The sequence below is a fragment of the Limnohabitans sp. B9-3 genome (assembly GCF_002778325.1).
Taxonomy (GTDB): Bacteria; Pseudomonadota; Gammaproteobacteria; order Burkholderiales; family Burkholderiaceae_C; genus Limnohabitans; species Limnohabitans kasalickyi.
Genome location: NZ_NESI01000003.1, coordinates 439,973 through 481,129 on the forward strand (window position 1 = coordinate 439,973; position 41,157 = coordinate 481,129).

The window sequence follows — 41,157 nt, forward strand, 5'->3', positions numbered from 1 at the left end:
TTTGAGTTGGCCACGCATTTGGATGACAACCAACTCCACATCATGGTTCCCGTGTCGTTTGATACACAAATCATTGCCAATTTGTATTTGTCGGTTGATTTGTGGGCTTCGTGCACACCTTATTTCGCAGGCTTCGGGGCCGCCTTCTTGGTCTTTGCCGCCCTTTATGTGTGGGTTAAGCAGCGCCGTATCAAAATCCGCATCGAAAAAAATAACCCACCACCGTCATCAGGAGGAGGCGGGGGAACTTTTAATGTGGACAACGCAATGCGTGAAGCGCTGAAAGACGCAGACATCACGTTGAAGTATGTGCCCATCATGCGTTTGGCGGATGAGGGCTTGTTTGGTGTCGAGGTTCTCGTGAGCTGGTTGCATCCATCGGGGCAGCGGCTCAACATTTCCCCTGCCGATTTCATCGCTTTGGCTGAAAAGAGCGGCTTGTTTTTGCCTTTTGGCGCTTGGGTCATGACAACGGCTTGTCATCAAGCTGCGATTTGGCACAAGCAGCACGGCCCCTTGGCCTTGTCTTTGAATTTATCAGCCAGTCAGTTACAAAATCCGTCCTTGGTTGGGCAAATTCATGCGGCGTGTGCGGCAGCGCAATTTCCGCATCAATTCATGGAGCTTGAGGTGAATGAATCGCTTTTGCTGCGACAGTCGGTATTGATGAAGCAGGCGGTTCAAAACTTGGTCGACCAAGGTATGAGTCTGACTTTGGATCGGTTTGGCTCCACCCATCAATCGGTGGCTTTGTTACAAAGTTTTCCCATACGCAAAATCAAACTCGACCACAAGTTGCTAGATTTTGTTGTCGAAAATAACGAATCTAGCAGCACATTACAGATGATGACGGCGTTCGCGATCGCCACGAACGTGACAGTGATGGTGGATGGCTTGAATTCGGCGGCACAACGTCAATCCTTGTTCGATATGGGTTGTGTGTTGGGGCAGGGCCGTTATTGCGGCACAGCGATGTCAGCCGATGCGTTGTCAGCGGTTTTGGTGGCGCGTTCTTTGATCGGACCAGCGCCCATGCCGAGTGAAGATGCGTCGTTATCGGGGTTGTGTGAGCAAGACGCGCATTGGTTTCAGCCGCCCCCGATCGGCGCTTGATCAGGACCACTGATACAAAGGGCCCAACGTTTAAAAGCAGGGCAAAACTTTGTCTGTGTCGACAGGTTTAGAGAGATAGCCCACCGCTGGAAAGTGCCGACTGATGCAAGCATGCATTTGTTGCTCATCGGTGACCAAGTGGAGGTTACTTTGAACGAGTGAGCTTTTGCGCGCCAAGGCTTGGATGGCTGGGGGCTGCAATCCCAGCGATTGAAGCGCTGCAAGGCTCAGCGGGTCTCGACCAGGCATAAAGCAGGCAGAAAGCGGCAGGTCACCCACACGCACAGGAACCCCTGAGTAGATGTCAATCAAGTCGCGAATAGACACGCCAATGACATCTGGGGCCGAACTCATGGATGCCAAAGAAAACTGTTCCGACGTGTCCACAGCGCTTTGTGCTTCGGTATGGCCTGTGCGTGAGCAATGCCAAATGGGGTCGGCCCACACAGATGTGGCGCAAGTCACCAAGACCCATGTGCTCAGACAGCGAGCAAGTTGTGTGTGCGTGAACTTCATGGTTGGAACATGGCCGTGTTAGCGGTCAAGCTTTTCGGTGCGCAATCGGGGCACTTGTCGCTGTGTTGAACGTTGCGCAAAAACTTAGGCAGTTCTTGCCAAAAATCTGCCGGCGATTTGTCAGGGTGCTGCGACAACCATAAAGAGACAAACCCAGAAACGACGGGCGCCGCAAAGCTGGTTCCCACGCCGCGAAACTCAGTCATGGGTCGTTCAGCGCCGAAAAAGTCTAAATCGTAGGTGGCAATTTTGAGTTTGTTGACACCCCAAGGTTCATCGCTACTGAGCTTTTTACCGCCGCCTGGCGCGTACACCATGGTGCGTTTGTCTAAGGCTGAATAGACTTCAATTCGATTTTCAGCATCCACAGCGCCCACTGAAATAACCCCTTGGCAGTTGGCGGGTTCGGGCAGCGGTTTTTGAAAGTTATTGCCAGCAGCGGCCACGATGAACACTTTTCGATCAAGAAGCGTTTGGATCAACTGCTGAAGGTCGGGGCCGCATACAGGGCTTCCGCCAGCCAAGCTTAAATTGATGATACGTGCGGGGTTGGCATTGACGGGCACCCCAGCCACTTGCAAACCTGCTGACCATGCGATGGCATCGAGCAAATCTTTGCGGCTCATTCCACACGCACCAAACAAGCGCACCGGTAAAACTCGGGCCGAGGTATTGACGCCAAATGCGCCATTGGCCCCATTGCCTGCAATCAAGCCTGCCACTTCTGTGCCGTGGGTACGAAATGCAGCCGTCATCAGTTTGTTGCCACATCGCGCTTCACGCTCGTCAGGGCTGAAGTTGGGGGAGCGGCCACCGCGTAAATTGTTGGGTGGGGAGAGCATGTCATACCCCGGGAGCAAGACACCGGCCAAACTGGGGTGTTCGGCCATCACACCGCTGTCGATGACGGCCACCACAATGGTCGTCAAGCCTGGCTTGACGGTACTGGTGTTGATCGCTGCTGGCGCTGGTTGCTTTGGCCGAGCGACGCCCAAATGCCATGGCGTTTCTTGCGCCATGGCGGCGCTCATCGCTAGCGCCAATGTCGCCATGAGAACTGAGCCGTAGCGTCGCATGTTGCTTCCTTGCTGGTGAAAAATAAACCAAATGATATGAATTATTTGGTATTAATTTTAAACAAAATAGCTATCAAATTTTAATTTTGCGTCGTTTTATTCATGAAGATCAGCCGCCTCACAAGGCAAGGTGATGATGATGGTCGCTAAACCTTGCAGTGGAATGTGACGTTTGATTTCACCTTGGTGTTTGTCGATCACGGTGTCGATGAAATCGAGGCCAAGTCCAAACCCAGCGAGCAGGTGTTCGTCTGTTTGAGGGGCCACTGTGTTTTTGAGGCTGATGTTGACTTCGTGAGCAGACGGTTGGGATATTTGCAGCGTGATGCAGCTTTGTGGTGGGGAGAACTTCACCGCATTGACCAACAAATTCACCAAGGCGCGCACCATCAGTCGGGTGTTGACTTTGACAAACAGTGGCAGCGCCTCACTGTCGTTCACAAAGCTGAGTTGTTTGCCACGGGCGAGGTCACGGACTTGCTCAATGGCATCGTTCAGCAACTCATCCACCAGCACGGTTTTGAGGCTGTAGTGCGCTTGTTGCGCCGAGATGGTCAGGATGAAGTCGTCCATCATCTGCAGCAGTGTTTGTGAATGCTGGACAATTTTTTGCCGCTGCAGGCGGGCTTGAGGCGCCTCGTCGCCGTCTTTGGGGGGACGTGTCAAGGACATGATGGCGGCCAGCGGTGTTCGCATGTCGTGGGATAAAAATTGCAGCGCTCGGTCGCGCTGATTTTGAGATTGCCGTAACTCGGTGATGTCTAACAAAATCAACAGATGAAAACTCTCCCCATGGCTGACATAGACCGAGGTACTTTTTAAATAAAAGTCTCGCAGTCCCAGCGACGTGGCGAGTTGAAAGGGCGGCGAAGCAGTGGAGTCTGCTAGGGGTGGGGGCAGTTGTAAGGTTTCAAAAAAGAGGGACCGTTGACTGCCAGGAATCAGCTGGGTGTCCTTGAGCAATTGTTTGATGCGTTGGTTGCTCAGCAGCAGCGCATCGTGTTGGTCGAAGATCACCACGGCGTCTGGCATTTCGTCGATGATGGCTGAGAGAAAGTTGAGCTCGCTGCGCACGGAGTCGATGGCGTGATCCAGCAATTTGGCTTGCTGCAACACCACTTCATGCGAGTTCACCAAGTCGTGCTGAACACGGTGCGTGTGTCGGAATGCACGCAGTAAGGTGGCTTTTTCTTGCACAAAATTCACAATCGTATCGAGCCGTCCCCATGCCCAAAGTGGCTGCAGAATGAGAGAGACTCCCAAAAATGCGGTGGGGTCGAACCAGTAATTTTTTTGTATCAGAACAGCGTAGCTAGCAACGACGCTGGCCGCCATCAGCGTCACACCAAATGCCAAGGCATGGCGTGGTGACAAGATCAACACGCTCAAAAGCATTCCAATCACAGCGATGCATGACACGCCAAACACCACGGATGACGGTGCCACATCCACCATGTCTTGTCTGAGCGATGCATTGAGTATGCTGGCCAAAATAGCCACCCCCGGCGTACTGGCATTGTGTTGACCTGAGTAGAGGGTGGGGTAGCGATCGCCAAGGCTGGGCGCTGTGACGCCAATTAAAACGTACTTGTCTTTGAACAAGGATAAAAAAGCGTTGGATGTCAAAGCATCGGACAGCGACACCAAAGGAAAGCCAACGCGCGGATCGACCATGCGGAAACGTTGATAAGGCACGGCGTTCGTCCCATCTTGTCCTTGTAAGGCCAAGGCAAAGTGAGGCCATTGCTGTTCACGGGCTTGCACGCCTCGGATCACGCCGTCTTCGTCAAACAAGGCGTTGATGTGTCCCAGCGTCGCGGCTTGGTCGAGGGGGGCAACAGGTGGCGTTGGGCGAAGTTGATGCTGGGCATCGTTGTGAAGTTCAAACGCCAGCGGCAAGACCGTGCGGTGACGCCTCATTTGTTCGGCCAAGGCGGCATCTTGGTCGCTGCGATCCAAAAAGAGCAAATCAAGCCCAATCGCTTTGGGTCGGAAGCGTTCATCGTCCAAGCGCTCCAGCAGGTGGGTGTAGTGAGCGCGTTGGAGTGGCCAGCCCCCGAGCTCGGCCAGCGATCGATCATCGACGGCCACGATCACGATGTCTTGGTTCGCTTGAAACCCCTGCCAGCGCATCAAGTGGTCGTACAACACATTGCCTAGAGGGCGTGCCAAATCTGCAAAGACCAAGGTAGACAGCACGACCAGCACGGCGATGGAGGTGAGCCACCATTCCCGCAGCAGCCGCTGCTTTTGTTCGACTTGGGTATTCACGGCGCAGACGCAGGAAGTGCAATCAATTCGAATGCGCCTGACTGATAGACGCCAGTTTGATCTGCGGCGGCTTTGGCCAAGGTGTAAGACAGGGACCAGGTGTAATAGCCGGGGCGCAGGTCTTTCACCGCAAATTTACCGTTCAGCGCGGTGAGATGGGTGGTGCGAATGACCTCTTGGTTGGACGCTTCGGTTCGTCGGTTCAGTGTGAACGCGATCGACGCGACGTCGGCCAGCGGTGTTTCAAAAACGGCGCTGCACCCTGCTTGTTCGGGGCTAACGCGAGCTGCACAAAATGCCATCCAGGCAGCTTCGCCCAAAAGTCCATTTTTTGAAACGGCCGCCACTTGATAGAACATCGCTTGATTGATCAGCCGATCAATTTTGAACTCTGGGCGCGCCCATTGCTCCGTTCGACGCAGCCCGCTGAGCGTGGCGGTGGTGGCAATGTCTGCTTGAAAGCGATCGGCATTCTCCATGCGCTGCAATCGCACCAACAATTCACCCGTTTGGAGGGCCGACTTGGAGAAGCTGGCGTATTGAGGGGGCGGCAGCAAAGTTTCTGGGGTGGAGGCCTTGCCTGAAGCATCGATGGCCACGCCCATGCCCTGCGATAAATCGACAAATTCTGGATCAGCGCTTCCCCTTGTTTGGACAACCCCCTGCATCACCTCGACCAAACTGCCTTGGGTTTCAGCAGAAAAGCCGACGCGAAATTGGGTGCCTCGCACACCCATCACCGATCGAGGCGTTCGAATTTCAAAGGGGGTGAGCGGGGAGCGTTCTTTCATGACGTCGAGTTCCACCCGTCCATTGGCCAATTCCAAGCGCACTTCCGGTGATTTTTCAAGTGCGTTCTTGCGCAAGGTGCTGAGTCTTAAGACGGCGCCAGAGGGTAGGCGCACGGTGGAGCTGTCTTCGAGTAACAGTGAGGTGTGGCAACCTGCCGGTACTTTGATCCAAGCACCTTCGTGCAATGGCGTGCCGGCAACCAGCTGAGTGCTGCCTTGCTCCGGGGTGAAACTGCTCGCACATGACATGCCCATCACATGAGCAACGGAGCTCCAGTGTTTCACGCTCTGACGTGGAATGGACAAGGTTTGTCCGACCTTGATGCGGTCGGCATCTTCAAGTTGGTTGATGCGGGCCACTTCGCTGATGCCTGCTGAGGACACGAAATATTTGCGCGACAACTCCAGCAAAGTGTCGCCAGATTTAACTTTGTAGGCGATCACATCTTGCTGCCCCACAGAGGCCAGTAGGCTCATTGCTTGTGCATGACCTGCGAAAAGCGCCGCAAAGCCCAACCCTATAAAGCTCAAACTAAGCGTGCGTTTAATCATCAGGATGTCCTTCATGAACGCTCATCAACCGGTAACCGTATCCGTGCACGGGGCGCAAGCGTAAGCGCATAGAGGTCGCCGATAAGTCCAGTTTTCTGCGAATCCAAGCGATGTGTACATCGAGCGTTCGAGACAGGGCTTGCATGTCGTTGCCCCACACTTCGTGCGTGAGTCGTTCACGAGAAATGGCGCGTTCTGCGTTCTCGAACAAAAACAAAGCCAGCTTGAATTCTTTTTCCGACAGAGCTTGCGTTTTGTTTTGAAACGTCACCGTGTTGGTGACTTTGTTGAACTTGTAGTCCAGCAAGCTGCGCACGCTTTCCTCGTCATTGCGGTCGCGGTAAGTGCGACGCAACAGGGCGGCTACGCGCGCTAAAAATTCTTTGGGTCGGACAGGTTTGACGCAGTAATCATCGGCACCCGCGTTGAGCGCATCGGTGATGTCGAGCTCGTCGGATCGGCTGGTCAAGAATAAAACAGGCTCGGGCAGCGATTTAACTTGACGGATGTGTTTGAGGACTTCAAGACCGGACAAGCGCGGCACACGCCAGTCGAGCACAAACAAATCAATGGTGTCGCGGCCAATGGCTTTGACCATGTCCTCCCCATTGTTGAACGTGCTGACGGTATGGCCTGCGCCCTCCAAAATTTCCCGCACATGTTGGGCGAGATCTGGCTCGTCTTCAAGTAGTCCTATATACATCAATTAATTCTAATTGATGCTTCTAAAGAATTACAAAGTATCGGTTATGGCTTTCACAAGCGTGTCGTCGATCTCAGGCAATACACCAAACCAAGCGTGGAAAGCGGGCCGGGCTTGGTTCAGCAGCATGCCCAAGCCGTTGACAGTGGCATTGCCGCGCTGCCGTGCAGCTGAGAGCAAAGGCGTTTCCAAGGGTACGTAAATCGCGTCTGAGACGAGCGCGGAGGTGGGCAGTTCGTCCAGTTGCAATGCCAACTCAGGTTGGCCATGCATGCCTTGGTTGGTGGTGTTGACCAGCAAAGCGGCACCTGCCAATGCGGCGTGTCGCTCCGCCCAATCGAAGGCTTGCACGGGCTTGCCAAACTCATCGGCCAAGGCCTGCGCTTTGCCAAGGGTGCGGTTGATCAAGCGAATTTCAGTGGCGCCTTCGTCCATCAAACTCAACACAATCGCCCGCGCTGCGCCGCCCGCACCCAAAACGACGATCGGTCCTGCATCGGCACGCCAATCAGGTTGGGCATCGCGCAAGCTTTGCAGGTAGCCAAAGCCGTCGTTGTTGAAGCCATGCAAAGCGCCATCGGCTTGCACCACGATGGTGTTGATCGCGCCCATGCGTTGGGCCAGGGGTTGCACCCAGTCCATGTGAGCCATGGCGGCCACTTTATGAGGGATGGTCAGGTTGCAACCTGCCAATCCCAAGGCTTTGAGGCCGCGAATGGCGTCGCCTAAGTTGTGCGGCTCAACGGGAAACAAGCCATAAGCGCCGCGCAGTTGGTAATGACGAATCCAGTGGTTATGGATGAGCGGCGAGCGCGAGTGGGCCACCGGCCAGCCCATGACGCCCGCCATGATGAATGTGTTGTCCATGTGGATGTCCGCTTAGCGAGTCTGGCGTGCAGCTTTGAGCCAGTCCAAGCCAGCCGATGTGCCGCCGGGTTGTCCGCCCAAACGGGGTCGGTATTCACAGCCCACCCAGCCTTGCCAGCCGCAGGCTTTTGACACCTCATCAATGACAGCAAACAAATACGGGTAGTTGAGTTCGCCGATGTCGGGCTCGTGGCGCTCAGGCACGCCCGCGATTTGGAAGTGCCCGACACGTCCGGTGGGCAGGTATTGGCGAATTTTGCTGGCCACATCGCCCTCGACGATTTGGCAGTGGTACAGGTCCATCTGCACCTTCAGGTTGTCGGCGCCCACCATGCCGATGATGTCGTGGGCGTGGTCTTGGCGGTTCAAAAAGAAGCCTGGAATGTCGCGCGTGTTGATGGGTTCAATCAACACATCGCGGCCTGCTTTGGCAGCCAAGGTTGCGGCCCATTGGAGGTTGGCGACATAAGTGTTCAAGTTGCTGGTGCGCGTTTGGCCCTCGCCCAGCAAGCCAGCCATCAGGTGAATGCGAGGGCAGTTCAAGGCGTCTGCATAGGTCAGCGCCAGTTCGACGCCTTGACGAAACTCGGCCTCTCGTCCGGGAATACTGGCCGTGCCGCGCGTGTTGCTGCTCCATGCGGCATCGATGCTGGCCGCATCCGTGCCACCGGGCGGTGCGTTGAACAGCACTTGTTGCAGCTGGTTGTCCTTGAGTCGAGCTGCCAATTCTTCTTTGGCAAACGCATAAGGAAATAAATACTCCACCGCCGTGAAACCGTCTTGGGCCGCTGCTTCAAAGCGGTCCAAAAACGGCAATTCGGGGTACATCATCGAGAGGTTGGCAGCAAATTGGGGCATGGTGTGTCCTTACCAACGCGCGCCAAAGGCGTCGCGCAGTTCTTGAAGTTGGGGTTGTGACAAGGGGGAAATGGGATGTGTGTTGAGTTGTACCAAACGCGCAGTTTCTTCCAGCTCTTCCAGTGTGGCCATGGCCGAAGCCGGCGAGTCGTGCCACACATTGGGCCCCAAGCGTGACAGCATGACGGCGCGAATCGGTGTGCCTTGTTGGCCGTAATGCAGGATGGCGTGTTCGACGGCGTCTGCCGCGGGAACGGCACCTGGGCGGTGGTAGTCGATCACCGGCACATGCCCCACTTTCATCACGAAGTAGGGGGTGACCGCGGGGAGCAGTTCGCGCGGTTCAGATGTGGGTTGCGTCACGCCATCGCGCAGTGTGAGCGCCACGCAGTGGGTGCTGTGGGTGTGAATCACGCAACGGGTGTTGGCGTCAAACTGGCTTGCTGCCGCGTAAATGCGGGTGTGCAGCGCGATGGTCTTGCTCGCTTTGTCGCCGCTGATTTGCTCGCCCTGCAGGTTGAGTTTGGACAAACGCGCGGGGTCTAAAAACCCCAAACACGCGTCGGTTGGGGTGATCAAAAAGCCATCGTCCAAACGCACGCTGATGTTGCCCGCTGTGGCGTGCACATAGCCACGCGCAAACAAACTGTGGCCCACACGACACATTTCTTCACGGGCTTCATGTTCAGTGCGTGCTGTCATAAAAGCGGTCCGTCACGCCAATTGCGCAAAGGCTTTGGTGAAGAAATCGTCCGTGCCAAAGTTGCCCGACTTCAAGGTCAGATGCAGCGCGCCATGGGGCGTGTGCGCGTGACACCACGGCACACCGGGGTCAATTTGCGGGCCAATTTGCAGCTGGTCGATGTGCAAGGCTTGCACGCAAGCGCCTGAGGTTTCGCCGCCTGCGACCACGAGTTGTTGAACGCCAAGCGCCACCAAACCGTTGGCAATAGCGGCCAAAGTGCGTTCAACCAACAGGCCTGCTTCCTCCACGCCCAGCTGCGCTTGTGCCGCCTTCACGGTCTCGGGCGCTGCGGACGAGTAGATCAGCACAGGGCCAGTGATCAGATGCGGTTGCGCCCAAGCCAGTGCATGGGCCACAACATCGGCGCCGCCTTGTGTGCTGCTCGCCAATGCCAGCGGGTCCACCGCCAAAGCGGGCCGGCCAGAAGCTTGAAAATTTGCGACTTGGCGCAGGGTGGCTTGTGAGCAACTGCCCGACACCACCGCTTGCAAACCTTGTGCCTTAGGCAAGGTGCTGGCTTGCGGCGTGGGGCTGAGACCAAAGTTGGCAGGTAAACCAATCGCCACACCCGAACCCGCTGTGACCAAGGGCATACCTTTTAATGCGGGCCCGAGTTTGAGCAAGTCGTCGTTAGAGACGGCATCCACCACAGCGATGGTGATGCCTTGGCTCTTGAGATCAGCGATGCGTTTTTGCACGGCGACAGCGCCTTGTGCCACGGTGCGGTAGTCAATCAGGCCAACCTTGGCTTGACATTGCGCTTGCATGACGCGCACCAAGTTGGCGTCGGTCATGGGCGTCAGGGGGTGGTCCTTCATACTGGACTCATTGAGCAGCACATCGCCCACAAATAAATAGCCTTTGAACACCGTGCGACCGTTGTCGGGGAAGGCCGGCGTGGCGATGGTGAAGTCGGTGTTCAAGGCCTGCATCAAGGCCTCGGTGACCGGGCCAATGTTGCCCGTCGGGGTGCTGTCAAAGGTGGAGCAGTATTTGAAATAAATTTGCTGCGCGCCTTGGGCTTGCAGCCACGTCAGGGCTTCGAGTGATTGGGCAATGGCCTCTGTCGGTGCAATGGTGCGCGACTTCAAGGCCACCACCACCGCATCGACATCAGCCGCGAGCGGTTCGGTCGGCACGCCAATGGTTTGCACCACGCGCATGCCAGCGCGCACCAAGTTGTTGGCCAAGTCGGTGGCGCCCGTGAAGTCGTCGGCGATACAGCCTAGATAAATCTTTTGAGTCATGGCTTATTTGAATCCCATGGCATGTGGCAACCAGTAGCTTAAAGCGGGGACGAAGGTCAAGAGCACCAACACCACGCCGTGCGCCCACAAGAAAGGCGTGAGTTCGCGGGTCAAGTCAGACAAAGGTACGCGTGAGACGTTGGAGGTGACGAACAGCAGGCCACCAACGGGGGGCGTGATCATGCCCAGCGTCAGGTTGTAAATCACCACCATCGCGAAGTGAATCGGGTCAATCCCCACTTTGGCGGCCACAGGGGCCAAGATGGGCACCAGCACCATCACACCTGGCAAGGGTTCAATGAAGATGCCGAACAGCAGCAAGAACACGTTGATGACGATCAAGAACATCCACGGCGAGAGTTGCATGTCTGCAATCCAGTTCGCCACGATTTGTGGCACACCTTCGATGGTCAAGATCCAAGCAAACGAGGCCGACATGCCGATGATCAGCAGCACCGACGCGGTCAACATGGCCGAGCGCGCCAAGATGTCAGGCACCGCTTTCCACTCCAAGGTGCGGTACACGTATTTGCCACAGAGCAGCGCATAGAAAACAGCAACGACCGAGGCTTCCGTCGGCGTGAACCATCCCGAGCGCATACCACCCAAAATCAGCACGGGCAACAAAATGGCAGGTAGAGCCTTCCAAGTGATGAGCCACATTTCTTTGCGGCTGGGGCGCGTGTCGTCGCCTTTGTAGTTGCGCACTTTGGACACATGCCAGTTGACCACGCACATGGCCACCGCAATCAAAATGCCAGGGACGATGCCCGCCACAAACAGCGCGCCAACCGACACGTTGTCATCGGCCAAGGCATAAATGATCATGATGATCGAGGGCGGAATGATGGGCCCCACGATGGCGGTCGACGCGGTCAGAGCAGCGGCATAAGCTCGGCCATAGCCCGCTTTGTCCATCATGCGAATCAACATCGACCCTGGGCCGGCAGCGTCGGCCAAGGCCGAACCAGAAATACCAGAGAAGAAGGTGAGCGACACCACGTTGGTGTAGCCCAAACCACCGCGCTTGTGCCCCACAAACTGGCCGGCGAACCTCAGCAGCACTTCGGTCAACGAACCACCACTCATGAGCTCAGCAGCCAAGATGAAAAACGGCACCGCCATGAGTGGGAAGCTGTCCACACCGGTGAAGGTTTCCTTCAGAATGACGAGCAGCGGAAAGCTACCTCCCAGCAACAAAGCGGTAACGGTCGAAAGGCCTAAGGCAAATGCCACGGGCACGCCCACAGCCAAATAGATGCAGGCAGAAATGAGGAGGATGACGCTGGCGTTCATAAATGTGCAATCAAGGTCAAAGCGACGCGCTGGCAGTGGCGTCAAAGTGGGCGTCAGCGGCGAACTTGCGATCGAACACGTAGTCGCGCACGATCAACAGCCAGTGAATCAAGGTCATGGCGGCGCCAATGGGCAGCGCGGCATAAATATAGGCAAATGAAATTTGCGTGGCCGGTGTCAGTTGGTACTGGGTGCGGTCCATGTAGTCGATGCCAAACCAGGTGAAGAAGACAAATAAGCCTGTCAGTAAGACAGCGATGAATGCGCGCAAGGCAATGGCTAAAGGGCGGGGTAAGCTGTCTTGTAAGTTCTCAACGGCGATGTGGCCGCCGTAGCGCAACACAGGTCCGCAGCCAATGAACGTGAGCCAAATCATCAAATGGCGGGCCACTTCTTCGGCCCATTCGATGGACACGTTGGTGGAGTAGCGCAACACCACGTTGGCAAAGATGATGACCGACATCACGGCCAGCATGATGATCAGCATCCATCGGTTGGTGGCCACAAAGTAGCGTTCAAAGGTTTTCATAGGGCGGGCCTTAGAGACTTAAAAAAGGCGGGTGGCCTTGCGCGCGTCAACGCGTGTGCCCCCGCCTGGAATGTCAGCCCCCGAAAGGGCTGTCGTCTTATTTGACGTCTTGAATTTTACGAATGTTGTCAGCACCAAACTCTTTGGAGTAGTTGACATACACCTCGCGCAGTGAGTTGCGGAAGGCTTGACCATCCACGCGACGCACCACCGACATGCCTTCTTTCTCAAGTTGGGCAATGCCGTTGTTCTCGTCTTCGTTGACTTTCTTGCGCTGCGCCACGGTGGCTAATTTGGCGGCTGCGTAAAACACTTTCTTGTCCGCTTCGCTGAGTTTGTTCATCAAGCGTGGCGACGTGATCAGCAAAGCGGGCGAGTAAACGTGGCCGGTCAGCGACAAATGCTTTTGCACTTGCGAGAACTTGGAGGCCAAGATCACAGGGATGGGGTTCTCTTGACCATCCACAGTGCCTTGTTGCAAAGCGCCAAACACTTCAGGGAAGGCCATGGGCGTTGGCTGAATGCCAAACGCGCGGTAGCCGTCCATGTGCACCTTGTTTTCCATGGTGCGCATCTTCAAACCGGATGCATCTTCGGGCTTGACGATGGCCTGCTTGTTGTTGGTCATGTGGCGGAAACCGTTTTCGGTCCACGACAAGGCCACCAAACCTTTGGCGGGGAACTTGGTCAAGATGTCTTGGCCAATGGGGCCGTCCATGACTTTGCGAGCGTGGTCGTAGTCACGGAACAAGAAAGGGATGTCCACAATTTTGACTTCGGGCACAAAGTTGCCCACAGGGCCTGTGGAGGTGTTTACCAAGTCCAAGGTGCCGAGCTGCACAGCTTCGATCATTTCGCGTTCGCCGCCCAAAGCGCTGCTGGGGAACTGTTGGCACTTGTAGCGGCCTTGTGTGCCTTTTTCGATTTCGTCGCAAAACGCGTTGCTGCCCACACCGTAGTGCGAGGTTTGGGTGGTGGCGTAGCCAAGTTTCAGGACGGTTTGCGCTTGTGCACCCGTGATACCGGCGGCCAACAGGCTCAAGGCAATGAGGGAATGTTTCATGGGTTGTCTCCTTTAAAAAACTGCTGAATGGTGAACAGGAAATGGCGCTCAAGTGCGCGGTGTTTTCGCTTCGGGCAATTCGATGCCAGGGAAAATTTTGATCACCGCGCTGTCGTCTTCCCGGGCAAAACCTGCGGTTGACGCTTGCATGAACATTTGGTGTGCCGTGCTGGACATCGGCAATGGAAATTTGCTGGCCCGAGCCATGTCGAGCACCAGCCCCAAGTCTTTGACAAAAATATCGACCGCAGACAGGGGTGTGTAGTCACCTGCGAGCACATGGGCCATGCGGTTTTCGAACATCCAGCTGTTGCCCGCGCTGTGGGTGATCACCTCGTACAAGGCGTCTGGCGCGACGCCCTCGCGCAGGCCCAAGGCCATGGCTTCTGCTGCCGCAGCGATGTGTACGCCCGCGAGCAGTTGGTTGATGATTTTGACTTTGCTGCCCGCGCCCGCGTGGTTGCCCAGTTTGTAGACCTTGGCCGCCATGGCGTTGAGCATGGGCTCGCACAGGGCGTAAGCCTCTGGCTTGGCGGCGGTCATCATGGTCATGTCTCCGCTCGCGGCTTTGGCGGCGCCACCAGAAATGGGCGCGTCGACATAGCGCAGGCCAAGTTGTTCTAAGCGCGCTTCGAGTGCGACCGACCAATTGGGGTCCACGGTGGAGCACATCACAAACACGCTGCCCGGTTTCATGCTGGCTGCGCATCCGGTGCCGTCGCCGTTTTTACCAAACAGCACTTCTTCAGTTTGTGCGGCGTTCACAACGACCGAGATCACCACGTCGCAGGCGGCACCTAATTCGGCCAAGTTGGCGCAGGCGTGGCCGCCGTCTTTGGCAAATTCTTGGGCGGCTTCGGCGCGCACATCAAACACGTGCGGGGCAAACCCAGCGCGGCGCAGCGAGCCCGCCATGCCTTTGCCCATGGCGCCTAACCCGATTAAACCGACCTTCAACTGTGTGTGTGCCATCGCTTGTCTTTCAGAATTGGTGTGATTGTCATACAAGTTGTGGTGGCTGGCTTTGTGCTTTTTTCTAGGGCTTACCCTTAATTCTTGGGAATCAAAACCTGCGCGAGCACGCTGCCTTCTTGTTGCCAGAAACTGCTGTCTGCCTGCTGGATTCGCTTGGCGGCGTTGCGCATGTGCACGGTGGCCGCACGGTTGGCTTGCTTGGCATCACCCTGAATGATGGCGGTCACGATGGCATGGTGTTCTTGGCGCACGGCTTGGGCGAGCTTGGTGTGGCGTGCCTCGTTGGCGCGTGTGACTTGTGTGCCACCGCGTAAAAACTGAGCGAGAAAATCGAGCGTGCCAATCAGAAACGGGTTACCCGCAGCTTTGGCGATGGCTTGGTGGAACAGCACGTCTTCCTCAACCCCGTCCTTACCGTCAGCCACCGCCCGATCGATCGCATCGAGGGCCTCTTGCAGATGGACGATATCGCTGGCGCTGCGGTTTGTCGCTGCGAGTTGGGCGCATTCGGCTTCGAGCGCGCGTCTGACCTCGACGATTTGCAGCACGGCATCCAAGGAGTCGGCCAGTCGTGGGTCAAAGTTAAGGGGTTCAAACGCGGCTTGGTGGTGCACAAACACCCCGCTGCCCTGGCGTGATTCCACCAAACCAATGGATTTCAAGCGCGACAAAGCTTCGCGCACCACGGTGCGGCTGACCTTGAACAGCTCGACGAGTTTGGCTTCCGTGGGCAGTTTTTCGCCAGGGCTGAGCCGCCCCTCGCGAATTTCAGCTTCAAGGCGTTGCGCCACTTGCACCGACAGGCGCTCCGCGGAGACGATGGGGGTGAAAGAAGTTGTCATACAAATGCGTCCATTCCTGCGATCATCGCAGAAATGGGGCACCGGTTACCGTGCTTTAGGGGGTGGTCAAAGCGGTCAGTTGACGCACATCGCTGGCTTGGCCCAGATGCCAGCAGGCTTGGAGCAGGGCGTTGGTTTGGTCGGCGCCAATGACGGCGTCGCTCATGCCGTGGAATTTGGCTTCCAACGCCGCGTCGCTCATGGGACGGTGCAGCGAGCCAATGGCGTGCTCCACAAACACATGCACCTTGCGACCATCCTTGAGGAAGGCGGTGACGTCGGCGCTTTCTTCGCGCACGTTGTTGTCCACGGTGGCTTGCACTTTGTTGCGCAAGGCCACCACGTCGGCACGGGTGACGATGTGGTCGTCAAACTCTTCTTCGGCAGCGCGGCCAAAAATCAGGCCAGCGGCACAGCCGTGGTAGACGCTGAATTTGCCTTGCAGGCCGTCTTTGGGTTCTTTTTTGCCGGTCAATTCGAGAACGAGTGAATGGACGCGCAATTCAATGCGTTCCACGTCTTCGGCCTTGACGCCTTGTTCTCGCAGTTGCACGCAAGCGTCGATGCTGGGGTGAATCACGATGCCGCAAGCAAAGGGCTTGTAGGTGTTGAAGCTGATTTCAAAGCGTTCACCCAACTCATGGGTGACTTCGTTCCAGTCGTATTTGTCAGACATCACTTGGGCCCAGCCGCGGGGTGCTTCCAAGGCTTTGGGGCTGGCTGTGAAGCCTTGTTTGGCCAGCAAGGCAGACATCAAGCCTGCACGGGCTGCTGCTCCGGGGTGAAAGGGCTTGGTCATGGTGCCGAACTGTTCGCGTAGACCCACGGGCTGCGAGGCGGCAATGCCCAAGGCCATGGCGGTTTGTTCGGTATTGAGTTTGAGTAAGCGCGCGCAGGCAGCGGCCGAGCCCAGCATGCCGGTAGTGCCGGTGATGTGCCAGCCGCGGTCGTAGTGGTTGGGGTACACGGTGTTGCCCATGCGGCAGGCCACGTCAATGCCCAAGACCAAGGCGTCAATCACCTCGCGGCCGGTGGAGCCCAGGTGCTCGGCCAGAGGGAGCAGGGCCGAGGCGACGGGGCCGGCAGGGTGAATGATGGTTTTGAGGTGGGTGTCGTCAAAGTCAAAGGTGTGCGAGGTGATGCCGTTGATCAGTGCGGCGCTGCCCATGTCCACGCGGTCTTTGCGACCGGCGATGCTGGCTTGTTGGGAGGGTTCCAACATTTGCACGGCTGCCAAAGCAGCACGTGCGGCGGCGTGATCAGCGGCGCCCACGGCGCAGCCTAACCAATTCAAAAAGGTGCGGTGTGCTTCGTGATCGACGGCATCACTCCAGCCCTTGGACGGGTGGTTGGCGACAAAGTTGGCCAAGATTTGAGTGACAGGTGGTGCGTTGTGGTCAGCGGCGACGGTGGTGTTGATAGCCATAGCAAGGTTTGTGAAGAAAAAAAGAAAAAAGAAAAAGGTCAGGCGTCTAGCAAAATGCCGCGCTCTTTGGCCAAGGCTGTCCAGCGGGCGATGTCGTTTTTCAGATAGGTGGCAAAAGCTTCGGGCGTCATGGGTGTCAGCTCCACAGCCTCAGCGGAGAGTTTGTCTTTGAAGTCAGGTTGGGCCAGTACTTTAGCCAACGCGTCGTTGAGTTGTTTCACGATGGCCGGTGGCATGTTGGCAGGTCCCACAATGCCATACCACTGTTGCGCATCAAACCCCTTCAAACCCGATTCTTCCAGGGTCGGTGTGTCTTTGAGTAAAGGGTGGCGTTGTGGACCCGTCACCGCCAGCGCTCGGATGCGACCGCCACGCAGGTGCGGCAAGGCGGCAGCCAAGCCCGGAAACATGGCTTGGGTTTGACCCGCCATCAAGTCGGTGAGCGCGGGTGCAATGCCTCGGTAAGGAATGTGGACCATGAACGCGCCAGTTTGTAATTTGAACAACTCCGCCGTCATGTGCGTGAGCGATCCAGCACCCGCAGAGCCATAAGACATTTTTCCTGGGTTTTTGCGTGCAAAGTCCAAAAAGCTTTTCACATCTTGGATGGGTAGGTTTGAGTTCACACAGAGCACGTTGGGCGTGCTGCCCACCATGCCAATGGGGGTGAAGTCTTTCACGGCGTCGTAGGGAAGTTTGCGCGTGGCGGGTGCCGTGCCGTGCGTCGCCACATAGCCCTGCATGAGGGTGTAACCATCGGGTGCAGCGCGCGTGGTGGTTTGCGATGCGATGACGCCACCGCCACCGCTGAGGTTGTCGACGACCATGGTTTGACCCAGCACACGACCCAAACGCTCGCACACTGCGCGACCGATCATGTCAGAACCACCGCCAGCTGCCACCGGGACAATGAAACGAATGGGTTTGCTCGGATAGCTACTTTGCGCGACAGCCATTTCTGAAAGGCCAAAGCCCAAGGATGCGCTTAGTAAAAGTGTTCGTCTTTTCATGGGCGGAGTGTGAGGCCTGGCGGCGCTCAAGAAAATGAACCAAGTACTGAAGGTGACAGGTACGGGATTTTTCGGGGAAGTTTAGGGGCCATTCCGAATGGGTACATGTGTCCGTAAGTTTTATTTAAACTTTAATAAATTGCCATATTTGATTGATATTTGGGGGATTTTTTAACTACAACTTTTCAATAATAAAATTGACAGTATGTAGGTTTTGATAGTTTGTTTGCTAAAATTTTTTCAAGGAGTTCATATGTCAAATCAAACTGATTCGCTTGAGAGTGTTGTTATCGGTGACGGCGTGGTCGTCAGAGGCACATTTACCGTGCCTTCCAAAGCCATCGTTAACGGTGTCATTGAGGGTGATTTAACAGCAGAAGAAGTGCTGATCGGCCCTACTGGCAAAATCACAGGCCGTGTTTCAGCCAAAGTGATTGATGTTCGTGGACAACTCCACAACACCATCATCAGCGAGAAAAGCCTGATCGTTCGTTCGACTGGCAAGATCGCTGGCAAAGTTCAATATTCAGAAATTGAAATTGAAAAGGGCGGCGAAATTGAAGGCACGTTGAGCCAAGGCGCCGACGGCCCTGCACTTCAAGTTGGTGCGCCCGGTACTGTCGCCTAACTGTACACGGCCCACTTTTCGATGTTTTTAAGTCGACTGCTCTCGAACGCGGTGTTGTTGCCTGGCTTAGTCAAGCAGGGATGGACGCGTCAATATGAAGACGCCCGCATCATCTTGGAGCAAAACGGTGATCTGCATTACCTGAACATCAGTGCGCGCCTTCAGCGCCTGTTTGTTCGAGGTGGCATCGTGACGGCTGGTGTTTTGTTGTTCATGGTCATGGCCTTGGCGGTGACCAGCGTGAACCTGATGTGGAGTCGCTCTAAGTTAGAACGATCCCACGAGGAGGTTTACCGTGCGTTGCTGAGCAGTGCGTCAGAGAATGGTGAGGTGGGCGATAACCTCTCCATGAACGACGAACAAATGGTGGCCTTGGCGCAAACCATTCGTGACCGTGACATCAGCATTCGCCGCTTCGTCGACACATCGATGGTTGCGGTGTCCCAAGAAAACTCGTCGATGAAGTCTCAGTTGGAGTCTTCCGGCCTGACGGAGAAAATTGTCAAAATCATCCAACAAAATGCTGCCAATGGTGGCTTTAATTTGGATGACGACGTCAAAGGCAATCCTTTGCTGCGCGGCAAAGTTGCGGATGAGCTTTCTACCAACCGTTCATTGCGCGAGGTGCTGTATGCCTTGCCCAGTGCCATGCCGGTTCCCAATGCCAGCATTGCCTCGGACTTTGGCATTCGACGCCACCCGATTTCAGGCCAAACACATTTCCATACGGGGCTGGATTTGATCAGCCAAACAGGGGACGAGAAAGTACATCCCGTCAAGCCTGGTGTGGTGGTATTGGCGCAGTTTCACGCGCAGTACGGCAACATGGTGGTGCTGCGCCACACCAATGGCGTGGAGTCTCTTTACGCGCACTTGGCCAACATTGCTGTTAAGTTAGGTGACAAAGTCACTGCCGAGTCAGTCTTGGGCAACATTGGCAGCACAGGCTCATCGTCGACTGGCAAGCATTTGCATTTGGAAATCTTGATTGGCGGTTATCCCGTTAATCCACAAAAAGTCATCAGAACGGCCCAATATGTTCAGCAAATCCAAAACAAACAGCCCTAACGTTTCGGACGAGGGTGTATCAACGCCCGACATGCAAGAGCCTGGTTTCGTCGAAATACCACAGGTCTTAACTTCTCCCACACCCGCAGTCAACAACGCTGCACTAACCCAGCGAAATAGCATGATGGACATGATCACAACCAACACCAGCAAACCTTCTATTTTGAGCGAGGGGTTTTCATTTCGCGGTGAAATCATCGCCAAAGGAGCGATCCATGTGGAAGGTGCTTTGAACGGTCAGATTCAGGTCGATGAATTGACGATTGGTGCCCGCGGTCAAGTCGAGGGCGTGGTCACCTGCAGCAGTTTGCACATCAAGGGCAAGTTTTCAGGTACGGCCACGTGTAATGAGCTGATCGTGACCTCGTCCGCTTCGGTTGATGGCCATGTGGTTTATCAAACCTTGTCGGTTCAAAAAGGCGCTTCGATCAAAGGTGATCTGCTCCTGGTTAAGTGAGCGACCTCCTGTCGGTTTTTCTAGTCTGATGATGTTGTGATGAACGAGCCTGATTCGCCCATCAACGGCAGTTTGTTGCGCCTGCAGCGTGAAACCCGTGGCTGGACCTTGAGTGACATGGCCCACCGCTCTTGTTTGTCCCTCAAGCAAGTTCAGCAACTCGAAGAGGGCGGTTTAGAGTCGTTTTACAGCGAAGCGGTCAAATTGACTGCCGCGAAAAAAGTAGCTTCTTTGCTGGGTTTGTCTGCATCGCAAGCGGTGCGTCAGCCCGCATCATCTTTGGCCAATTCGGTTGACCCGCTGGCAAAGCCTCAACCCTCGGCTTCAAATTCTGATGAAGATGGAAATGCGGTTGCGGATGTAAGTGCGCCATCTGTTTCCCCTGTACCGCCTAAATCAGGTCGCACATCCTTGTGGGTGATGGTCGGTTTGTTTGCCGCGGCCTTGTTGCTTGCAGCTTGGATAAATCCAAGGACTGAGCCGGCTACGTCTGACGTAGAACCCCCACCCCTTCAGACGCTGCCTGCAGAGGCCTCAGAGCCAGCCAGTTCAATGGCGGTTGTGGCCTCTGAGGCGATCGAGCCGGCGTCGCGTTGACGCCAGCTTCAGTCTTTAGATCCCAACGCCAGGGCAGCTGAGCGCGAGGCTGCCAAATCCAGCGTGTCTGGTGCTTGCATCGACCAGCCGCCCATGTGCGCCACACACAGTGCATGCATGCCTTGAACCCAGCTGGGTGAATCATTCAAGCAAGGGATGTAGCGAAACACCTCGCCACCCGCATGCAAATAGGCCTCTTGCGCCTCTTGTGCGATCTCTTCCAACGTCTCGAGGCAATCGCTGGTAAACCCTGGACAAATCAGATCCACGCGCTTCACGCCTTGCTCTGCCAAAGCCACCAAGGTGGGCTCGGTGTAGGGCTCCAACCACTTGGCTTTGCCAAAGCGCGATTGGAAGGTGACCATGTATTGGGACTTGGTCAACCCCAGAGACTCACCCAACAAGCGCGCGGTTTTGTAGCACTCGCAGTGGTAGGGGTCACCCAAGTGCAAGGTGCGCTCTGGCACCCCATGAAAACTCATCACCAAGCGATCTGCTTGGCCGTGTTCAGCCCAGTGGGCGCGCACACGCTCGGCCAAAGCTGCGATGTAGCCTGGGTGGTCGTGGTAGTGGTTGATGAAGCGAAACTCAGGGAGCAAACGCGTGCGCAGGCCCCACCTGTAAATGGCATCGAACACACTGGCTGTGGTGGTGCCCGAATATTGCGGATAGGCTGGCAGGATCAGAATACGAGTGAAGCCCTCTGCCTTCAACGCATCAAGCTGTGAGGCGATGGAGGGGTTGGCGTAACTCATGGCATAACGCACAGTCACGGCTTGCCCAGCTGCATCAAATACCGTTTGCAAGGCTTGCGCTTGTTGCACGGTGTGTACCTTCAAGGGCGAGCCTTCAGGGGTCCAGATCGTGGCGTACTTGGCGGCGGATTTGGCGGGACGTAAACGCAAAATGATGCCATGCAGAATGGCCATCCAAATCCAGCGCGGGATCTCGACCACCCGCGAATCGCCCAAAAATTCAGCCAAATAGCGTCGCACGGCGGGAGCTGTGGGCGCATCGGGCGTGCCTAAATTACACAAGAGCACAGCGGTGCGTGGCGTTTGACCGTGAGAGAAAGAAGGTTCTTTGGCGAAAGCAGGTTTGATCAGCATGATGTATTCTCGCCGACCTATGCTTCACCTCTCCAAAATTCGTGCCATTACGTTGGACCTTGACGACACTTTGTGGCCCATCATGCCCGTGATTGTTCGCGCCGAGATTGCTTTGCAAGAATGGTTGCAAGCGCATGCCCCGCAAACTGCCAGCCTGTGCGCCTTGCCTGACACCAAACGCAGCATGCGTCTGCAAGTCGAACAACGCTTTCCTGAGTTCGGCCACGATTTGAGTTTTTTGCGCCGTGAATCGATTCGTGCCAGCTTGGTGGCCGCAGGTGATGCGCCTGAGTTGGCCGAGGCGGCGTTCGATGTGTTTTTTGCGGCACGCAATGCGGTGTCGCTTTATCCCGGTGTGACGCAGGCGCTGAGCAAGCTGGCAGCCCGTTACCCCTTGGTGGCCTTGTCCAATGGCAACGCCGATGTGTTTCGCACCGAGGCCGCCCCGCACTTTCAGTCCGCCGTCAGCGCCCAAGCTTTTGGGGTGGCCAAGCCCGATGTGCGCATTTTTCACGCCACAGCGGCGCAACTCAACTTAGAGCCCGACGCCATTTTGCATGTCGGAGACGACGCCGTGGCCGATGCCTTTGGGGCTTTGAATGCGGGCATGCAGGCTGTGTGGATCAATGCCGACGGTCACGTTTGGGATGAAAAAATCAGCGCCCACCCGCACTACAACCCTGAAGCAGCCCGATTAGCGCAACCGCTCACCGTGCGGCATTTGTCCGAGTTGTGTGACCACCTCTTGGCCTGAGCGCACTGCACCTTCTAGGGTGGAGGGATAGGGGCCGGCTACGTAATCGCCACAGGCCCATAGCTGTGGCGCAATGAAAGCGCTGGGGCGTTGCAGCTTTGGCGTGCACGCCAATGTGGCCCGTTTTTCCACCACGGTTTGAACCACGCTGAGGCGGCTCAGTCCCAGTTGCTGCTGCACTTGTTGCAGCACTTGGGCGGCCAAGGTCTCGCGCGTGCCCACACTGGCGCTGACCACGCAGGCCAGCAAGCCGGGTTGATGCATCAAGGCGCTGCGGTCAAAGATGAATTGCGCGGGGCCTGCATTCATCGCCCCGCCATCAGTGACCATCTGCTTGGCTTTATCCGCTGTTTCCCCTTCGCTTTGCAAGGCCACCATGGGCCGTACCAAGCCTTTAAAACCGGGGTCGGCGCAGTGTAGGTAGACGGTGGCAATCGCTTCATGCTTTAAGCCTGCCGCACCTCTGGCCCATGTGGGGTTGATTTCTGCTGTCAGCCGCGCAGCCTCCCATGACGGGCAAGCCAGCACCAGGTGTCGCTGCTCAGACGTATCCGCACCGTCGGCATACAACTTGGCTAGCGTCTCAGTGGTAACGCGATGGCCCACATGCAGCTTGGCCCCACGCGCTTTCAGCCAACGCAGCGCTGGCGCTGGCAGCAGTTCGCTCAAATCAAGGCGAGGCAAGAGCAGATCAGAACTGCCGGCACCGCTGAGCAAAGCATCGTGCAGCACACGCAGAAATACAGCGGCACTGGCACGGCTGATGGGTGTGTTGAGGGCGGACAAGCACAGGGGTTCAATGAGTGTTTGCATCACACGCGCAGGCAAGCGCGACTGGGCGCATAAATCCGCCACCGTGAAGTGGTCCTCGCAGGTAAATCCCGCCCATTGCCATTGCGCACAGGCTTTCAAGAGAAGGGCTTTGTCGTGCAGCGTCCAACCGCTAGCGCGTGTGATGCCAACCAGCACATTCAGGGGGGCGGGCAAGTTAGGTAGCGACAAACCGCTGCCATCTGCAAAGCGAAGATCCAATGGCAGGCGTTCTAAGGCAGCCTCGGGGTTGACGCCAACTTTTCGCATCAAGGCCAAGGTGTCGCTGTAAGCCCCAATCAAGATGTGCTGGCCGTTGTCTAGCGGCATGAGTTCAGCCTGAGCGTCCGTTTGACGGTTGGGCTGCGCACCCAAACTGCGGGCTCGCCCGCCAGGGATGGCAGCGGCTTCATACAGTTCAACCTGCCAACCCTGTTCCACGGCCGAGACCGCAGCAGCCAGTCCAGCCCAACCGGCGCCGACGATGGTGAGGTGTTTCACAGCCAAACCGCGCTGCGCCGTGGTTTAAAAACGGCCCAAGGCTTGCATCTTCCAAGCCAGCCAAAGTTTGCGTAGGGGCGTGAGCGCCACGCGCTGCTTGAGCACAGGGAATTGTTGGGCTTCGATTTCGCGCAGCAAGGTGCGGTAAATGCTGGCCATCATCAAGCCTGGCTTTTGAGTGCGCCAATCGGCGGCGGGCAGCAGCGCCAAGGCTTCGTCATACAAGGTGTGGGCGCGTTGGGCTTGGAATTGCATCAAGGCTTGAAAACGCTCCGAGTCGATGCGGTTGAGTACTTCGTGCGCTTTCACATCGAACTGCTGCAACTCCGACACGGGCAGGTAAATGCGTCCGCGCAGCGCGTCTTCACCCACATCGCGAATGATGTTGGTCAGCTGAAAGGCTTGGCCCAGCTTGTGGGCGTAGGCCGTTGTCGCCGGGTTGGTTTGGCCAAAAATCTTGGCCGACACCTCGCCCACCACGCCCGCGACCAAATGGCAGTAGCGCGTCAAATTGAGGTAATCGAGGTAGCGTGTTTGGGTGAGGTCAAGCTCGCAGCCCTCAATCACCGATTGCAAGGGCGCTTCTTCAATGCCAAATGAGGCGCAACAAGGCATCAGGGCCTGCATGACGGGGTGAGTAGGGTTGCCGGCAAACGCTTGGTGCACCTCGTTGTGCCACCAAGCCAACTTGCTGCTGGCCACGCCTGGGTCGGTGACCTCGTCCACCACGTCGTCGATTTCGCGGCAAAACGCATAAAACGCCGTGATGGCGGCACGCCGCTGGGGCGGCAGGAATAAAAATGCGTAGTAAAAGCTGCTGCCCGACGCGGAGGTTTTTTGCTGAACGTAGTCTTGAGGTGTCATGTCAGATTGAATTATCAATGGTGATGCATCCGCTTGCCGGCGTTCACATGGACCAGCAGCGCCAAGCGATCAACAGCGCGTCGCTTTTGTGCAAACGTGGACGCGGCCAAGTGGTGCCGTTGCCGCCGAGTTGGCGTTGCAGCGCATCGAGTTTGTCCAGAATTCGCAAGCCGCCTTGCACCATCGCGCGCAATTCCCAACCCGCCCGTCCGGGCACACTTTTGACCAAAGGTGCGCCTTGCGCCATGAGGGTTCGGGCAAAAATCAATTCATCAGCGATGGTTTGACCCTCTGGCAGGTAATAGCGTCCGCGTTGCACATCGAGTTGGCGGTCTTGCCAAAAATTGATCAGTTGCAAAGCGCTGCAGATGGCGTCGCTTTGCGTCAGAGCGGTGGCGTCATGCACACCGTACAAATGCAGCATCAAACGACCCACGGGGTTGGCTGAGCGGCGGCAGTAGTCCAGCAGTTCAGTGCGGTCGCGGTAGGTGTGGCCTGCGCGGGTGTACGCCACGTCTTGCTCGAAGGCGTCGAGTAGGTCAAACAGCGGCTGGGCGGGCAGGGCGTGTTGCTGGACAGCCTCATGAAGGGCGTTGAAAACCTGGGGCCAGCGCGCGCTGAATTGGGCGCGGGCTGTCAAGTCAACATTGCCGTGAATCGTTGGGCGAGCACTTGATGGCGTATCCAATCCTGTACCGGCGTCTATGACCAAGCAGGCTCGCAAATCAGCGCGGTACTGCGCCAAGTCGATCAAACGTTGCTCGGGGGTGACATCGCCCTCGTCGGCCAAGTCGTCCGCGGTGCGGGCAAAGTGGTACAGCGCCACGATGGCAGGGCGCAGGCGGGCAGGGCAGAGCCATGATGCAACGGGGAAATTTTCGTAATGCTCAATGGACGACATATGGGCGCTGATTGTGGCGTGCCTCAATCGGCTACATTACTAACCAGTTAGTCATTAGCGAAAAAGCCACCATGTTTCACACCCTTTTCACTCGGGCTCGCGTCCCTGCCGTGCTGCTTTCATTGGCTGTTCTGGCGGCCTGTCAAAAACCGCCTGTGGCGCAAGACCCCATTCGTGCCGTCAAAGTCATGACCGTGGGCGCAACAGCTGACACGGCGGCGTTGGAGTTTTCGGGTGAGGTGCGTGCCCGCGTGGAGTCGAGTTTGGGCTTTCGAGTGGGCGGCAAACTGCTCAGTCGCGCTGCTGAGATTGGCCAACGCGTGCAAGCCGGTCAGCTGCTGGCGCAATTGGACCCCCAAGACTACCGTTTGGCCGCAGACGCCACAGCTGCGCAATTGGTCGCCGCACAAACCAACCGTGACCTGGCGTTAGCCGACCTCAAGCGTTACCAAGACTTGCGCGCACAGGGTTTCATCAGCGCGGCCGAGTTGCAACGACGCGAGGCCGCACTGGCCGCTGCGCAAGCCCAGTGGCAGCAAGCCCAAGCGCAAAACTCGGTGCAGGGGAATCAATCGGGCTACACCCGTTTGGTGGCTGACGGCGCAGGTGTGATTACCTCGGTCGATGCCAATGCGGGTCAAGTGGTGGCAGCCGGTCAGCCCGTGGTGCGTTTGGCTTTGGACGGCGCGCGTGATGTGGTGTTTGCGGTGCCTGACGACAAATTAGCGCTGTTCAAAACAGGCCAAATGCTGACGGTGCGTTTATGGGGCCGTGACAAAACGCTGCAAGCGCAAATTCGCGATGTGGCTGCCAGCGCCGATCCGGTGACGCGTACTTTCTTGGTCAAAGCTGCATTGCCCAGCGGTGCGGATGCCGTGTTGGGTGCCACCGTCACGGTGGTGAAGTCGGCCACATCGAGCGCGGTTGCGGCCACGCTCAAGTTGCCCAGCAGCGCCCTGCGCCTAGAAGGCAATGCCACCTCGGTGTGGGTGCTCGATCCCACTAGCATGACCGTGAAGTCGCAAGCCATTGAAGTCAAAACCGCCGATGGCAACGAGGCCGTGGTGACCTCCGGCCTCAACGCTGGCGATCAGGTGGTGATGTCGGGCGTGCATGTGCTGACCGCAGGCCAAAAAGTGTCGATCTTCGGCGCTGGCAAGTGAGTTGACGATGGACAAGTTCAACCTCTCCAAATGGGCGCTGGATCATCCCGCGCTGACCCGCTACCTGATGGTGGTGTTGATGCTCTTGGGCGTGGCCGCCTACTTTCAATTGGGCCAAGACGAAGATCCGCCGTTCACTTTCCGCGCCATGGTGGTGCGCACGTATTGGCCGGGTGCAACGGCCCAGCAAGTAGCGGAGCAAGTGACCGACAAGCTGGAGCGCACCCTGCAAGAGGTGCCTTACGCCGACAAGATTCGCAGCTACTCCAAGCCTGGCGAGTCACAAATTATTTTTCAAATCAAAGACTCGTCCAAGCCTTCTGATGTGCCCAATGTTTGGTACGCCGTGCGCAAAAAGATTGGCGATATTCGCTACACCTTGCCTCAAGGCGTGCAGGGGCCCTTCTTTAACGACGATTTTGGCGATGTATATGGCGTGATCTATGCCATCGATGCACCGGGCTTCAGCCCTGCCGAGGTGAAGAAATTTGCGGACGATGTGCGTCAGCAATTGCTCTATGTGCCTGACGTGGCCAAAGTCGAGCTGTTTGGCGTTCAAGACGAAAAAATCTTCATCGAAATTCCACAAAAACGATTGGCCCAGATGGGCTTGGATTTGGGTGCGGTCTTGGCGCAAATCGGGCAAGAAAATGCCGTTGAAAACGCAGGCTTCGTGCAAGCGCCGTTGGACAATATCCAGCTTCGTGTGCAAGGTCAGTTTCAAACTGAAGCTCAGCTGCGTGCCATGCCCATTCGCGGCAGCTCGGGCCAGCAGTTCAAGTTGGGCGACATTGCCAGCATCCAGCGTGGCTACGCTGAACCCGCCTCCGTCAAAGTGCACCACCAAGGCAAACCCGTGATCGCTTTGGGCGTGTCAATGGCCAAGGGCGGTGACATCATTGCGCTGGGCAAATCTTTAGAAGCAGCCACGGCGCGCATCGAGAAAACCTTGCCTTTGGGTGTGAGTTTGGTGCAAGTGCAAGACCAGCCCAAAGCCGTGACCAAATCGGTGGGTGAATTTATCGCGGTGCTGATCGAGGCGGTGCTGATTGTGTTGATCGTCAGCTTTGTGGCTTTGGGCTTGCACAAAGGCGGTCGCTTTGGATGGTACGTGGACGTTCGCCCCGGCCTGGTGGTGGCCATCACTATTCCCTTGGTGCTGGCCATGACCTTTTTGGCCATGCAGTATTTGGGCATTGGCCTGCACAAAATTTCGCTGGGCTCGCTCATCATCGCGTTGGGCTTGTTGGTGGACGACGCCATCATTGCGGTGGAGATGATGGTGCGCAAAATGGAAGAGGGCTACGACCGTGTGCGTGCCGCGACGTTTGCCTACGAAGTGACCGCCATGCCCATGCTGACGGGCACGCTGATTACCGCGGCTGGTTTTTTACCCATCGGCATGGCCAAGTCGACCGTGGGTGAGTACACCTACGCCATCTTTGCGGTGACGGTGGCTGCGTTGGTGTTGAGTTGGTGGGTATCGGTCTACTTTGTGCCGTACTTGGGCACCTTGCTGCTCAAGGTCAAGCCGCACGCAGAGAACGGCGATGCGCATGAGCTGTTCGACGGACCGTTTTATGCCACTTTCCGTCGTGCCGTGACCTGGTGTGTGGTGAACCGCTGGAAGGCGATTGCCGCCACCGTGTTGTTGTTTGCGTTGGGCATCGTGGGCATGGGTCGCGTGCAGCAACAGTTTTTCCCAGATTCAAGCCGGCCTGAAATTCTGGTGGATCTGTGGTTCCCTGAAGGCACGTCCCTCAAAGCCAACGAGGCCGTGACCCAAGCCGTCGAGCAACGCATGCTGCAGCAAGAAGGCGTGCAAACCGTGAGCACTTGGATTGGCTCGGGCGTGCCGCGTTTTTACTTGCCGTTAGACCAAGTGTTTCCGCAGACCAACGTGTCGCAGCTGATCGTGGTACCACAAGATTTGAAGCGCCGCGAGTCCTTGCGTTTGGCCTTGCCCGCTTTGCTGGCGCAAGAGTTTCCCGAGGCCCGTGCGCGTGTGAAGTTGTTGCCCAACGGGCCGCCTGTGCCTTATCCCGTTCAGTTTCGTGTGGTCGGTGCTGACCCCAAAGTGTTGCGTGAGCGTGCTGACGAGGTGAAGGTGGTCATGCGCCGCAACCCTGCCACCCGTGGCGTCAACGACAACTGGAACGAGGCCATCAAGGTGGTCAAGTTGCAGGTGGACCAAGCCAAGGCACGCAGCCTGGGCGTGAGCAGCCAGTCCATCGCGCAAGCCATGCGCACCTTGTTTGTGGGCACCACGGTCGAACAATTCCGCGAAGACAACAAGCTGATCGACATTGTGTTGCGTCAGCCTTTGAACGAGCGCGATGCCATCAGCGACCTGGCCAGCGCCTATTTGCCCACGGCCTCGGGCCGCATGATTCCGGCCACCGAGATCGTGCAACCTGTGCTGACATGGGAGCCGGGGGTGATGTGGCGCGAGAAGCGCGAATACGCCATCACCGCGCAGTCTGACATCATCGAAGGTTTGCAAGGCGCCACCGTCACCAGCCAGCTTTATCCTGAGCTTAAAAAGCTGGAAGAGGCATGGGCACAGTCGGCGCAGCCCAACTACCGCATTGAAGTGGCGGGTGCCGTGGAGGAGAGTTCTAAGGGCTCCAGCTCCATCTCGGCGGGTCTGCCCATCATGTTGTTCTTGACGTTCACGTTGTTGATGTTGCAGCTGCACAGTTTCAGCCGCGCGTTGCTGGTGTTCATCACCGGGCCACTGGGCTTGATTGGTGTGGCTGGCGCATTGTTGGTGTTGGATCGCCCGTTTGGTTTTGTGGCTTTGCTCGGTGTGATTGCCTTGATGGGCATGATTCAGCGCAACTCGGTGATCTTGATTGACCAGATTGAGCAAGACCGTGCATCGGGCATTCCAGCATGGGAGGCGATTGTGGAGTCGGCAGTGCGGCGTTTGCGCCCGATTGTTTTGACGGCAGCCGCCGCGGTGCTGGCCATGATCCCGCTCACGCGCAGCGTGTTTTGGGGTCCGATGGCCGTGGCGATCATGGGTGGCTTGATCGTGGCGACTGTTTTAACCTTGCTCGCGCTACCGGCGATGTACGCCGCGTGGTTTAAGGTCGAAAAGCCGTCTAAAATCGCCGATTGACCGATTTCAAACGGGTGGTCTACCAAGGCCACCCGTTGTTGTTTTGAAAAACCCGCGCGGGTGGCGAAATTGGTAGACGCACCAGGTTTAGGTCCTGACGTCCGCAAGGATGTGCGGGTTCGAGTCCCGCCCCGCGCACCACTTGATATTGAAAGCAAGCGGCCTCAAGGCCGCTGCTTAACTGCCAAATTAGGAGAAACCACATGGCTGTGACCGTCGAAACTCTGGAAAAACTGGAACGCAAAATCACGTTGACGCTCCCCGTCAGCGCCATCGCTGCCGAAGTTGATGTGCGTTTGAAGCGTGTGGCACGCCAAGTCAAGATGGACGGTTTCCGTCCAGGCAAAGTGCCGATGAACGTGGTGGCTCAGCGCTACGGCTATTCCACCCAGATGGAAGTCATGAACGACAAGGTCGGCGAGGCTTTTAACTCGGCCATCCAAGAAGCCAAATTGCGCATCGCTGGCCAGCCCCGCATCAACGAAAAAGAAGGCGCACCTGAAGGTGAAATGCACTTCGACGCGATTTTTGAGGTGTACCCCGAGGTGAAGTTGGGTGAGTTGTCTGCTGTGACAGTCGAAAAGATCTCGGCCGAAGTGACAGACGCAGCCATTGACAAAACCATCGACATCCTGCGCAAGCAACGCCGCACATTCGCGCAGCGTCCTGCAGACGGTGCCGCGCAAGAAAGCGACCGTGTGACGATCGACTTCGAAGGCAAGATCGACGGCGAGCCTTTCCAAGGCGGCAAAGCCGAAGACTTCCAGTTCTTGCTCGGCGAAGGCCAGATGCTCAAAGAATTTGAAGATGCCGTGCGCGGCATGAAATCGGGCGAGAGCAAGACGTTCCCCTTGAGCTTCCCCGCTGATTACCACGGCAAAGACGTGGCTGGTAAGCAATCTGATTTCTTGGTGACCTTGAAAAAGGTGGAAGTTGCCAACATGCCCGACGTGACCGACGAGTTGGCCAAGTCTTTGGGCGTGGCTGACGCCACCGTGGCAGGTTTGCGCGCTGACATCAAAAACAACCTCGAGCGCGAAGTGAAATTCCGCCTGCTGGGCCGCAACAAACAAGCCGCTTTGGAAGCTTTGGCTAGCCAAGCCGAACTCGATTTGCCTAACGCCAGTGTGCAAGCCGAACTCGATCGCATGATCGAAGGCGCCCGCGCTGACTTGAAGTCGCGTGGCATCCAAGACGCAGACAAAGCCCCAATCCCTGATGACGTGTTCCGTCCACAAGCTGAAAAGCGCGTTCGCATGGGCTTGGTGGTGGCCGATTTGGTGCGTGCCAACAACTTGCAAGCCACGGCTGAGCAAATCAAAGCACACATCGAAGAGTTGGCATCGAGCTACGAAAAGCCTGCAGACGTGGTGCGTTGGTATTACAGCGACATGAGCCGTTTGGGGGAAGTTGAAGCCGTGGTCATTGAAAACAACGTGACTGACTTCATCTTGTCTCAAGCGAAGGTGACCGACAAAGCGGTCTCGTTCGACGAATTGATGGGCCAATCCTGATCCGTCTTCGGTCAAAAGGAAACAACATGAGCGCACTGGAAACACAAGCCTTGGGCATGGTCCCCATGGTCGTCGAGCAATCGGGCCGCGGTGAGCGGTCTTACGACATCTATTCACGTTTGCTCAAAGAGCGCGTGATCTTCTTGGTGGGCGAGGTCAACGACCAAACGGCCAACTTGGTGGTGGCTCAGTTGTTGTTCTTGGAGAGCGAGAACCCTGACAAGGACATCTCGCTGTACATCAATTCCCCTGGCGGCTCCGTGAGCGCCGGTATGTCGGTGTTCGACACCATGAACTTCATCAAGCCCCATGTGTCCACGCTGTGTATCGGTATGGCCGCCAGCATGGGCGCGTTCTTGCTGGCTGCCGGCGAAAAGGGCAAGCGTTTCTCGCTGCCTAATTCCAAGGTCATGATTCACCAGCCCTTGGGCGGCGCACGTGGTCAAGCCACAGAAATTGAGATTCACGCCCGTGAAATCTTGAAGACGCGTGACCAATTGAACCGCATTTTGGCGGAGCGCACCGGTCAACCACTGGAGAAGATTGAGCGCGACACCGAACGCGATTACTATCTAAGCGCCGACGAGTCCAAAGACTACGGTCTGATCGATCAAGTGATCGCCAAGCGCGCTTAATCGCGTTTTTCTCTCCACTAAATAGACATCCATGGCTGACAAAAAAGGCGCTTCCGGCGAGAAAACGCTCTACTGCACGTTCTGCGGTAAGAGCCAGCACGAGGTCAAGAAACTCATCGCGGGGCCTTCGGTCTTTATTTGCGACGAGTGCATCGACTTGTGCAACGAAATCATCCGTGACGAGTTGCCCAACGCTGATTTGACCAAGGAAGCGGCCGATGCGTTGCCAACGCCAGCCCAAATCAAAGCCAACCTCGACAATTACGTCATTGGCCAAGAACCTGCCAAACGCACCTTGGCCGTGGCTGTGTACAACCACTACAAACGGTTGAAGCACAAAGAAGGGGCCAAGAAAGACGATGTGGAGCTCTCTAAGAGCAACATTTTGTTGATCGGTCCCACCGGTTCAGGCAAAACATTGCTGGCTCAAACCATGGCCCGCATGTTGGACGTGCCTTTTGTGATGGCCGACGCCACCACCCTGACCGAAGCCGGTTATGTGGGGGAAGACGTCGAAAACATCATTCAAAAGCTGCTGCAAAGTTGCAACTACGATGTCGAGCGCGCTCAGCGTGGCATCGTGTACATCGACGAAATTGACAAAATTTCGCGCAAGTCTGACAACCCCTCCATCACGCGAGATGTGTCGGGTGAAGGCGTGCAACAAGCCTTGCTGAAGCTGATCGAAGGCACCATGGCGAGCATTCCTCCCCAAGGCGGCCGCAAGCACCCGAACCAAGACTTTTTGCAAATCGACACGACCAACATTTTGTTCATTTGCGGGGGGGCGTTTGCGGGCTTGGAAAAAGTCATCGAAGGACGCACCGAAGCTTCTGGGATTGGTTTTGGCGCTTCGGTCAAGAGCAAAGAGAGTCGCAGCCTGACCGAAGTGTTTGGCGAAGTGGAGCCGCAGGACATCATCAAATTTGGTTTGATCCCAGAGTTGGTGGGCCGGATGCCGGTGATCGCTGCTCTGGCGGAGTTGACCGAAGATGCGTTGGTGCAAATCTTGACCGAACCCAAAAATGCACTGGTCAAGCAATACGCCAAACTCTTGGCCATGGAAGGCGCTGAGCTCGAGTTCCGTCCGGGTGCCTTGCGTGCGATTGCCAAAAAAGCGCTGATTCGAAAAACAGGTGCGCGCGGCTTACGTTCTATCCTTGAACAATCGCTGATTGACACCATGTTCGAATTACCGAACACCTTGAATGTTGAGAAAGTGGTGGTTGAAGAAGCCACCATTGACGAAAACAAACCCCCTTTGCTCGTGTACCGAGAAGCTGCGAAGTCGGCTTAAACGTTGATTCATCCCGGGGACAGTGCACACCGCCTGTCCCTTTTTAATTGGAAGGCTGACCATGTCTGGACAACCCCCGCTGCCCGCTACCCCCCTCGAACTGCCGTTGTTGCCTTTGCGTGACGTGGTCGTTTTCCCGCACATGGTGATCCCCTTGTTTGTGGGGCGCCCCAAAAGCATCAAGGCCCTAGAAGCTGCGATGGCCGCTGAGCGCCGCATCATGTTGGTGGCTCAAAAAGCAGCCGCCAAAGATGAGCCTGCTGTGGGCGACATGTTTGAAGTTGGCTGTGTGTCGACCATTTTGCAAATGCTCAAGCTGCCCGATGGCACCGTCAAGGTGTTGGTCGAAGGCCAGCAACGTGCCAAAGTGGACGGCATCGAAGATGGGGAGTCGCATTTCACCGCCCACGTCACGCCTATCGAAGTGGTGGCTGTTGAGACCGGCAGTGAGGTGGAAGCCCTGCGCCGTGCCGTGATGCAGCAGTTTGACCAGTACGTCAAACTGAACAAGAAAATTCCGCCTGAAATTTTGACCTCCATCGCCAGCATTGACGATGCAGGCCGTTTGGCCGATACCATCGCAGCGCACCTGCCTTTGAAGCTGGAAAGCAAGCAAGTGGTGCTCGATTTGTCAAACGTGCGCGATCGTTTGAGCAATTTGTTTGAGCAACTGGAGCGCGAGGTTGATATTCTCAACGTCGACAAAAAAATCCGTGGTCGCGTCAAGCGCCAGATGGAAAAAAACCAGCGCGATTTCTACCTGAACGAACAGGTCAAAGCCATCCAAAAAGAGTTGGGCGAAGGCGAAGAGGGCGCGGACATCGAAGAGATCGAGAAGAAGATCAAAGCAGCCCGCATGCCTCAAGAGGCGCGCAAAAAAGCCGACGCCGAGCTGAAAAAACTCAAGCTCATGTCGCCCATGTCTGCCGAAGCGACGGTGGTGCGCAACTACATCGATGTGCTGATTGGCTTGCCTTGGAGCAAGAAAACCAAGATCAAACACGACTTGGGCAACGCCGAAAGCGTGCTCAACGAGGACCATTACGGCTTGGACAAAGTCAAAGACCGCATCTTGGAATACCTCGCGGTGCAGCAACGCGTCGACAAAGTCAAAGCGCCGATTCTGTGTTTGGTCGGCCCTCCTGGGGTTGGTAAAACCTCGCTCGGTCAGTCCATCGCCAAAGCCACCGGCCGTAAATACGTGCGCATGGCCTTGGGCGGTATGCGTGACGAGGCCGATATTCGTGGTCACCGTCGCACCTACATTGGCGCCATGCCCGGCAAGGTGCTGCAAAGCTTGACCAAAGTCGGCACGCGCAACCCCTTGTTCTTGCTCGACGAAATTGACAAGCTGGGTACGGATTTCCGTGGCGATCCTTCCAGCGCCTTGCTCGAAGTGCTCGACCCCGAGCAAAACAACAAGTTTGGTGACCACTACGTGGAAGTCGACTACGACTTGAGCGACGTGATGTTTGTGGCCACCTCGAACTCCATGAATATTCCACCGGCCTTGTTAGACCGTATGGAAGTGATTCGTTTGTCGGGCTACACCGAAGACGAAAAAACGCACATTGCCATGAAGTACTTGCTGCCCAAGCAGCTCAAAAACAATGGCGTGAAAGACGAAGAGTTGGCGGTGGAAGAAGCGGCGGTTCGCGACATCGTGCGCTACTACACCCGTGAAGCGGGTGTGCGTTCGTTGGAACGTGAGTTGTCCAAGATTTGCCGTAAGGTCGTTAAAGCTTTGCTGCTCAAGCAAATGACGGCGCAGGTCAAAGTGACCGCCGATAACTTGGCTGAATTTTTGGGCGTTCGCAAGTACTCCTATGGCCGTGCTGAGGCTGAAAACCAAGTGGGCCAAGTGGTCGGCTTGGCATGGACCGAAGTGGGCGGCGATTTGCTGACCATCGAAGCCGCCATCATGATCGGCAAAGGCACCATCACGCGCACCGGTTCTCTGGGTGATGTGATGAAAGAGTCGGTGGAGGCTGCACGCACAGTTGTGCGCAGCCGTGCACGCCGTTTGGGCATCTCTGATGAGCTACTGGAAAAACGCGACATCCATATCCACGTTCCCGACGGCGCTACGCCGAAAGACGGCCCCAGCGCGGGTGCGGCGATGGCCACAGCGTTGGTGTCTGCACTCACGGGCATTCCGGTGCGTGCAGATGTGGCGATGACCGGGGAAATCACCCTCCGTGGCGAAATCACGGCGATCGGTGGTTTGAAAGAAAAGCTCTTGGCTGCATTGCGTGGTGGCATCAAGACCGTGATGATTCCTGAAGAGAACGTCAAAGACCTGCAAGACATTCCTGAGAATGTCAAAAATGGGTTGGAGATTGTTCCTGTCCGATGGATCGACAAAGTCTTGGAAGTCGCCTTAGAGCGCATGCCTACGCCCTTGCCTGATGACGTGCCAACGGTGGCCGCTGCGGTCACGGACGTTCCTGTCAAAGCAGCGGCCGTCAAACATTGACATTTAATGCCTGAAGTTTTCTGGCGCGCTGATTTCAGTGAAAAAGTGCGCTAGAATAACGGCTTATGCGGGAATAGCTCAGTTGGTAGAGCGCAACCTTGCCAAGGTTGAGGTCGCGAGTTCGAGTCTCGTTTCCCGCTCCAAATTCGACAAGGGAAGCAACAGCTTCCCTTTTTCGTCAAAGTAGATGGCGCGATAGCAAAGCGGTTATGCACCGGATTGCAAATCCGTTTAGCCCAGTTCGACTCTGGGTCGCGCCTCCAGATTTCTTGTTTGAAATCAACAACTTAGCCCCGTAAGGGGCTTTTTGTTTTGTGCTTTGATACTCTGCGTCCTTCGGGGTTAAAGGACAGAAAAAGGACTAGGGTAGGGTACCAGTTCCTGTAATTGAGTCAAGCCGACTGCGTTGCCCTTTATGCCTCGCACCATGAGCGTACTAGCTAGGTGGGGTACCCCCTTCAAAATCACGCCCAAGCAGACCCCACCGTCCCCCCACCAGCCCGTTTTCTATTTGGGTCCCTCCAGCGCAGGGCGACACCATGATCTGCTCAAACGATAAGTAAATTTAAAGAATCAATGCTTGGCTTTTTGAAGCAGGTTAGATGGGCTTATGCCTAGAGCATGTGAGATTTTTGCTAGATTGATGATGGTTAAGTTGTGCTCACCCCGTTCAATGCCGCCCAAGTATGACCGACCCAAATCAGCATCAACAGCCAATGCTTCTTGCGATATCCCTAGTTGAGCTCTTGATACCTTAATCGCCTTGCCCAAGGCGACGAGCATTGCATCACCAGAGTATTTGGGCGGCGGTTTGGCGATGCACGTAAATGTGCAGTTTTGTCGTACTAAGTACCACTGGTTAAAAAACCCAATAGATACATTACAGTTGCCAATATGAAAAAAATCCTCGCTGTCTTTGCTGTGTTTATCTTGGCCTCATGCGGAGGCGGGGGCGGAGGGGGTGGAGGCAGCCCCCCACCGCCAACAGCAATAACCGGGGTGGCAGTAGATGGCTACATTGAAGGTGCCACTGTTTGTCTGGATCTCAATCTGAATCAAGCTTGCGATGCGAGTGAACCCTCAGCCACCACTGCAGCAGGTGGCACCTTTACGCTGAGCATTTCAGGATTAACGACAGCACAAGTTCGTGCAGCGCATATTCTTATTAAAGTTCCCAGTTCTGCAAAGGATTCGGACGACGCTGGGCAGACACTGGCACAAGCAGGTAAAAGTGCATTCACTTTGATGGCACCTACAGGCGCGTTTGTTTCGGAAGATGGAACTTCCATATCTTCGGCAATCGTCAGTCCACTCACAACGCTTGTATCGCACGACATGATTGTGGGCAATGGAAAACCATTGGCTGATGCTCAGACTTCCGTGCGTACGCGGCTTAACTTGCCATCCTCTACGGACCTTCATCAGAACTTCATTGCCAACAACAATACCGCCCTGCACAACCGAGCCATCGCGATTGCCCATCTGATTGGGAAAGCATTCGATGGAGCCAAATTGGTGGGTAGCACCAATGATCGAGAGGCACTGTTTGCCGCGCTGACTTACCTGCAAAATAATGTGTCTGTTGTGCAACGTGTTGTTGATGCCGACAGTTCCAACGCGGCGATTAGAGCCAAGGTAGATGCAGCATTTGTACTCGCTGGCATTGCACCGAACTATGAAAATTTAATCGCCGAAGCTCGTGTCACTACGACTGTGTCTAGCGCAGCTATTTCAACAATACTCAACAATGTGGCTTACGCGGCATCTTGCCTGCTTGAGAGCTCCTGTAGTTATTTCTCGTACATGCGGGTCGCAGGACAGTCAGGACAGTCCGGACAGTCAACTTTTGCGTACTACACACTGACCGGGACTAACTGGGCGAGCATTGTGCCGGGCAGCAATCAGTCATATTTAGGTAGCAATGGCTGGGCAAGCTACCAATACAGTAGCACGGGCACATACACAATTGTGAATCCTAATTTGGCTCTCGCGCAAGGCCCTGCGAATGGGCAAACTTACCTGTCAACAGTAATGCAACTGGACCTCGCAGGCAAAACAGTTGCCGATATTCCTGGGGCATGGTCAAAGGAAAACCTGAAGGCGATCACCTTCCCGGTAGGGTCCATCCTCTATCTACCGCGACTCACTTCAGTGGCAGACTATTACACTCTATCGAGCGATCGACCATTAACCTGCATTCCCTCTGGAAGCTGCAATCAGAATACTTTTGCCTCGATTGATGACTTGATTTCAGCGCACCTAACGGCAGGAACGAGTGGCGTCAGCAATCACCTGAGTTGGCTAGACCTTGATTTAACATTCGATACGCCGAATGCCACAACTACAGGAGGAACCGTAACCCTGTGGAAGAACAGCAGGGTAACCTGCACCAAGCGGATTAACGGTTATAGCTGTCTTGGGTCGGGGCCATCGACGTATTCAAAAATTGGATCAGCACCCTACGAGATTCGCACGGTCAACGGAGAGAGGATCTTGCTGATACTGACGCCATCGAATTGGGATCAAGGTCGAAACCCGATTTATTCAATGCGGGCAGGCGTTATGTACACCGGAAAATTCTCGCCCGCCGGTATGACGGACACATCTTCGTTGTACTTCAACCGTACAGCGATGGATGCGCTTGTCGCAGCATGGGGGAAATCCGCCATTCCAAATTGACAGGATTGCACTCATGGACGAATTTACATTGCGTTCAGCGGTACAACATCTGATGCATTTTTATCCTCCTGATTCCAGCGCACAAAAAGATTAGCAGGCCAAGCAGTTATTACAACCACCTGGTCCCTCCATAGTTCATTACGCTGCCTTAGCTTCCAATCTATGGCATTCACCCAAACCAGTAGACAAGGGATTAAGTTTGACCTAGAGTGAGGAGGGGGTTTTGCTGATCTATTTTTGCCACTTCCCAGCACTTCACAATGCACCTAAGCGGTTAGCCAAAACTCAAGTGCTAATAAAAAATTGTCGATTACACGTTTTATTACACGGTCAAAAATAACCGCGTAACCTATTGATTTATATAGACAAATCTAGGCGTATTTACGTTGCAAATCCGTTTAGCCCAGTTCGACTCTGGGTCGCGCCTCCATCAAACTAAAGCAACTGCTTCACGGTAGTTGCTTTTTTTTGCCTGTACAGTTTCTACGACTCCCTAGGGTACGAGTGGCATAACGTAAATGGTTCGATGGTGCCCGCATAATTTCCTACGCACTTTCAACTTTCCGCACCTGCTTTTCCTATCTATTACCTCTCGCGCCCTTGCTCTAGGAATACCAGCATTTTTTCGGCAAAGTCCTGCGGGTACTCAAAGTAGGGCAGCGCGCCGGAGTCGAATATCGTGAATTGCCAATTGGCGTGTGTTGCAAAGCGTGCTTTGCCTCGGTAGTCGACAAAATCACCGCGCACGCCGTGGCTCATCCAGATCGGCAGGCGCAGTTGGTCATAGATCGTGGTGATGTCAGCGCTGAACATCTGCGCTGACAAAAAGCACAGGGGTGCGTGCTCTGCGCCGTGTTGTTTCGTGGTCCACACGGCATAGTCGTACATCGTTTCATCAATGGCGCGCGAACCCCAGGTCTTGTTCAGAAAATAACGAATCACGCCTGGTCGGGTGAGGCCTTTGAACAGTGCGCGTCCCCAACCGGGGCCTTTCAACAGCGCCAATAACCAGTCTTGGCCGTAGGTACTGCCCGGGGGCCCCTGACGGAGCCGCAAGCCGCTCAAGCCGGTAGGGCTAACCAGCGACAAGGTTCTGAACGTCGCCGGCTGTTCAACCGCCGCGCGTGCCAAAAACTCACACGACAGAGATGCTGCGAGGGCGTCTATAGCCTGTTCTGGGTGTTGCGTGCGGATGTAGGCAGCCAAGTCCAGGATCGCATCGGTCATCAGGCGGGGCGTGTACAGGCGGTCGCTGCGCTCGGAGGTCCCGTAGCCGGGCAAGTCAATGGCGTAGACCGTGCGGTGCTGACCCATGCGCTCAAAAACAGTCCTCACCTCGGCCGCGCTGGCAGAAGCGTTCACCGTATGCACCAGCAGCAGGGGCCTGCCTTGTCCCGTGACGTACGCGCTCAGGCCCCCAGTCTTACTGGGAATGGTGTGCAGGAGGCCGTTGAGTGCTTGCATGGGTTTAATTCGAGACACGTGTTCTTTAAGTATTGGCAAGTCGCTGATCGTAGTTCTATTTAGCTTCGGGGAAATGCCAGTTTGAACTGAAAGGTCTGTGGATAAGCGGGCGTAGGGGGTTTGATTTACCCGTTAAAAAGCCAAGGTAACTTGCGCTACCTTGGCTTCTGTCATTTAAAAAATAAAAGTTTAAAGTTTTGAAACGCGTTCGAGTTCGCTCTTGAATAGTTTGACCACGGTTGGATCATAGGCAGCAGAAAACTTGTCGTGCACTGCTTTGACTTCGGATCGCATACGCGCCTGTTCTGATGCCGAGATTTCATTGAACATCATGCCCTTGGCTTTAAGTTCAGAGACGGCTTTGCTGGAGACCTCGCGGCTGGCAACACGTTGGTAATTTTGTGCTTCAGTCGCCGCATCTTGCAAAAGTTTTTGCTCTGTGGGTGACAGCTTTTCCCAGAAACGTTTGCTGATTTGAACGTGGTTCGTTGCATAAACGTGGTTCGTTTCGCTGACGTACTTGTTTACTTCATAGAACTTGTTCGACAGAATCACAGCGTAGGGATTCTCCTGGCCGTCTACAGCTTTGTTTTCGAGTGCGCCATACAACTCGGCGAATGGCATAGGCACTGGATTCGCTTTGAATGTCTTGAAGGTTTCAACGAACACCGGATTTGGAATGACTCGCAATTTGAGTCCTTCTAGATCCTCACCCCGAGTGATAGGGCGCTTGCTGTTTGTCACGTTGCGGAAACCCAAGTCAAAGTAGCCCAATACAACAATACCTTTGTCGTTCAGTCGGCTGTTGAGCATCTTGCCGAGTGGGCCGTCCACCATTGAATCTGCTTGTCGAGGGTTACTGAAGAGGAATGGAAAATCGAGCATTCCAAATTCCTTGACAACACCTGCCAGAGAGGTGGTCGAGGCCACCAGCATTTCTTGTACCCCCCCCATCAATGCGGATTGCTGCTGCAATTCGTTGCCGAGTTGACTGCTGGCAGGGCGTGTCCTAGATTTTGTGTAAACGGTCTAATGGCAGGAAACTGCCTTCATCTTCAAAGGAAGAGAAATGACCGTAAGCAACGAACTCATAGACCGCCTGTTGGCGGATTACAAAAAACCTGAAGACCTCATCGGAGAAAACGGGCTTCTCAAACAATTGACCAAACGCTTGGTCGAGCGAGCCCTCCAAGCCGAGATGGCTGAGCACCTCGGGCACGGCAAGAACGAACCCGT

The 41,157-nt window shown here is 55.7% G+C and carries 35 protein-coding genes, 3 tRNA genes and 2 pseudogenes (1 of these 40 running past the window's edge); 17 read left to right on the forward strand and 23 right to left on the reverse strand.

Annotation, left to right across the window (positions count from 1 at the left end):
• Positions 1-1,113, forward strand: the 3' portion of a protein-coding gene (locus B9Z42_RS07535) for an EAL domain-containing protein (protein ID WP_100132710.1). Its footprint begins 342 nt before the window's first position; 1,113 of the gene's 1,455 nt are visible here — the last part of the coding sequence; the start codon falls outside the window, past its left edge; its stop codon occupies positions 1,111-1,113.
• Positions 1,114-1,143: 30 nt separating this feature from the next.
• On the opposite strand, the gene B9Z42_RS07540 is transcribed toward B9Z42_RS07535, so the two are convergent.
• The 16 genes from B9Z42_RS07540 to B9Z42_RS07615 all read right to left on the reverse strand — a co-directional run bounded on the left by B9Z42_RS07540 (position 1,144) and on the right by B9Z42_RS07615 (position 17,880).
• Positions 1,144-1,629, reverse strand: coding sequence for a hypothetical protein (locus B9Z42_RS07540; RefSeq protein WP_100132711.1), 486 nt, complete (start codon positions 1,627-1,629; stop codon positions 1,144-1,146).
• Complete coding sequence (locus B9Z42_RS07545) at positions 1,626-2,705, reverse strand: S8 family serine peptidase (protein ID WP_100132712.1); 1,080 nt, start codon at positions 2,703-2,705, stop codon at positions 1,626-1,628. Before B9Z42_RS07545 ends, B9Z42_RS07540 begins: the two co-directional genes overlap by 4 nt.
• 96 nt (positions 2,706-2,801) lie before the next feature.
• On the reverse strand, positions 2,802-4,976 hold the full coding sequence (locus tag B9Z42_RS07550; RefSeq protein WP_158235924.1) for a CHASE2 domain-containing protein: 2,175 nt from the start codon (positions 4,974-4,976) through the stop codon (positions 2,802-2,804).
• Complete coding sequence (locus B9Z42_RS07555) at positions 4,973-6,319, reverse strand: FecR domain-containing protein (RefSeq protein WP_158235925.1); 1,347 nt, start codon at positions 6,317-6,319, stop codon at positions 4,973-4,975. Before B9Z42_RS07555 ends, B9Z42_RS07550 begins: the two co-directional genes overlap by 4 nt.
• Positions 6,312-7,022: a response regulator transcription factor gene (locus B9Z42_RS07560; protein WP_100132715.1), complete on the reverse strand. Its 711-nt coding sequence runs from the start codon at positions 7,020-7,022 to the stop codon at positions 6,312-6,314. Before B9Z42_RS07560 ends, B9Z42_RS07555 begins: the two co-directional genes overlap by 8 nt.
• A gap of 30 nt (positions 7,023-7,052) precedes the next feature.
• Positions 7,053-7,889: a shikimate dehydrogenase gene (locus B9Z42_RS07565; protein WP_100132716.1), complete on the reverse strand. Its 837-nt coding sequence runs from the start codon at positions 7,887-7,889 to the stop codon at positions 7,053-7,055.
• Positions 7,890-7,901: 12 nt separating this feature from the next.
• On the reverse strand, positions 7,902-8,747 hold the full coding sequence (otnI, locus tag B9Z42_RS07570) for a 2-oxo-tetronate isomerase (RefSeq protein ID WP_100132717.1): 846 nt from the start codon (positions 8,745-8,747) through the stop codon (positions 7,902-7,904).
• Between the two features lie 9 nt (positions 8,748-8,756).
• Complete coding sequence (locus tag B9Z42_RS07575) at positions 8,757-9,449, reverse strand: aldolase (RefSeq protein WP_100132718.1); 693 nt, start codon at positions 9,447-9,449, stop codon at positions 8,757-8,759.
• Positions 9,450-9,461: 12 nt separating this feature from the next.
• Entirely contained in the window at positions 9,462-10,739 is a 1,278-nt protein-coding gene (gene otnK / locus B9Z42_RS07580) for a 3-oxo-tetronate kinase (RefSeq protein WP_100132719.1), read from the reverse strand.
• A gap of 3 nt (positions 10,740-10,742) precedes the next feature.
• Entirely contained in the window at positions 10,743-12,035 is a 1,293-nt protein-coding gene (locus tag B9Z42_RS07585; RefSeq protein ID WP_100132720.1) for a TRAP transporter large permease, read from the reverse strand.
• A 16-nt stretch (positions 12,036-12,051) separates the two neighbouring features.
• Entirely contained in the window at positions 12,052-12,564 is a 513-nt protein-coding gene (locus B9Z42_RS07590) for a TRAP transporter small permease (protein WP_100132721.1), read from the reverse strand.
• A 97-nt stretch (positions 12,565-12,661) separates the two neighbouring features.
• Positions 12,662-13,627, reverse strand: a complete 966-nt coding sequence (locus tag B9Z42_RS07595; protein ID WP_100132722.1) for a TRAP transporter substrate-binding protein — start codon at positions 13,625-13,627, stop codon at positions 12,662-12,664.
• Between the two features lie 48 nt (positions 13,628-13,675).
• On the reverse strand, positions 13,676-14,635 hold the full coding sequence (gene ltnD / locus B9Z42_RS07600) for an L-threonate dehydrogenase (RefSeq protein ID WP_255407992.1): 960 nt from the start codon (positions 14,633-14,635) through the stop codon (positions 13,676-13,678).
• Between the two features lie 41 nt (positions 14,636-14,676).
• Complete coding sequence (locus B9Z42_RS07605) at positions 14,677-15,444, reverse strand: FadR/GntR family transcriptional regulator (RefSeq protein WP_100132724.1); 768 nt, start codon at positions 15,442-15,444, stop codon at positions 14,677-14,679.
• A gap of 55 nt (positions 15,445-15,499) precedes the next feature.
• The gene (locus B9Z42_RS07610) at positions 15,500-16,870 is read right to left on the reverse strand and encodes an MmgE/PrpD family protein (RefSeq protein WP_100132725.1); all 1,371 of its coding nucleotides are present in this window, start codon (positions 16,868-16,870) and stop codon (positions 15,500-15,502) included.
• 38 nt (positions 16,871-16,908) lie between these two features.
• The gene (locus B9Z42_RS07615; RefSeq protein WP_100132726.1) at positions 16,909-17,880 is read right to left on the reverse strand and encodes a tripartite tricarboxylate transporter substrate binding protein; all 972 of its coding nucleotides are present in this window, start codon (positions 17,878-17,880) and stop codon (positions 16,909-16,911) included.
• Between the two features lie 253 nt (positions 17,881-18,133).
• On the opposite strand from B9Z42_RS07615, the gene B9Z42_RS07620 reads away from it, so the two are divergent.
• The 4 genes from B9Z42_RS07620 (at position 18,134) to B9Z42_RS07635 (ending at position 20,630) form a co-directional block, all read left to right on the forward strand.
• Positions 18,134-18,508: a polymer-forming cytoskeletal protein gene (locus B9Z42_RS07620; RefSeq protein ID WP_100132727.1), complete on the forward strand. Its 375-nt coding sequence runs from the start codon at positions 18,134-18,136 to the stop codon at positions 18,506-18,508.
• 21 nt (positions 18,509-18,529) lie between these two features.
• Positions 18,530-19,576, forward strand: coding sequence for a M23 family metallopeptidase (locus B9Z42_RS07625; protein ID WP_100132728.1), 1,047 nt, complete (start codon positions 18,530-18,532; stop codon positions 19,574-19,576).
• 124 nt (positions 19,577-19,700) lie between these two features.
• Positions 19,701-20,033, forward strand: a complete 333-nt coding sequence (locus B9Z42_RS07630) for a polymer-forming cytoskeletal protein (protein WP_233203559.1) — start codon at positions 19,701-19,703, stop codon at positions 20,031-20,033.
• 39 nt (positions 20,034-20,072) lie between these two features.
• The gene (locus B9Z42_RS07635) at positions 20,073-20,630 is read left to right on the forward strand and encodes a RodZ family helix-turn-helix domain-containing protein (RefSeq protein ID WP_100132730.1); all 558 of its coding nucleotides are present in this window, start codon (positions 20,073-20,075) and stop codon (positions 20,628-20,630) included.
• A gap of 8 nt (positions 20,631-20,638) precedes the next feature.
• Here the strand turns inward: B9Z42_RS07635 and hemH are convergent, their stop codons facing one another.
• On the reverse strand, positions 20,639-21,739 hold the full coding sequence (gene hemH, locus B9Z42_RS07640) for a ferrochelatase (RefSeq protein WP_199172001.1): 1,101 nt from the start codon (positions 21,737-21,739) through the stop codon (positions 20,639-20,641).
• Between the two features lie 19 nt (positions 21,740-21,758).
• Here hemH and B9Z42_RS07645 point away from each other — a divergent pair, with 19 nt between their 5' ends.
• On the forward strand, positions 21,759-22,493 hold the full coding sequence (locus B9Z42_RS07645; protein WP_100132731.1) for an HAD family hydrolase: 735 nt from the start codon (positions 21,759-21,761) through the stop codon (positions 22,491-22,493).
• On the opposite strand, the gene hpnE is transcribed toward B9Z42_RS07645, so the two are convergent.
• From hpnE to B9Z42_RS07660, 3 genes are read right to left on the reverse strand one after another with little or no spacing between them, the layout of a single operon-like run.
• Complete coding sequence (gene hpnE / locus B9Z42_RS07650) at positions 22,434-23,804, reverse strand: hydroxysqualene dehydroxylase HpnE (RefSeq protein ID WP_369806858.1); 1,371 nt, start codon at positions 23,802-23,804, stop codon at positions 22,434-22,436. The two genes, B9Z42_RS07645 and hpnE, sit on opposite strands and share 60 nt — an antisense overlap.
• A 24-nt stretch (positions 23,805-23,828) precedes the next feature.
• The gene (gene hpnD / locus B9Z42_RS07655) at positions 23,829-24,668 is read right to left on the reverse strand and encodes a presqualene diphosphate synthase HpnD (RefSeq protein ID WP_100132733.1); all 840 of its coding nucleotides are present in this window, start codon (positions 24,666-24,668) and stop codon (positions 23,829-23,831) included.
• Positions 24,669-24,711: 43 nt separating this feature from the next.
• On the reverse strand, positions 24,712-25,569 hold the full coding sequence (locus B9Z42_RS07660; protein WP_100132734.1) for a squalene/phytoene synthase family protein: 858 nt from the start codon (positions 25,567-25,569) through the stop codon (positions 24,712-24,714).
• A 71-nt stretch (positions 25,570-25,640) separates the two neighbouring features.
• Between B9Z42_RS07660 and B9Z42_RS07665 the strand changes: the two genes are divergently transcribed.
• From B9Z42_RS07665 to B9Z42_RS07705, 9 genes are all read left to right on the forward strand, one after another.
• A complete protein-coding gene (locus B9Z42_RS07665) occupies positions 25,641-26,732 on the forward strand; it encodes an efflux RND transporter periplasmic adaptor subunit (protein ID WP_100132803.1) in 1,092 nt (363 codons plus the stop codon).
• A gap of 7 nt (positions 26,733-26,739) precedes the next feature.
• Positions 26,740-29,856, forward strand: a complete 3,117-nt coding sequence (locus B9Z42_RS07670; RefSeq protein WP_100132735.1) for an efflux RND transporter permease subunit — start codon at positions 26,740-26,742, stop codon at positions 29,854-29,856.
• Between the two features lie 54 nt (positions 29,857-29,910).
• Positions 29,911-29,997, forward strand: a tRNA-Leu gene (locus tag B9Z42_RS07675).
• 62 nt (positions 29,998-30,059) lie between these two features.
• Complete coding sequence (gene tig / locus B9Z42_RS07680; RefSeq protein ID WP_100132736.1) at positions 30,060-31,370, forward strand: trigger factor; 1,311 nt, start codon at positions 30,060-30,062, stop codon at positions 31,368-31,370.
• Between the two features lie 26 nt (positions 31,371-31,396).
• Entirely contained in the window at positions 31,397-32,005 is a 609-nt protein-coding gene (gene clpP / locus B9Z42_RS07685; RefSeq protein WP_100132737.1) for an ATP-dependent Clp endopeptidase proteolytic subunit ClpP, read from the forward strand.
• A 31-nt stretch (positions 32,006-32,036) separates the two neighbouring features.
• Positions 32,037-33,302, forward strand: a complete 1,266-nt coding sequence (gene clpX, locus B9Z42_RS07690) for an ATP-dependent Clp protease ATP-binding subunit ClpX (RefSeq protein WP_100132738.1) — start codon at positions 32,037-32,039, stop codon at positions 33,300-33,302.
• A 61-nt stretch (positions 33,303-33,363) separates the two neighbouring features.
• Complete coding sequence (gene lon / locus B9Z42_RS07695; protein WP_100132739.1) at positions 33,364-35,778, forward strand: endopeptidase La; 2,415 nt, start codon at positions 33,364-33,366, stop codon at positions 35,776-35,778.
• Positions 35,779-35,845: 67 nt separating this feature from the next.
• A tRNA-Gly gene (locus B9Z42_RS07700) sits at positions 35,846-35,921 on the forward strand.
• A gap of 46 nt (positions 35,922-35,967) precedes the next feature.
• Positions 35,968-36,041 (forward strand) — tRNA-Cys (locus B9Z42_RS07705).
• A 310-nt stretch (positions 36,042-36,351) separates the two neighbouring features.
• On the opposite strand, the gene B9Z42_RS07710 is transcribed toward B9Z42_RS07705, so the two are convergent.
• Positions 36,352-36,561, reverse strand: coding sequence for a helix-turn-helix domain-containing protein (locus B9Z42_RS07710; protein WP_100132740.1), 210 nt, complete (start codon positions 36,559-36,561; stop codon positions 36,352-36,354).
• A gap of 111 nt (positions 36,562-36,672) precedes the next feature.
• Between B9Z42_RS07710 and B9Z42_RS07715 the strand changes: the two genes are divergently transcribed.
• Positions 36,673-38,457: a hypothetical protein gene (locus tag B9Z42_RS07715; protein ID WP_143474053.1), complete on the forward strand. Its 1,785-nt coding sequence runs from the start codon at positions 36,673-36,675 to the stop codon at positions 38,455-38,457.
• Positions 38,458-39,042: 585 nt separating this feature from the next.
• Here the strand turns inward: B9Z42_RS07715 and B9Z42_RS07720 are convergent.
• Positions 39,043-39,921, reverse strand: coding sequence for an alpha/beta fold hydrolase (locus tag B9Z42_RS07720; protein WP_100132742.1), 879 nt, complete (start codon positions 39,919-39,921; stop codon positions 39,043-39,045).
• 189 nt (positions 39,922-40,110) lie between these two features.
• Positions 40,111-40,905, reverse strand: a pseudogene (locus B9Z42_RS07725) (DctP family TRAP transporter solute-binding subunit); the annotation flags it as partial.
• 85 nt (positions 40,906-40,990) lie between these two features.
• Here B9Z42_RS07725 and B9Z42_RS07730 point away from each other — a divergent pair.
• Positions 40,991-41,157 (forward strand): annotated as a pseudogene (locus B9Z42_RS07730) (IS256 family transposase); the annotation flags it as partial.

Excerpts from the sequence above, each read along its gene's own strand:
- B9Z42_RS07540 (WP_100132711.1), bottom strand. The coding sequence starts at position 1,629 with ATGAAGTTCACGCACACACAACTTGCTCGCTGTCTGAGCACATGGGTC.
- B9Z42_RS07545 (WP_100132712.1), bottom strand. The coding sequence starts at position 2,705 with ATGCGACGCTACGGCTCAGTTCTCATGGCGACATTGGCGCTAGCGATG.
- B9Z42_RS07555 (WP_158235925.1), bottom strand. The coding sequence starts at position 6,319 with ATGATTAAACGCACGCTTAGTTTGAGCTTTATAGGGTTGGGCTTTGCG.
- B9Z42_RS07560 (WP_100132715.1), bottom strand. The coding sequence starts at position 7,022 with ATGTATATAGGACTACTTGAAGACGAGCCAGATCTCGCCCAACATGTG.
- B9Z42_RS07565 (WP_100132716.1), bottom strand. The coding sequence starts at position 7,889 with ATGGACAACACATTCATCATGGCGGGCGTCATGGGCTGGCCGGTGGCC.
- otnI (WP_100132717.1), bottom strand. The coding sequence starts at position 8,747 with ATGCCCCAATTTGCTGCCAACCTCTCGATGATGTACCCCGAATTGCCG.
- B9Z42_RS07575 (WP_100132718.1), bottom strand. The coding sequence starts at position 9,449 with ATGACAGCACGCACTGAACATGAAGCCCGTGAAGAAATGTGTCGTGTG.
- otnK (WP_100132719.1), bottom strand. The coding sequence starts at position 10,739 with ATGACTCAAAAGATTTATCTAGGCTGTATCGCCGACGACTTCACGGGC.
- B9Z42_RS07585 (WP_100132720.1), bottom strand. The coding sequence starts at position 12,035 with ATGAACGCCAGCGTCATCCTCCTCATTTCTGCCTGCATCTATTTGGCT.
- B9Z42_RS07590 (WP_100132721.1), bottom strand. The coding sequence starts at position 12,564 with ATGAAAACCTTTGAACGCTACTTTGTGGCCACCAACCGATGGATGCTG.
- B9Z42_RS07595 (WP_100132722.1), bottom strand. The coding sequence starts at position 13,627 with ATGAAACATTCCCTCATTGCCTTGAGCCTGTTGGCCGCCGGTATCACG.
- B9Z42_RS07605 (WP_100132724.1), bottom strand. The coding sequence starts at position 15,444 with ATGACAACTTCTTTCACCCCCATCGTCTCCGCGGAGCGCCTGTCGGTG.
- B9Z42_RS07610 (WP_100132725.1), bottom strand. The coding sequence starts at position 16,870 with ATGGCTATCAACACCACCGTCGCCGCTGACCACAACGCACCACCTGTC.
- B9Z42_RS07615 (WP_100132726.1), bottom strand. The coding sequence starts at position 17,880 with ATGAAAAGACGAACACTTTTACTAAGCGCATCCTTGGGCTTTGGCCTT.
- B9Z42_RS07620 (WP_100132727.1), top strand. The coding sequence starts at position 18,134 with ATGTCAAATCAAACTGATTCGCTTGAGAGTGTTGTTATCGGTGACGGC.
- B9Z42_RS07625 (WP_100132728.1), top strand. The coding sequence starts at position 18,530 with ATGTTTTTAAGTCGACTGCTCTCGAACGCGGTGTTGTTGCCTGGCTTA.
- B9Z42_RS07630 (WP_233203559.1), top strand. The coding sequence starts at position 19,701 with ATGGACATGATCACAACCAACACCAGCAAACCTTCTATTTTGAGCGAG.
- B9Z42_RS07635 (WP_100132730.1), top strand. The coding sequence starts at position 20,073 with ATGAACGAGCCTGATTCGCCCATCAACGGCAGTTTGTTGCGCCTGCAG.
- hemH (WP_199172001.1), bottom strand. The coding sequence starts at position 21,739 with ATGCTGATCAAACCTGCTTTCGCCAAAGAACCTTCTTTCTCTCACGGT.
- B9Z42_RS07645 (WP_100132731.1), top strand. The coding sequence starts at position 21,759 with ATGCTTCACCTCTCCAAAATTCGTGCCATTACGTTGGACCTTGACGAC.
- hpnD (WP_100132733.1), bottom strand. The coding sequence starts at position 24,668 with ATGACACCTCAAGACTACGTTCAGCAAAAAACCTCCGCGTCGGGCAGC.
- B9Z42_RS07660 (WP_100132734.1), bottom strand. The coding sequence starts at position 25,569 with ATGTCGTCCATTGAGCATTACGAAAATTTCCCCGTTGCATCATGGCTC.
- B9Z42_RS07665 (WP_100132803.1), top strand. The coding sequence starts at position 25,641 with ATGTTTCACACCCTTTTCACTCGGGCTCGCGTCCCTGCCGTGCTGCTT.
- B9Z42_RS07670 (WP_100132735.1), top strand. The coding sequence starts at position 26,740 with ATGGACAAGTTCAACCTCTCCAAATGGGCGCTGGATCATCCCGCGCTG.
- tig (WP_100132736.1), top strand. The coding sequence starts at position 30,060 with ATGGCTGTGACCGTCGAAACTCTGGAAAAACTGGAACGCAAAATCACG.
- clpP (WP_100132737.1), top strand. The coding sequence starts at position 31,397 with ATGAGCGCACTGGAAACACAAGCCTTGGGCATGGTCCCCATGGTCGTC.
- clpX (WP_100132738.1), top strand. The coding sequence starts at position 32,037 with ATGGCTGACAAAAAAGGCGCTTCCGGCGAGAAAACGCTCTACTGCACG.
- lon (WP_100132739.1), top strand. The coding sequence starts at position 33,364 with ATGTCTGGACAACCCCCGCTGCCCGCTACCCCCCTCGAACTGCCGTTG.
- B9Z42_RS07710 (WP_100132740.1), bottom strand. The coding sequence starts at position 36,561 with ATGCTCGTCGCCTTGGGCAAGGCGATTAAGGTATCAAGAGCTCAACTA.
- B9Z42_RS07715 (WP_143474053.1), top strand. The coding sequence starts at position 36,673 with ATGAAAAAAATCCTCGCTGTCTTTGCTGTGTTTATCTTGGCCTCATGC.
- B9Z42_RS07720 (WP_100132742.1), bottom strand. The coding sequence starts at position 39,921 with ATGCAAGCACTCAACGGCCTCCTGCACACCATTCCCAGTAAGACTGGG.